The organism is Methylobacterium sp. C25 (genome assembly GCF_021352225.1).
Taxonomy (GTDB): Bacteria; Pseudomonadota; Alphaproteobacteria; order Rhizobiales; family Beijerinckiaceae; genus Methylobacterium.
On the sequence record NZ_JAAUVI010000004.1, the window covers coordinates 341,398 to 397,814 of the forward strand.

52 protein-coding genes (1 of these 52 running past the window's edge) are annotated in these 56,417 nt (G+C 64.5%); 17 read left to right on the forward strand and 35 right to left on the reverse strand.

Annotated features, from left to right (window positions below; all coding sequences use genetic code 11):
• Positions 1 to 255: 255 nt before the first annotated feature.
• The 7 genes from HCU64_RS14170 to HCU64_RS14200 form a co-directional block, all read right to left on the reverse strand.
• Positions 256 to 552 (reverse strand): hypothetical protein, encoded by a 297-nt coding sequence (locus tag HCU64_RS14170; RefSeq protein ID WP_233384632.1) that lies wholly within the window; start codon positions 550 to 552, stop codon positions 256 to 258.
• A 148-nt stretch (positions 553 to 700) separates the two neighbouring features.
• Positions 701 to 4,573, reverse strand: a complete 3,873-nt coding sequence (locus HCU64_RS14175) for a hypothetical protein (protein ID WP_233384633.1) — start codon at positions 4,571 to 4,573, stop codon at positions 701 to 703.
• A gap of 140 nt (positions 4,574 to 4,713) precedes the next feature.
• Complete coding sequence (locus tag HCU64_RS14180; RefSeq protein ID WP_233384634.1) at positions 4,714 to 4,932, reverse strand: hypothetical protein; 219 nt, start codon at positions 4,930 to 4,932, stop codon at positions 4,714 to 4,716.
• Positions 4,932 to 7,628: a hypothetical protein gene (locus tag HCU64_RS14185; protein WP_233384635.1), complete on the reverse strand. Its 2,697-nt coding sequence runs from the start codon at positions 7,626 to 7,628 to the stop codon at positions 4,932 to 4,934. Before HCU64_RS14185 ends, HCU64_RS14180 begins: the two co-directional genes overlap by 1 nt.
• 173 nt (positions 7,629 to 7,801) lie before the next feature.
• Complete coding sequence (locus tag HCU64_RS14190; RefSeq protein WP_233384636.1) at positions 7,802 to 8,332, reverse strand: hypothetical protein; 531 nt, start codon at positions 8,330 to 8,332, stop codon at positions 7,802 to 7,804.
• A gap of 525 nt (positions 8,333 to 8,857) precedes the next feature.
• Positions 8,858 to 10,240, reverse strand: a complete 1,383-nt coding sequence (locus HCU64_RS14195; protein ID WP_233384637.1) for a hypothetical protein — start codon at positions 10,238 to 10,240, stop codon at positions 8,858 to 8,860.
• A gap of 1,369 nt (positions 10,241 to 11,609) precedes the next feature.
• Complete coding sequence (locus HCU64_RS14200; protein ID WP_233384639.1) at positions 11,610 to 12,368, reverse strand: hypothetical protein; 759 nt, start codon at positions 12,366 to 12,368, stop codon at positions 11,610 to 11,612.
• 908 nt (positions 12,369 to 13,276) lie between these two features.
• Between HCU64_RS14200 and HCU64_RS25270 the strand changes: the two genes are divergently transcribed.
• Positions 13,277 to 13,402 (forward strand): hypothetical protein, encoded by a 126-nt coding sequence (locus HCU64_RS25270; RefSeq protein WP_267922339.1) that lies wholly within the window; start codon positions 13,277 to 13,279, stop codon positions 13,400 to 13,402.
• A gap of 275 nt (positions 13,403 to 13,677) precedes the next feature.
• On the opposite strand, the gene HCU64_RS14205 is transcribed toward HCU64_RS25270, so the two are convergent.
• Positions 13,678 to 14,232 (reverse strand): recombinase family protein, encoded by a 555-nt coding sequence (locus HCU64_RS14205; RefSeq protein ID WP_233384641.1) that lies wholly within the window; start codon positions 14,230 to 14,232, stop codon positions 13,678 to 13,680.
• A gap of 688 nt (positions 14,233 to 14,920) precedes the next feature.
• On the opposite strand from HCU64_RS14205, the gene HCU64_RS14210 reads away from it, so the two are divergent.
• The 3 genes from HCU64_RS14210 (at position 14,921) to HCU64_RS14220 (ending at position 16,342) form a co-directional block, all read left to right on the forward strand.
• Positions 14,921 to 15,097 (forward strand): hypothetical protein, encoded by a 177-nt coding sequence (locus HCU64_RS14210; RefSeq protein WP_233384643.1) that lies wholly within the window; start codon positions 14,921 to 14,923, stop codon positions 15,095 to 15,097.
• 118 nt (positions 15,098 to 15,215) lie between these two features.
• Positions 15,216 to 15,494 (forward strand): hypothetical protein, encoded by a 279-nt coding sequence (locus HCU64_RS14215; RefSeq protein ID WP_233384645.1) that lies wholly within the window; start codon positions 15,216 to 15,218, stop codon positions 15,492 to 15,494.
• 68 nt (positions 15,495 to 15,562) lie between these two features.
• Complete coding sequence (locus HCU64_RS14220) at positions 15,563 to 16,342, forward strand: Abi-alpha family protein (protein WP_233384646.1); 780 nt, start codon at positions 15,563 to 15,565, stop codon at positions 16,340 to 16,342.
• A 23-nt stretch (positions 16,343 to 16,365) separates the two neighbouring features.
• On the opposite strand, the gene HCU64_RS14225 is transcribed toward HCU64_RS14220, so the two are convergent.
• The 5 genes from HCU64_RS14225 to HCU64_RS14245 form a co-directional block, all read right to left on the reverse strand.
• Complete coding sequence (locus HCU64_RS14225; protein ID WP_233384647.1) at positions 16,366 to 17,196, reverse strand: hypothetical protein; 831 nt, start codon at positions 17,194 to 17,196, stop codon at positions 16,366 to 16,368.
• Entirely contained in the window at positions 17,193 to 18,869 is a 1,677-nt protein-coding gene (locus HCU64_RS14230; RefSeq protein ID WP_325169975.1) for a DUF6538 domain-containing protein, read from the reverse strand. The genes HCU64_RS14225 and HCU64_RS14230 overlap by 4 nt, the downstream gene beginning before the upstream one ends.
• 1,176 nt (positions 18,870 to 20,045) lie before the next feature.
• Entirely contained in the window at positions 20,046 to 21,737 is a 1,692-nt protein-coding gene (locus tag HCU64_RS14235) for an efflux RND transporter periplasmic adaptor subunit (RefSeq protein WP_233384649.1), read from the reverse strand.
• A gap of 520 nt (positions 21,738 to 22,257) precedes the next feature.
• Complete coding sequence (locus HCU64_RS14240; RefSeq protein ID WP_233384650.1) at positions 22,258 to 23,253, reverse strand: replication initiator protein A; 996 nt, start codon at positions 23,251 to 23,253, stop codon at positions 22,258 to 22,260.
• Positions 23,254 to 23,292: 39 nt separating this feature from the next.
• A complete protein-coding gene (locus HCU64_RS14245) occupies positions 23,293 to 23,994 on the reverse strand; it encodes a DUF3102 domain-containing protein (RefSeq protein ID WP_233384651.1) in 702 nt (233 codons plus the stop codon).
• 170 nt (positions 23,995 to 24,164) lie between these two features.
• Between HCU64_RS14245 and HCU64_RS14250 the strand changes: the two genes are divergently transcribed.
• The 3 genes from HCU64_RS14250 (at position 24,165) to HCU64_RS14260 (ending at position 27,175) form a co-directional block, all read left to right on the forward strand.
• A complete protein-coding gene (locus tag HCU64_RS14250; protein ID WP_233384652.1) occupies positions 24,165 to 24,821 on the forward strand; it encodes a hypothetical protein in 657 nt (218 codons plus the stop codon).
• Positions 24,822 to 25,392: 571 nt separating this feature from the next.
• Positions 25,393 to 25,695, forward strand: a complete 303-nt coding sequence (locus HCU64_RS14255; RefSeq protein WP_233384653.1) for a hypothetical protein — start codon at positions 25,393 to 25,395, stop codon at positions 25,693 to 25,695.
• A 598-nt stretch (positions 25,696 to 26,293) separates the two neighbouring features.
• Positions 26,294 to 27,175 (forward strand): ADP-ribosylglycohydrolase family protein, encoded by an 882-nt coding sequence (locus HCU64_RS14260; protein WP_325169977.1) that lies wholly within the window; start codon positions 26,294 to 26,296, stop codon positions 27,173 to 27,175.
• Between the two features lie 626 nt (positions 27,176 to 27,801).
• Here HCU64_RS14260 and qatD read toward each other — a convergent pair.
• From qatD to HCU64_RS14285, 5 genes are all read right to left on the reverse strand, one after another.
• Positions 27,802 to 28,581 carry a Qat anti-phage system TatD family nuclease QatD gene (gene qatD, locus HCU64_RS14265; RefSeq protein ID WP_233384654.1) on the reverse strand — a complete coding sequence of 260 codons (780 nt, stop codon included), beginning with the start codon at positions 28,579 to 28,581 and terminating at the stop codon, positions 27,802 to 27,804.
• A complete protein-coding gene (qatC, locus tag HCU64_RS14270; RefSeq protein ID WP_233384656.1) occupies positions 28,578 to 29,885 on the reverse strand; it encodes a Qat anti-phage system QueC-like protein QatC in 1,308 nt (435 codons plus the stop codon). Before qatC ends, qatD begins: the two co-directional genes overlap by 4 nt.
• Positions 29,882 to 30,559 carry a hypothetical protein gene (locus HCU64_RS14275; RefSeq protein ID WP_233384657.1) on the reverse strand — a complete coding sequence of 226 codons (678 nt, stop codon included), beginning with the start codon at positions 30,557 to 30,559 and terminating at the stop codon, positions 29,882 to 29,884. The genes qatC and HCU64_RS14275 overlap by 4 nt, the downstream gene beginning before the upstream one ends.
• Before the next feature lie 88 nt (positions 30,560 to 30,647).
• Entirely contained in the window at positions 30,648 to 32,423 is a 1,776-nt protein-coding gene (locus HCU64_RS14280) for a KAP family P-loop NTPase fold protein (protein ID WP_233384659.1), read from the reverse strand.
• A 61-nt stretch (positions 32,424 to 32,484) separates the two neighbouring features.
• Positions 32,485 to 32,781, reverse strand: coding sequence for a hypothetical protein (locus HCU64_RS14285; RefSeq protein WP_442785962.1), 297 nt, complete (start codon positions 32,779 to 32,781; stop codon positions 32,485 to 32,487).
• Between the two features lie 106 nt (positions 32,782 to 32,887).
• Here HCU64_RS14285 and HCU64_RS14290 point away from each other — a divergent pair, with 106 nt between their 5' ends.
• The 5 genes from HCU64_RS14290 (at position 32,888) to HCU64_RS14310 (ending at position 37,269) form a co-directional block, all read left to right on the forward strand.
• Positions 32,888 to 33,472: a hypothetical protein gene (locus HCU64_RS14290; protein ID WP_233384660.1), complete on the forward strand. Its 585-nt coding sequence runs from the start codon at positions 32,888 to 32,890 to the stop codon at positions 33,470 to 33,472.
• Positions 33,469 to 33,903 (forward strand): hypothetical protein, encoded by a 435-nt coding sequence (locus HCU64_RS14295; protein WP_233384661.1) that lies wholly within the window; start codon positions 33,469 to 33,471, stop codon positions 33,901 to 33,903. Before HCU64_RS14290 ends, HCU64_RS14295 begins: the two co-directional genes overlap by 4 nt.
• Positions 33,903 to 34,667 carry an ImmA/IrrE family metallo-endopeptidase gene (locus HCU64_RS14300; protein ID WP_233384662.1) on the forward strand — a complete coding sequence of 255 codons (765 nt, stop codon included), beginning with the start codon at positions 33,903 to 33,905 and terminating at the stop codon, positions 34,665 to 34,667. Before HCU64_RS14295 ends, HCU64_RS14300 begins: the two co-directional genes overlap by 1 nt.
• Positions 34,668 to 35,569: 902 nt before the next feature.
• Entirely contained in the window at positions 35,570 to 36,883 is a 1,314-nt protein-coding gene (locus HCU64_RS14305) for a PGN_0703 family putative restriction endonuclease (RefSeq protein ID WP_233384663.1), read from the forward strand.
• Complete coding sequence (locus tag HCU64_RS14310; protein WP_233384664.1) at positions 36,883 to 37,269, forward strand: DUF2958 domain-containing protein; 387 nt, start codon at positions 36,883 to 36,885, stop codon at positions 37,267 to 37,269. The genes HCU64_RS14305 and HCU64_RS14310 overlap by 1 nt, the downstream gene beginning before the upstream one ends.
• Positions 37,270 to 37,601: 332 nt before the next feature.
• Here the strand turns inward: HCU64_RS14310 and HCU64_RS14315 are convergent, their stop codons facing one another.
• From HCU64_RS14315 to HCU64_RS14365, 11 genes are all read right to left on the reverse strand, one after another.
• Positions 37,602 to 38,336, reverse strand: coding sequence for a DUF4396 domain-containing protein (locus HCU64_RS14315; RefSeq protein WP_233384665.1), 735 nt, complete (start codon positions 38,334 to 38,336; stop codon positions 37,602 to 37,604).
• 14 nt (positions 38,337 to 38,350) lie between these two features.
• On the reverse strand, positions 38,351 to 39,118 hold the full coding sequence (locus tag HCU64_RS14320) for a glutaredoxin (RefSeq protein WP_233384667.1): 768 nt from the start codon (positions 39,116 to 39,118) through the stop codon (positions 38,351 to 38,353).
• A 198-nt stretch (positions 39,119 to 39,316) separates the two neighbouring features.
• Positions 39,317 to 40,093, reverse strand: a complete 777-nt coding sequence (locus HCU64_RS14325) for a COG4705 family protein (protein WP_233384668.1) — start codon at positions 40,091 to 40,093, stop codon at positions 39,317 to 39,319.
• Between the two features lie 31 nt (positions 40,094 to 40,124).
• Positions 40,125 to 40,898 carry a COG4705 family protein gene (locus HCU64_RS14330; RefSeq protein ID WP_233384669.1) on the reverse strand — a complete coding sequence of 258 codons (774 nt, stop codon included), beginning with the start codon at positions 40,896 to 40,898 and terminating at the stop codon, positions 40,125 to 40,127.
• Between the two features lie 64 nt (positions 40,899 to 40,962).
• Complete coding sequence (locus HCU64_RS14335) at positions 40,963 to 41,277, reverse strand: PepSY domain-containing protein (protein ID WP_233384670.1); 315 nt, start codon at positions 41,275 to 41,277, stop codon at positions 40,963 to 40,965.
• Between the two features lie 143 nt (positions 41,278 to 41,420).
• On the reverse strand, positions 41,421 to 42,719 hold the full coding sequence (locus HCU64_RS14340) for an ATP-binding protein (RefSeq protein ID WP_233384671.1): 1,299 nt from the start codon (positions 42,717 to 42,719) through the stop codon (positions 41,421 to 41,423).
• Positions 42,716 to 43,375: a response regulator transcription factor gene (locus HCU64_RS14345; protein WP_233384672.1), complete on the reverse strand. Its 660-nt coding sequence runs from the start codon at positions 43,373 to 43,375 to the stop codon at positions 42,716 to 42,718. The genes HCU64_RS14340 and HCU64_RS14345 overlap by 4 nt, the downstream gene beginning before the upstream one ends.
• Before the next feature lie 67 nt (positions 43,376 to 43,442).
• A complete protein-coding gene (locus tag HCU64_RS14350) occupies positions 43,443 to 44,858 on the reverse strand; it encodes a multicopper oxidase family protein (protein WP_233384673.1) in 1,416 nt (471 codons plus the stop codon).
• Positions 44,859 to 44,895: 37 nt separating this feature from the next.
• The gene (locus tag HCU64_RS14355; RefSeq protein ID WP_233384674.1) at positions 44,896 to 46,395 is read right to left on the reverse strand and encodes a TolC family protein; all 1,500 of its coding nucleotides are present in this window, start codon (positions 46,393 to 46,395) and stop codon (positions 44,896 to 44,898) included.
• Positions 46,395 to 46,697, reverse strand: a complete 303-nt coding sequence (locus HCU64_RS14360) for a hypothetical protein (RefSeq protein WP_233384675.1) — start codon at positions 46,695 to 46,697, stop codon at positions 46,395 to 46,397. Before HCU64_RS14360 ends, HCU64_RS14355 begins: the two co-directional genes overlap by 1 nt.
• A gap of 199 nt (positions 46,698 to 46,896) precedes the next feature.
• Positions 46,897 to 47,316 carry a hypothetical protein gene (locus HCU64_RS14365; protein ID WP_233384677.1) on the reverse strand — a complete coding sequence of 140 codons (420 nt, stop codon included), beginning with the start codon at positions 47,314 to 47,316 and terminating at the stop codon, positions 46,897 to 46,899.
• Positions 47,317 to 47,744: 428 nt separating this feature from the next.
• Here HCU64_RS14365 and HCU64_RS14370 point away from each other — a divergent pair, with 428 nt between their 5' ends.
• Positions 47,745 to 48,449 (forward strand): VIT1/CCC1 transporter family protein, encoded by a 705-nt coding sequence (locus HCU64_RS14370; RefSeq protein WP_233384678.1) that lies wholly within the window; start codon positions 47,745 to 47,747, stop codon positions 48,447 to 48,449.
• Positions 48,450 to 48,646: 197 nt separating this feature from the next.
• Here HCU64_RS14370 and HCU64_RS14375 read toward each other — a convergent pair whose 3' ends face one another.
• Positions 48,647 to 49,138 (reverse strand): hypothetical protein, encoded by a 492-nt coding sequence (locus HCU64_RS14375; protein ID WP_233384679.1) that lies wholly within the window; start codon positions 49,136 to 49,138, stop codon positions 48,647 to 48,649.
• An 88-nt stretch (positions 49,139 to 49,226) separates the two neighbouring features.
• The gene (locus HCU64_RS14380; protein ID WP_233384680.1) at positions 49,227 to 50,042 is read right to left on the reverse strand and encodes a YfdX family protein; all 816 of its coding nucleotides are present in this window, start codon (positions 50,040 to 50,042) and stop codon (positions 49,227 to 49,229) included.
• Positions 50,043 to 50,420: 378 nt separating this feature from the next.
• Here HCU64_RS14380 and HCU64_RS14385 point away from each other — a divergent pair, with 378 nt between their 5' ends.
• From HCU64_RS14385 to HCU64_RS14400, 4 genes are read left to right on the forward strand one after another with little or no spacing between them, the layout of a single operon-like run.
• Positions 50,421 to 50,903 (forward strand): DoxX family protein, encoded by a 483-nt coding sequence (locus HCU64_RS14385; RefSeq protein ID WP_233384681.1) that lies wholly within the window; start codon positions 50,421 to 50,423, stop codon positions 50,901 to 50,903.
• On the forward strand, positions 50,900 to 51,367 hold the full coding sequence (locus HCU64_RS14390; RefSeq protein WP_233384682.1) for a cupin domain-containing protein: 468 nt from the start codon (positions 50,900 to 50,902) through the stop codon (positions 51,365 to 51,367). Before HCU64_RS14385 ends, HCU64_RS14390 begins: the two co-directional genes overlap by 4 nt.
• Positions 51,368 to 51,371: 4 nt before the next feature.
• Positions 51,372 to 52,274, forward strand: coding sequence for an SMP-30/gluconolactonase/LRE family protein (locus tag HCU64_RS14395; protein WP_233384683.1), 903 nt, complete (start codon positions 51,372 to 51,374; stop codon positions 52,272 to 52,274).
• Between the two features lie 10 nt (positions 52,275 to 52,284).
• Entirely contained in the window at positions 52,285 to 53,052 is a 768-nt protein-coding gene (locus HCU64_RS14400) for a VOC family protein (RefSeq protein WP_233384684.1), read from the forward strand.
• Positions 53,053 to 53,059: 7 nt separating this feature from the next.
• Here HCU64_RS14400 and HCU64_RS14405 read toward each other — a convergent pair whose 3' ends face one another.
• The 4 genes in view from HCU64_RS14405 to HCU64_RS14420 are tightly spaced (each overlapping or abutting the next) and all read right to left on the reverse strand, a layout consistent with a single transcriptional unit that may run on beyond the window.
• Positions 53,060 to 53,515, reverse strand: coding sequence for a cytochrome o ubiquinol oxidase subunit IV (locus HCU64_RS14405; RefSeq protein ID WP_233384685.1), 456 nt, complete (start codon positions 53,513 to 53,515; stop codon positions 53,060 to 53,062).
• Complete coding sequence (locus HCU64_RS14410; protein WP_233384686.1) at positions 53,512 to 54,138, reverse strand: cytochrome c oxidase subunit 3; 627 nt, start codon at positions 54,136 to 54,138, stop codon at positions 53,512 to 53,514. Before HCU64_RS14410 ends, HCU64_RS14405 begins: the two co-directional genes overlap by 4 nt.
• Entirely contained in the window at positions 54,135 to 56,237 is a 2,103-nt protein-coding gene (locus HCU64_RS14415) for a cbb3-type cytochrome c oxidase subunit I (RefSeq protein ID WP_233384687.1), read from the reverse strand. The genes HCU64_RS14410 and HCU64_RS14415 overlap by 4 nt, the downstream gene beginning before the upstream one ends.
• Positions 56,234 to 56,417, reverse strand: the final stretch of a protein-coding gene (locus HCU64_RS14420) for a COX aromatic rich motif-containing protein (protein WP_233384688.1). Its footprint extends 746 nt past the window's final position; the window shows 184 of its 930 coding nt (coding positions 747-930); the start codon falls outside the window, past its right edge; the stop codon is at positions 56,234 to 56,236. The genes HCU64_RS14415 and HCU64_RS14420 overlap by 4 nt, the downstream gene beginning before the upstream one ends.

The following is a 56,417-nucleotide window of genomic DNA, read 5'->3' on the forward strand; positions in this document are numbered from 1 at the left end:
AGTCGCCGCTCTAAGACCACTGGGGTACGAACGGGCGGAAGCTCGCCGGTAGAGGCTATAGGTGCCCAAACACATCAGCAGGGCCGCTTAGCGCAATCGATCTAGCAACCGGGCCACTGAATTTTCGGTGTTGCACGCAGAGACGGGGGCCAGCCGACGTACTTTACTGTATGGCGAGGTGGGATGTTTCGCGGTGCAGGTTTCACAGAGGCGGAAACTACTGCGCCCCGCCTCTGTGATCACCGTGATATGTGATTACCGGGCTAAGTCCAACCCGTATGCCTTGCTTAGCTGCTCGATGGTTGCTGGTCCCACCTGCTTGTCCGACTTCAAGCCATCCTTCGCGGCCAGCGCTGGCCGGGCCTTCACCGCCTGCTGGTAGACCGCCTGCCGCACGTTCGGGTCCGCCATCCGGTACCTCCCCGCCGCCTCCCGGTACTTCGCCACGGTACCCGTGAGCATCGCCGCCTTGGTCCCCTTGGTCTTGGCGTCACCATCCGGGGCCTTCCGGTACGCGGCGGTTGCCATGATCCGTCCTAGGGTCTCCTTCATGCTTGGTCCCCGTACTGGGTGCCCGGCGAGAACGGTGCACCTCCTGAACGCCGACCGCCTTTGATCCCGTTCGAAGTGTAGCCGCGTGACTTGTAAGCTCCGGGGAGCGAGAGCCTCTAAGACCCCCGCTCCCGCGTTGTCCGCCCGACTACTCCGGCAGCAGGCCGCCCAGGTCCACACCGACAGCCTTGCCCATCTGCACCAGACTTGCTGCCCCTGCCTGCTGGTCGGTCTTCGGGGCCGACTTCACGGCGTAGGCGGCACGCGCCTTGAGACTCTGCTTCACGACAGCCTGACGCACATTCTCGTCCCGCATCAGCAGGCGTGAGGCGACCTCTCGGTACTTGGCGACGGTACCCGTAAACATCGCCTGCTTCGTGCCCTTCTGGTGGTTACCCGGGTCGCCGTCCGGTGCGTGCTGGTACGCCTTAGTGGCCATGATGCGCCCAACCATCTCCTTGAGGCTGGGCCCTCGGGGCGGGTGGCCGGCGAGTTCCTGCAAAGCGTCGTAGGCGTTCCGGCCGTCCTTCATGGTCACGTTCCGCAGATCTACATCGCGGTACCTCGGGCTCGGCGGACCAAAGGGCCCGACACCCTCCTCCTCGACCATCCGGCGGACCTCGGCGTCCACGGCGGTCTTCTCGCCATCGACCCAGAGGCCCTTGTGGACCGTGAGGGGGTCTCCGAAGACATCCCGCTTCGGCGGCAGCTTCTCCGCCAGACCGGGCACGGTGGCCGCGATCTTGTCCACGATCGTCCGGGCTTCCCTGAGGTACGGGTCCGGGCTGTAGAAGCGCAGAGCCGAGGCGCCGGGGACGAAGTTGGCCGCCATCGAGCCGATGACCTTCGAGGCGTTCTTGTCCGGGTCCATGATCGCGTCGAGCGTGTCGTGGAGGGAGGTCAGGTACGACTTCTGGCCCATCTGCTTGGCGAGGGCGATGACGAGGCCGGAGGCTGCCTGGACGGCCCGCTCCCCTTGCCCATCCCCGTCCTGGTCCCGGCTTAGGATGTCCACGATGTCCGCCACGATGCCGAAGGGCATGGCGATGGGATCGTAGCGGCCGAAGTTCACGTAGGTCTTCGAGCCGTCCGCATTGGCCGTGACGAAGGAGTAGGGCTGCCATCCGGTGGCCTTCAGCTCGGCATTGAGCCTCGCGTCCGTAGGGCCGCCTCCAGTGATGTAGCCCTGCATGGCCAGGAAGGAGGCCGAGCCGAGGAACAGCGAGCCCATTGCCATCTGGCCCATGGCCTGCGCCTGCTTCTCCGGGCCCATCTGCCCCCGGATCATCTGACGGTACTCGCCTTGGAGCATGTTGAGCCCCGGGGTGAGCTTCACGCCCATCCGAATGACGTTTGTCGGTGTCCGCACGAACGGCAGCACGAAGCGGAGCACTTGCTGACTGGCTACGGTGTTCTGCACCGTCTTGCCCCACGTCCCCTCCAGGAGGTCCTGCTGGAAGGTGGCGATGTTGGCTTCGTCCAGCGCCTTCATGTCCACTGCACGGCCGGCATCGTCGTAGGCCGCGAGAAGCTTGGACCGGACGTGAGCAGTGAGAGCTTCGCCATCCAAGCCCGCCCCGATGCCGTCCGAGAGTGCCGCCGCCTGGACCTTCGAGCGGTAGACCACCTGCTTCACCAGCTCGTCCACGGCACCGAGCGCCCGCGTGGGGAGCCCTGCGCCCTTCATGAACCCGGTGTAGGCGTTGGCGACGACGTTTGGGACCGAGTCCCAGGGCTTGAAGCCTTCTGCCACCCAGTTCGTCCCGCGGCCCGCATCGGCAATGCCCGCCGGGTTCACCTCGACGGAGTGCGGGCTGAGCACCGAGTCGCCAGTCTTCCAGGTGCGCACGGCGTCTCGGAAGCTGTCCATGAGGGACGCCCCCATGTAGCCGTACTGGCTCCAGTTCTCCTGAACACCCCTGAGGTCTCCCTGGGCCCCGTAGCCGATCATCCGCTCCAGGGGCCGCCCCATCAGCATGTAGCTGTTGGTCGAAAGGTTCACGAAATGCGTGCGCAGCCCCCAGAGGAGGTTGTTCACGTAGAGGTAGCTGGCGTCGTCCTTGATGCGGGCCCAGAGCCCCGGCTTGACCAGCCTGTTGGCCACCTGGAAGTCGTGCCCCACGGCATCGAGCAGGTTGAAGAACTTCGCATCATCGAGACCCCGCATCGCAGCGATGTCGTCGGGCTGGAGCTGGAAGTCCGCCCTGTTGCGCCGGAGAGCCCGGCCGGCAGAGGCTCGCATGGACTGAGCTTGCCCGAAGGCCGTCGAGGCGACTTCGAGTTGTTGCTGGAGCGCCTCTCGGGCTGCGCCTAGATCCCCGCCGAACTCCTCCAGCATCCCCAAGCCGATGCGGGACCGGAGGTTGAGGGCGTCCTGCATCACCCGCTGGCCGACCAGAAAGCCGGCCTCCATGTTGACGCTCATGGTGCGGGCCTGCGAGCCGGCCTGCTGGAGTAGACCTAGAAGGGCCTCGGGGTCTTCGTTCCAGAGGGCCACCCGTTGCCCGACCATGCGCTCCACCTGGGCATCGTGAAGCACGCCCTCCGCGTCTCCGCCCTTGATGGCGGCCAGGGGAGCCGACAGCTCATCGGCCACCCGGCGGATCATGAAGTCCAACGGCTGAGGGCCATCGCCCGGCCGCCAGAACTTCTGCCACGGGATGCTGCCCCCGTCGCCGAACCGATAGCCTCGCTCCAGGGCGCCTTCCCAGCCGCCGGGCCCAAGGATCGCCTGCGTGTCGGCCTGCCCGTGCTCGATGAGGCGGGTGAGCTGATCAGTGGTGATGTCGAGCGGGATTGCGCGAGGTGATGCCCGCTGAGCTGCCGTGTCGGCTGGGCCGGAGATCGATTGCCCAGGTGTATCGAGGGCTCTTGGCTGAGCGCCACTAACTCCTTGATTTTGAAGGTCATTGATTTTTGAAGGGCCCTCGGCGCCGGCTGATCCCTCGGTGGGATCAGCATTGACGGGACGCTGGGTCGGAAGGGCCGGCTCGGCTTGGGCGACGGCTTCTGGGTGGCTTTCCCGAAGCCGCTCTACCTCGTCCAGGTCACCCTTCGAGTACGCCAGCTTGGCGTCCTTATGGGCCACCGCATGAGCCAACTCCGACTGGGTCGCCTCGATCGCCGCCCGGTCCCCACTTCGGAGGGCCCTGAAGCCCGCCACGGACGCTGTGAAGACCCCCGCCAGGGCGATGTCCACCCCGATGGACTCCAGGGCATTCTTCATGCGGCCGATGGTTTCGCTGTCGCCGGGATGGTTGGCGAGATAGGCGTTCACCGGGTTCTGGAGCGCGGGGAACTGCTGGACGAGATCCGACAGCCTGGGGCCATTCGGGTCGATCGCCACGGCGCCCACGGTGGCCGCCTTTGCGGACGACAGCGCCCAAGCGCCTTTCTTGGTGGCCTCCAGCGCCTCGATCCCGGCGCCGATCCCGCGGACGCCCTTGAGCAGTCCCACCACCTTGCCGGCGCCGAGCATCCCCGTGGCGAACTGCGAGAGGCCCGACACGAAGCTGTTGCCGATCGACGCCTCGCCCAGCGACTTGTCGAGCCGCTCGATGTCACGCCGAGTCTGGGACTTCCCGGCATCCTTGTCGCCCGTCACCAGGGAGGTGATGCCAGGGTCCGGCTTGCCGAAGATGAAGTCCTTCGTCTCGAAGATCGACTTGGCGGCACCCGTGAGGATCGCCCCGCCGACCCGTCCGGCAGCATCGTAGTGGGAGGCGTCCCGCCAGTCCGTGGAGGAGCCGTCGCCCGGTGCCGTGGGGCCAGCCTGAGGTGCCGGAGCTTCGGGGGCCGGGACCGCTGGAGCGGCTGCTGGCTGAGCTTGAGGCGTCTCGACGGTGGGTGCCGGCAGGTTGGCTTGCTGCTGTGCGGGCTGGGCAGCCGTTCCCGATGGCGCTGCGTCGAGCGCCTCAAGATCCTGAGGCGTAAACTCGTGACCGGCCTTGGGCACAGGAGGCTGGCCTCCGGCCGCGGCCGAGGGCGCAGCGTCCAGCGCTAGTAACTCTTCTGGTGTCATGTCTGGGTTGGGTCCGTTGCTCGCAGCGGGGCAGGCGCGGCCGAGAAGCGGCTGCGGCGTGGTGCTGCGTGAGGTGATTGGGAGGGTGGGACGACGGCGAGTGCTGCCGCCCCAAAGTCGTCAGGCGCGGGTCGCGGCCATCACTCGGGCCTGGGCCGGCGGAGTGACCGACGCTCTCGCCATTCCTGGAGATTGACGACGTTGAGGGAGCCAAGAATGCGGCTCACAGCCCGCTCGATGGCCTCGCTCATCAGGCAGGCGGCTCGCCGCTCGGTCTCTGCCCTGGTTGCTTCGGCCTCGAACATCTTCACGATTTCGCCGGCCACGTCCCGATCTTCCGGGTGCATGTCGGCGCCCATCAGACCCGTGTCTCCGGGTTGCCGTCTGGTCTGAGCCGGCGAGGGATCAGCCGCCCGAGGGCGCCGAGCACCGAAGCCGGGGTGACGAGGCTCTTGTTCAGCCCATCGCCGGCATAGGCGGAGACCCCCGCGGGCCGCCCGTTCTGCGCCGTGATGTTCGGCAGCGAGGCCCACTCCAAGGCGAGGTTATTGGCGAACTTCGCTCCCGAGATCTCCCCGCGGACGAACTTCGAGTAGCCCCGCCGTTCCAGCAGCGCGATGGCAAGGCGATCCTGCAACTCTGGTGAGAAGCGGGTTTCCATGCTGAGGCCCATCTGGCCGACCAGCCCCGAGTCGCCAGCCTTCCGCGGGTCACCGAAGAGGGTGGACTTCATGAACTGGTAGCGGCCGGTGGCGCTCGACTCTGTCCCGCGGTTCCCCATCCAGGACTTGAGCTGGCTGAGGGAGAACTTCGAGAGGTCGAGGGGAGAGCCGGCGTGCCCATAATAGGCGTTGTAGTTGCCGTTGCTCTCGGGCCCCGAGATGAAGTCGAGGATGCGAGCGGCCTTAGGATCATCACGAAGGGCAGCCGTCGAGTAGTTGCCGATCGGCCGGGCAGAACCTTGAAGAGCCCTCTCGAAGGCCTCGCCCATGAGGCGGACCCGCTCGGCGGAAGCCGGCGCGTCGATGGCCCCTTGGAACGCCTTGCCGAGATCTTCGACGTCTCCGCTGGAAGCAAGGGCCGCCTCCACAGGTGTGCCGTCGGGAGCCCGCATGCTCTGCCGCCCCGGTTTCGGCGTTGGAGCTTGGATTACACCACGCTCGATGCCGCGCTGGTAAAGCTCCTGGACCTTCAAACTAAGAGGCTTTTTCTCCTCAGCGGCCAGCCGCTCCATGATGGACTTCGTCTCTGCCGGCAGGCTCCCATACCAAGTCGCGGCGTCGGCTGGGGGTGGCGCTGAGGTGGGCTGGCGTGAAGGCGCCGCTGTCGGGATATCGAGCCGTTTCGGCGCGTCTTCGCCCGCTCCAGGCAGACCGCTGGGCACCTGCGCATCTCGGCCTCCGAAGGGGTTAGGCCTCGTGATGGTGTTCTTCTTGGGCTCGGCTCCGGGCTGGGCCTCAGGCTGCGTCTCGGCCTCGGGTGCCCCAGTGGCCCCGTAGGTGTTCGGGTTGCCGAAGCTCCGCCGATCGTAGGTTCCCGGCCCGACTGCTGGCGGGACGATGCGCTTCAGGATGCCGGCCCCAATGTCACCGATCGCCTTCTCCTGCTCGATGGCATTCGCATCGGGATGAGTCTGACGCCACGCGAGGATCTGGAGTTTGAAGTCCTGCTGGGCCTGCAGACCTTCTGCCGAGAGGCCGCCGGGATCGAACGTGTTTGTTAGGTCATGCGCCGAAAGCGTACGTTGCCGAATGGTGTCGAGGATGTTCTTCGCCGAGCCGCCTTTCAGGACGCCTTCGAGCGCTGGACCGTCCTTGGCCACGCTCTCGGCGAGCTTCCAGGTCGTCGTCAGGTCCCCCGCGTTCTTGAAGACCCCCCGCTCCATGGCCCGCTGGACCACTTGCAAGCCACCCCCGTTGAGCACGTCCCGGGTGACCCCGAGCAGCTCCTCCGGGTCCGAAGTGGCCGTGCCCTTGGCGATCTTGTCGCGCCACGTGATGGCGTTCACCCGGAAGTCGGCATCCACCTTCTCGCCCCGCGCCAGGAGATCCTCCGGGACAGGCTCGTTGGGGTGCGCCGTGATCCACCCGATGGTGTCTCGGGTGACCGCATCCTTGGTGGCCGCCTTCTCCTCGCGGCGCTTCTTCTCGTCCTCAGCGATCGACTGCCGGCCCATGGTGAGGAGCGCGTCGATGGTCTTCTGCTTCGAGTCCCGGCCGTAGGGCGTGTTGGCCCACGAGTAGTCCTTGCCGGGGACCTTGCGCTCCAGGAAGTCGAGGATCTTGGGGTCTCGGAGGCTCACAGCGCTGGCCGTGACCGCGTCTACGAGTTTCTTATCCGCCTCGGTTTCGTTGATCCCGTGGCTTAGTCCCTCGGCTCGGATCGCCTCCAAGGTATCGAAGGTGGTCTGGTAGTCGGTCCCCTTTTTCGAGGCGAGGCCTACCGTGTTCGCGTCGTTGAGGGCTTGGTCCTGTCGAGCGGCGAGCGTTGCGGCTGCCCCATCCATGGTCGCCTTCGAGGCGTCCCCGATGTGCTTCGAAAGGTAGTTGCTGGTCATCTGCCGGACACGGGGCAGCAGACCGGCGAGGATGTCCGGGTCCTGGGTCCCGATGTTGTCCTTCAGGAACGAGCCCACGAAGGCGTCGTAGGCTTTGGGGTCCGTCGAGGTCTTGCCGTCCCAGGCATCGTAGGCCGCCGAGAACTTCTGCTCCAGGTCCGCCCCGGCTACGTCGCCCTGGGCCTTCTTGTAGGCCTGCATGAAGGTCCTGGAGTACTGCGCCGGGATAGCGCCTGAGGCGACTCCCTCGGCGAAGCCTTGACCCATGTTCTGGTGGAAGGCCGCCTCGCCCCGGAGCTTGTCGTCCTGCTCGTCCTTCTGCTTCCGCTCCTCCAGCATCGTCCCCAGGCTGCCGCCGAGCCCCGAGAGGGAGCGGGCGAGATCCTGGAGGCTGGTGTCGCGGGATGGCTCCTGGGGCCGGACGAAGGTGTCTACGGGAGATGCGACGGGCTGGAGGGCCACGTCGAGATCTACGGGTCTGGTTGGTGTGCGTGCCATCGTCTCTCAGATTGAAGAGCCGGCCCGGCACGCGAGGCAGACAGCCTCAAGCGCACCGAGCGGCGGGTTACGGGAGGGGTTGGGAGCCTGCGGTGTTCCGCGAGGCGTCATGACGGGAGCGCCGTGTCAGGCCCAGCGCTGCCCAGGGCGGGGAGGGTTAGACCACCCTGCTTTCAGTCGTCCTTGGCTGGCGGAAAGCCGCCGAACTGATTGTGAAACTGTGCGCGATCGGCTGCGGCTACCTCGCGGCGGTCGCTGGCGGTTAGACCACGGTCCTGCGCCTTGGCTGCGGCCTTGGCCTTATCGCGTAGGGCCTTTGCGACTCCGTCGATGGGGCGATGCTCGATGGTGAGCCAAATGCGCTTCTCATCGCGGAGCCTGAAGATGGCTTGGGCTGCCTCAGCGTCCCTCGTCGGCTCGCCCCGCGAGTTGGTCCATTTGGCGGTATAGCCATTGGCCAGCGCCTCGCTCGGCACGTAGATCGTCAATGCGGTGCCCGGCTCGACATCCTCCAGGACGCCAACAACAGCCTTGATCCCGCCCAGCCACTCATCCCGATTGGGCTCGCGGCTCGCCTTCACTTGCTCGACGGCTTTGGTCTGCCAGCCATCGTATGTGATCGCCCACGCCGACGCGCAGTATCCTTTGGACCCAACCCTCGCCGGCACGAGGGACGCTACGGCCCATGCCTCGGCTGTCTTCATGGAGGAGCCCTGCCCGGTCGTCTTCAGGCTCGGCTTCTCGGCGGTCGTCGCTGACACCTCAGCCTCCTCAACGGGGCCTTGGGCATCGAGCGTATCGTTGCTCACGTGATGCGTACCTCATGGGTTTGAGCGTAGTGACGATCACACGGCGGCCACCGGATGTGCTGCCATGTCGTCGGGCTCCAAGTAGGTGGAAGTGTTCTCTCGTCCCGGAGATGCCGAAAGATCGGCTCACGGCTCGACAGGACGGTGTACTGAAAGCCGACAGTGGTGAGTGATGTAGACCACCCTCCTCTCGGCTTGCATGAAGTCCAACCTCAACGGTCTGACTGGCTGCACATGTCAAAGAGCCGACCATGTGCTGATGAGGAGTGGTTAGATCCTCGATCGGTCTGATGGCCGACCGCTTAGAGAATGCTCGATGTTGGTTCCGTCAAGTGGTCGGTGGCGGGAGTGATGGTGGCGGGGGTCTCGCATATTCGCCCAAGGGGAGGGCCAGGGGGCATATAGCGGAGGATTAAGCCTTCAAATGAGTCTAAGCAATTGATTTGCTTGAGGTAATTCGACTTCAGTCTGTGCGCGGAGATCTGGCCAGTGCTGGTCTGCTGCGGCTGAAATGGACAAAGTGACGCGCCCCGCCTCGGATCGTGCGCACCAGATCGCGTCGTGGACGGGCAGCGCGACCACGCCCTGTCGGATGAGGAGCCGGATGGCGTCGATGACGATGGTGCTCTCGATCATCGCCAGCCGCGTGCCCACTCCAGTCCAGAACTTGTCGGCGATCGGAGCGTGAAATCGCTCTACCTCGTCCACGACATCTCTGAGCTTAGTACCCGCCGGGAATTCGGACTGCAGTCCGTCTGGCCATTGTAGAGAGCGCTTGTTCGCAGACAGCATGGCGTTGACCAGCTTCTTGAAACCGGAGCGGCAGGAGCCATCCCCCCGCACGTCGTAAAGGTCGCCGTCCGGCACGGGCAAAAGGGCTAAGTCGTAAGCCGCCCGCGGATTGAACTGGCGCATATCCACCGCGGCGACCTCTTCACCTTCGGGGTGCGCCGCTGAGGCGATCCGTAGGCGACGGTAGCGCTCAGCCTTGGGCATGTTGATCCAGAAGCCATCAAAGAGGCGACCGCCGCCACGCCCCCACCTTTCGCCGGGCCGGTCACGATGGGCACCGTTGAAGACCCGCCGCAGCGCTCGACGGGTTGGGTTCACCGGCTCGACGCCAGCTAGCCGCTCGACCTCGCGGCCATCCGGCAGCAGCCAGAAGGGGGCGTCAGCAAGCCAGTTGTTGATTTCCTGGACTTCCTTGCGCCACGTGTCGGGCCAGCGGGAGTCGTCATAGCTGATGGCCTCGGCTGTATCGTCGTCCGGGCCCTTCATCGCCTTGAGCACGATGACCTCGGCAGCGGGGATGCTCTTGAAGTCGGCCCAGCTCACGGCTTGCATGGCCACGTATGAACTGAGGGCTAGTCCGGGGCGGATGGTCGAGGGTTGTTTGCCCATGGCCTCGAAACTGAAGCCACGCCGAAGCTCCTCGATCAGGCCAAGCGGCGGGTCCGCCATCAGGTCCAGCGCGTCGAGGAAATGCTGGCCGTAGACGGGCTCGGCGTATCGCGTACCGGACCACATCACGCCGTTGCTTCGGGGGACGGCAAGCGGACGGTCAAAGGGGTCTAGCGCGAGCCCCGCGAGATTGCAGACGAGCGCCTCGATGGCTGCATGAAAGTTGGCTTGGCGTTGAGGCGATCGGGCACGCTCACGGGGAGTGACGGCGGCCTCATGCTCCTCCACGCCGGTGATGACGGAGGCTACTGCGGCCCGCATCTCAGGTGATGCTGCGCGACGCTGCGGGTCGAACCTAACGGCGGCTGCGAGTTGCTGGCCCTGGATGGCAGCGCGTTTCACTTCGAGCCTCCCCCAACGGGCCGAACCGACTAGACGACGACTGATGGTATCGCACACGAATGGGATTGTAGTCTCTATCGGTCCTATGATTGCGGGCGACTCCTCATATACGCAGGGTATTCCCCGCGATCAGATCGGCGGCGTATGCGCTCTTCATAGACCCGATGTAATCAGCCCAGCGGCGTCGGCTCTCTCATATACGCGCTGTATTAGCTTGAGGGGGCTCGCTCCATATACGCTATCTATTTCGAAGATGGCGCAGCCTCCTCATATACCATGGCTAATTCGGCACGCGGCCCGCTTCACCCCGGCGACGCGCGTACTTTGCGCGGAAGCCTTCGTTCGCACTCTGATGTTCGGCTGGGACGCGCCGCCTCGTTCCCTTAGCGACTTGAGGCGTCAGCATAACGCTCCGGTCCTCCAGGAACGCCATAACGGCTGCCAGCGTGAAGCGGGGCCTTGGGCAAGTCTTGCCAGTGCCGGGAGCCACGTATGCGATGCAGCCATCCGCGATATGTCTCCGCAAGGACCCGCGATCGATGGGCAGCAGACGGCAAAGCTCAGGAGCGCCCACCGTCACCTTATCGGCGAAGGCCTTGGCAAGGGCCTGGGGAACTTCACACATTAGACGAGGCCGTGGCGAGTGATGGCGGGGCTGCGGCGGCTGGCTGCCTGTCTTTCGGCGGCAAGGCGTCTACGCTCGGCGGCTTGGGTCCGTTTCCAGTCTTCAAAGCCCTCTTCCCCCACCGCAGGCGGCCATGTCGCGGCTGAATGGCGTGCTTTCGGGGTGACGGCATCGGCGGGCAATCGGTGGGGCGGGGGCGCGGCGGGCCATGGGGCGACCAGGACGGGGTCCGCGGGTTTCCTGCCACTGGGCAGCCTCAGCTTAGGCTCGCTGCCCGCTTGCTCCCGGGCCAGCCGTGCTAGAAGCCCGTCGGGAGCAAGCCCGCTTCCGTCGCGCTTTCGCCTACACGGCGCCTCCATCCGCCTCGGCTGATTGTTGCTCCCCTGTTCTAGCAGCGCCAGCATAGCGGCTGCCTCAATGCTAGAGGCCTGACTGCCAGTGCGGTCAGTTCTTCGGCATGTAGAACGGCTTTCAGTTTTGCTACGATCTGCAAGGAATTGCACAACCTGCGCCAGGGTGAAGCGCTTAGGAGACGACGCCCCGAAGCCGATCTGAAGGTAACCGATCGTTCCCCAAGCGCAGTGACGTTTTAGGGTCTTTGCGTCCATGGGCATCAGGCGGCACAGATCGGGACCACTGATGGTCAGCCTGTCTGCGAAGGCGTCCTGGAGCGCCTGGGGGATCTGAGGGCTTGCGAACATTGCGCGGGCTCCACGCTGGCGACTCGTGCCTACAGCCTAGCGCTCAGACCGGGCGGCCCGGCACCCGCCCCGACGAGCTTTCCCCGAGCAACATGCGGAGGTCCGCGAGTCGGGCCGCCAGGGCGCCTTCGAAGCCTGCCGCCCCGTCCAGCTCCCGCGCGGCCAAAGCCGGCAGGTAGACCTCTAGGTGCTCCCGCAATGCCGCCGCCCCGGCTCTGCTCCCGCACGATGTCTCTTTGATCTCGTAGGCGGTGGACCGCGCTTCGCCCTCTGCCTCCCACCTGGCGTCGCCCCGCTCAGCCGCGGCCGCCAGCAATGCGCTCCAGGCCGACCGGTTGGCCTCGATCGCGGCGAGCATCGGGCCCTCGGCGGTCTCCGGGCCGGCCCCGAGAAGCATGCGGAGGTCGGCGAGCCGCGCACTGTTGGCCTCCACGGAGTCCGGCCCGTCGCCTCCAGGGTGCTGGGTGTCGGCCGCGAGGTACCACTCCAGATGCTCGACCAGCGCGGCGGCGCCTTCGCGGCTTCCGCACGGGGTCTTCAGGACGATCCATGCGGCTTGGCTCTCGGCATCGCGGGCGCCCCAGTCTTGCTGCTTCCACTCGGTTTCGCCGGCTGCATCGAAGGCCGCCGAGCTGGCGCAGAGAGCCTCCCAGCACAGGTGATGGGCGCGGATGGCGAGGTAGATGGGGCTGGGCAGAGACAGTCCTCCGGCCCATGCAGGCCCTTGCTCCGGTGAGATGAGCCACGGCGCGAAGGCATCCAGGCGTGCGGCATCATTCGGTGCAGCGGCGAGCGCGGGCATCGGGGTGGCTCCAGGCTTGTCAGGGATCGGCGAGAAGGGCTGTGTGTCGGTTACGGCTCATTAATAGGTTGATGAATAAACGGTACCGCTAACCCTGTAAAGGGTACCGCTTAATCCTTGCAAACAGTCGGGCTGTTGGGGGGTAGAAATGGGCAGACCACCACTGGGCGTGAAAGCCACGCACATTCGCCTCGATGGCGGAGTCGCCGAGCGGATCGACGCGCTGCTAGGGCCGCGACAATCCCGAGCCGATTTTATCCGCAAGGCCGTCCGTGAGGCGGTGGAGCGAGAAGAGGTTGAACGGGCGAAGGTTGGGACAGGGCGACCTTTAGGCTAGGGGCAAGGGCTAACCTCTTGAAACATAAGGTCGCTCAGATCTGAGCCGCCGTGGCTGATGAGGTGTTGCCCCTTGTCGAGCTGCAGCGCCGCGAGGCCCGGCAACCTTCCAACCCAAAGCAGCCATAAGCCCATCCAGAGGTGCGGAAACTTGTGCCCCTGCTGCCAGTTGAGTCGTGGCGGACCCCGCTAGCTGCATTGGCCGAGCGGTTCGCCTTCCAGGGATGGCCTCCATGCCAAAGATCAGCATACGCGAGGATAGGCTGGGGACCCGAGCGGTCTACAGCGGCTCGACAATCCTCATGGGCGGCCTCGCAGAAGACGACGCTCAGAACTTCGCAGCGTTCGTTCGGGCGGCCGATCGCTTCCAAGGTGGTCGATCCGGCCAAGCTGGAGCCAGAGGACGGCGGGGATTATCGAAGCCTGCAGTCGGGTAGCGCATCGCAGTGCCAGACCCTGCAAGCGTCCTGATCGTCATCGGCACGCCATCCGGTCTCCGCCACCTTGCTAGCTCATCCGAGCGGAAGGCCGCATGGCCTGCGGAGACCGTCCTGAGGAGCTTAGGAAGGGACGTGCGGTCATCCAGCCTTTGGGTCCAGTGTGCCGACCCCGAGGCAGCCAAGCGGCTCACGAGCTACCTGCGGAGCGTGAAGGCGGAGGTGCTGGCCGAGGCTGAGCTGGGCGTAGGTCTGGGCTAGGCTACCGGCGCTAATGCCCGTTAAGCTCGGGTTGCCCCAACTACAGCGGGCAATGGTGGCAGGGCATGACAGTAAGCAGCAATACGCACCCCTACTCCCTAGAAATCATCCCTCCGAAGGCAGAAGGCGGCTCCTACCAGTGGGCCATCCGTAAGCACGGCAAGATGGCAGAGCGCTCAGACCGCTATTACCCCTCGGAGGCGAAGGCCCGAGAGAACGGACTGGCCATCATCGAGAAGCTGTTAGTGGGCCGCGAGTAGCGGCCACTAAAGGCTTCACGGCATCTTCGGGTTCAGAGCCCGATGCACGCTGCCTTTGCCGATCCCAAGCTTGGTGGCGATTGCAGCCATGCTGAGCCCTTCGGCTGCCAGCGCCTTCACCTCCTCCGCCTTGGCCCGTGCGGTCGGCTTACGGCCCTTGTACGCGCCTTCCGCCTTGGCCTTGGCGATGCCCTCCCGCTGCCGCTCCAGCATCATCTCCCGTTCGAACTGGGCGACCCCGCCGAGCACATTGAGCATCAGGCGGCCGGTGGGCGTGGCGGTATCAACGCCGAGGTTGAGGATGCGGAGGGAGACCCCCTTCGCCTCCAGGGCCTCAATGATCCTGCCCAGGTGGGTAACCGAGCGGGCCAACCTGTCGAGCTTCGTCACCGCAAGAGCGTCACCCGAGCGGGCGAACTCCAGGGCGGCTTCAAGCTGCGGACGCGAGGCCACCGATGAGACCTGCTCCTTGTAGACCTTCTCGCATCCCAGGGCGGTGAGGTCGCGGAGTTGGGCATCGAGCCCGGCCTCCTGCTCCAGGGTGGACGTGCGGGCGTAACCAATCAGCATGGCGGTGGTCTCCGAGCCAAGCGTTCCAATGGACTCTTAGACAATGATGGCGATGCCGTTCCAGAAATCAAGAGGTTTCTTTTGGAACCGCAAAGGCCGCCAGTTGGAACGTTCCGCAAGGGCAAGCCCTATTGGACCGCTGAGCGCCTGCTCGGGTCGGGACGCTCAGTCGGCCAGACTGTCAAACCGCACGCCTTTCGAAGGCGAGCATCAGCACGGGTGAGGCGCCGGGCCGAGCCAGCAGCGTCGCCAACTGCTAGAGCCCGATCGGAGGCGGCCACGTCCTGTCGGGCGAGCAGATAGAGGAGTTGGGCACGAAGGCTTCGAAGGAGCGCTAGCATATTGGGATCTCCCCGCCGCCCCGGTGCCATGCAAGATCCAGACTGTTCGTCTGGGCTCCAGGTCTGCGCCGCATCGTGGCAAGGAGCTGCGGCGCCGTGGCCCAACACCGCCCCAGGCGCCTCGCATTTTGGCCGGAGGGCCACCCGGCGCCCCTATACGGGGGAAACTCTGCTCCGCTCCGCGTAGCCTCATGTGTCGCGTGAGTGACCCCTTAGTTTAGTCGGGCCACGCCAAGCCACCTGCCGGCGCCATCATGCCTTCGAACTCTCGGACCTGAAGGACCATTCCGCGCCTCACGAGGTTGCCCTGTTGTCTGCCACTCCGGCGGCAACACAGGAGACCCACGATGAGCAATGGCATTCCGCTACTGATACTGGCGCTAGGCACCTTAGGGGCTGGGCTCTTTATCGCCGGCAAGGCACGCAAGGACGTGGCGGACCTGAAGGGCGACCCGGCGCGATCCAACCTTGTGAAGGATCACGGTGGCGAGCCGCGCCAAAATATGCCCGCGACGGAGCATTGAGCGGCACTAGGCGTTCGGTCCAGAAATTACCAAGCGTACAAAACCACTAAATGAGGGGAGGCGGTTAGCGTCTTGGCTTTAAGCCCGGCCCTCAGGTTCAGGTACGGGGTCTATCGCGATGGCGCTCACCGGACGCTTCTGGTTCCGCAAGACGTGGACCGGCAAGGTCGTGCTGATGGTCGAGGAAAAGCGGCCACGGTGGTTCGGCGGCAAGGCTGCCTTCAGGCTGCGATGGCGGGATGCGAGCCTGATGGACTTCGCCGAGTCTGCCTTGAAGCCGTTGCTGGCCCTGGAGCACTTGCACCGAGCGGCAGCACTTGAAGCGACCTTCGCGGCATCCCGGGCGCCCTCCGCGCCGAAGTTCGATGGCAGACCTCCAGCGGTCGCGGCAGCCTGAGGCCCTATCGTTGGCTGGCGTGAGTGACCCCTTGGTTTAGTCGAAGTCAGCGGCTTACTATCACGATCATGGGTACCGAATTTGAAGCAGGCGCAGAGGCGACTAAAGAGGTTGCCCGCACGGCCGGCAAAGCAATCGACGCATCGAGTGGTCTAGGCCGCTTTCTCGCACGCATCTTTGGACCGGCGTTAGAGGAGTATGGCGGTCAGATGCACGACACCGCACGCTTCAGGCGAGCGGCCAATCTTATGAAGCTTCAACAGCGGTGGGAGCAACTTTGGATCGACAATGGAGCGTCGAACGGAGTCAGGCCGCTGCCATTCAAATTCGCTCAGGCGCTGCTTGATGCTGCCTCGGTGGAAGAAGAAGAAGAACTCCAAGACCTTTTTGCAAAGCTGCTTTTCAATGCAACTGATACCACCTCGCAAGCTGAGACCCGGCAAGCATTCGTCAGCATGCTGCACGAGATGAATGGTTTTGACGTGAAGGTGCTCTTCGCGTTGGCCAAGGCTCCCGACGCTAAGCCACGCCTTAGCCCGAAGCGCACCGTTTACACGGCGAAACTCCCTGACGCTTACATTGAAAACTCCGAAGACCCCGACAACCGGTTACAAGAGCCGCCCGGCCCTGTCCTGGTGTCGCTTAACAACTTAGCTCGCCTTGGGTGCGTGGTTCCCGCTGGCGTTTGGGACGGAGCGATAAGCTTCGGGCTGGTCACCTTCACTCCGCTCGGGCAGGCGCTGGTGGCTGCATGCTCCATAGATGCAGATCGATGTAGCTCCCAAGAGAAAAGAAATAAGGCCGATAACGAGGAAGGCCCGATCGATCTAGTTATCTATCCTGACTGACCGCGAGCACGAGCAGCCTGGGCTCACGGTAGAGGAATGCCAATCAAAGCCATCGCGCTCTTGAGGGCGCCGTAGGCATCTCCCAAAGCACCGACTGTCTGAATAGTCGCGGCGATACCTTTAAGGCTGCTCGCAAGCCTCTTTTTGTTGGGCTGCGGGCGGCTCAGCTCGGCTTCAGCATCCTCGACAAGCTCCAGTGTATCGGTCCGGTCCTGCTGCGGTAGCGCGACGCTCGTTTGTAGAGCAACTTTGACCTCCGCTAACGCTTCGGCCAAACGCGGTCTTGTCGCATTATCTAATTGAATATTCGCCGACGAATTTATGAGACCGGCAACTATCGTATTGTTGTTGCCACTGAAGGTGACGGTGGTGGTCTGGTTGCCGACCGGTTCGGCTTTAGGTTGCCGCATCTGTTGTCTCCACTCGCGCAGCCGGAGTGCCAAGCGATGCTTTGTATTTGTGCTTTGAACCCGCAAATCATGCCAAACGGTATCAGGTAACGAGCCTAGCGACATAGAGGGGCCGCTTGCACGTATAGCGCGCTCGCGGGCCTCGGCCGCGACGCTAAGTTTTTCTAGAAGCATGCGCTCGGCTTCCGCTGCCTCTCCAGCAACAGGGTCGAAGCTCGCCCAAGTCTCTAATAGGGCGCGGTAAACCAACTCAGACCGAATGCGCAGGTCTTCAAGTGCATGCCGCTTCAAGTCGGCAATCGTGTTACCTGAGGCTAGCCGCCCGGCCGCAGCCGCCTTGCGCAAGATCAGATTTGCTTCTTGAGCGACTTCTATGTCGCGGTCCGCGGACGCTGCATCGAGGCGTTCGTGTAGGTGCGCGAGAGCACTGATATCGTCACTCAAGAGCATCCTCCCTGATCGGCTGCAATCTTCGGCAGCCTCGACACTGCCTCCACCATCGCCTTGATGCTCACCTCGCCGTAGCCCTCGCCGGCTGTCCTTGGCGCGTGCCCCTGGATCGCATCGAGCACCCGCTCATTGATCCCGGCATCCAGACCCACAGTCTTGAAGCGGTGCCGCCAGCCATGGTTCGGGGCGACGTTAGGGTCCGTCACGACAGCCCGTGCGAACTCGGCGAGGCGGTTCTTGATGCCCTGCAACGGGCCGAGCACGTCGCCATCCTTAGCCGGCCTCAGGAAGAGGTGGCCGGAGGGCGCCTGCAGGACGAACTCTGCGAAGCCCAGCTCGATGAGGTGCGGGTGCAAGACCACCTCTCGGGCCTCGTTGCTCTTCACGGTGCCGGCTTCTGGCGTGATGTTGATGAGCCAGTGTTCCCCTTCCCTGCGGAGGTCCTGCTTGCGGAGCTGCGCCAGTTCACCGACTCGGGCGCCCGTGTAGCACTGGAGCCATGGGACCCAACGCTTGGCCGCGGTCGTCTGCGGGCGCTCGGTGCCCCCTTGGTGGCCTGAGGCAGCCTCAAGGATCGCCCTCGCCTCTTCGTCGGTGAAACCTTTCGAGCGCAGCTTCCTCGTCTTCCCGAGCTTGAGGGTCACCTCCTTGGCAGGGTTGCTCGTCATCCTCTGGTTCGCCACTGCCCACGCGAAGACCGTCCGTAGCCCCGCGATGTCGTTCTCCTTGACCGTCTTGGCGGTTATCGGTTTGCCCGAACGGGGGTTGATGCTGGCGAGGCGGTGGTCCTTGAAGCCGATCACGTTAGCCGCCGTCACGCGGGCCGCGTCGTCGTGCTTCAGGAAGGCCACGAAGTTGGCCATCGTGTTCCGGTAGCTCTCGTGGGTGCTGGGCTTGAGGCCGGCGGCCTTCCGCTCTGCCCACCAGGAGACCACCAAGCCGGTTAGGGAGGTCTTGGAGGCGGGTTGGGTACTAGGCGTTGCGCTCGGCGCCTCGAAGGCCGGAAAGCGCGTGGCCTTCAAATCGGGGCTGTAGTCGCCCTCCGCGTTCCGCTTACGGACTTCGAAGGCATCCCTAAGGGCCAGCACGAAGGCATCCAGGAGGATTGACCGCGAGTCGGCGTCCACCTCGGCGATGCCCTTGGCTAGCAGCAGGCGGTCTACGAGTGGGCCTACGAGGCGCTCTAGGCGGCTGCTGTCGGTGCTCTCGATGGCGGTCTCCAGGTGCCCGAGGGCGGCCTCAAAGCCGGCTCGCTCCTCATCGGGAGTGCTCCTGTCGGGCACCCAGCCGTCACCCGTGTGGACGATGGCGACGGTTCGATCCCCTCCCCCGTCTGCCCACGCTCGATAGAGGTCTCCGGCCAAGGCAGTGGCTTGCCGATGACTGAGCGTGGCGGGAGAGGAGTTGCGCAGTGCGGTCCAGAAGCGCTCTACGGTAGCGGCCACTTGCCCCTGTCGCGCCTTGGCTTCGCTCGGGTCTCGGGTCTTCAGCGAGAGCCTGAGGCTCGCCATGCTCGGCGTGATGGTGATGTGCGCAGTCTCGGAGCCCAAAGGTACCGATAAGGTCCGGCCGACAGCCCTCGCCCGCACGTCAGAGGGGATGCGTTGGACGAACTGCGGGAGAGACGAGTCTGAGCGCTTCACCGAGCGAACGAGCCGAAAGAGCATCTGTAGCACGCCGTTGTAACACGGTCGGCCAAACGCAACACGCTCTAGGGACTTAAGTTTCTGTGCTGTCGAAGCAAATCAGAAAAGTGGTGCCCAGGGACGGATTGCACCCAAGCAATAAAATACTGAACAGAATCAATCAGATAAAGGCACGCTCTAGGGTCGCTGTGTAGCACCACGGTGCTGCAACTTTCAACCTCTATGATGGCGCCATAACGCCATCAGATCTGCCGCATAAGCGGATCACTTTTCCGTTCTAGCAAGCAAAGGGTGCCGCCAAGTCGATTCACATGCCAAGCCTCCTACTGGCTCCGGCCCTCCACCGTTAGTCAGGCAGGCGGGATGGGGACTGCCTGATCAGTCGCCGAAGGGCATCGGTACTCAAGAGCAACTGTTCTAATCGGTCTGCTCAGTAGGGGGGAACGGTGAGCATCTAATTCCCCTGGACGACGCGTGCTCCGAGCGTCCGAGAGTGGGGTCCGTCTGCGTTGGTCGTCGGGAAGGCGGGAAGCAGTTAGTAAACGGCCGACAGCCCAACCCCGGCCTCCCTGTCAAGGTTTCACCTCCGACCCCGCTCCGACACCCTTGCTGGTTGTGCGAACAACAGCTTCTGCCGGTTGCCGGCGAAGCTGTGCCCTCGCGGGCACAACAGCACCTCGGGCCTCCTCCAGGACCAGCGATGGCCAAACGCTATGGGGTCTGTTCGATTCAGTTGGCAGGGCCGCCCTGACCCTATTGCTTGTCCGCAAGACCGTGCTCAATCCCTGAGAGCTTGCCACGCCGAGTGGCCGCCGGTGCTTCATTCCGGCGCTCTCTGGAGATCTTTAGTCATGTCTTGCTGCATCCCAGACGAAATCTCGCCGAACCGAACACCAGCGCAACTGCCAACACTTTCAACGCAGCCTCAGCGCACTCAACCGGGACAGCACGTTTTGCCCCTACGCTGCCTCGACGCCGCGATGCAGGGATTTTTCTGCGATCAGATCAACCGGGGTGACGTCCCGTACTGGCTCGCGGATAATAATATCTGCATAGGTTATGAGTCCCTTATTCCCTTCACTGCTGCCGGCAGCGACGTGCTGGATTGGGATCAAGATATCATCACACTATGAACGGTCTGCGCGCCCGGGTTGCGGATCGGTCTGGCTGGTGCGCATCCAGCTTCAGGGGGGGCGCTCAAGCCTTCCGATCCTTGCGGTTGAGGTTCGCTCGGTAGCGAAGCCGGTCGGAAGCGCCCGCTGCCAACCTCTCCCACTCCTCGAATAAGCGGATGGCGATGTCTACCAAAGTCAGGCCGTAGACAATCGCTTCGCTTGCTCGCAGTTGGACAGCGGGCTCGATCTCGGCGAACTCCAGACCCTCCACGCCGACCTGCACTCGCACGAACGCTAATTCGCGTTCATTCGTATGCACGGCGATCACGCGATCGGGCCCATCACTGGTTTGATCCGACACCCGCGCTAGGCAGCTACGATGCACCGCTAGCACCTCTCGAGCGCCATCCGGATCAGAAAGGACAGCATCATGCACATTTCGCCGTTCCTGAACGTGCAGCGCGCCGGCTGGCAGCGCCAGACCGAATTGGACGTAATTAGCGTCTGCACCATTTCGTGTTTCGAAGATCGGACCGCGGGCTTCGAACCGCTGGCCCATCGCCGGTCGAAAGGCGAGTTCCAGCCAACCGCCCGAGAGCGCCTCGAAGGCAACAGTCGGCAATTGGCAAGCAGCATATAGCACCGCGCCGGTTTCAACCGACGTCCTTGCTTCCGCCGGGACGCCCGGCATAACGCATCCGCTCAGGGCCTCTGCGGCGATCGCGGCGAGTTTTGGGTCCAAGCCCAGTCGGTTGGGATCACGGCTAAGTGCAACTTCCAGAACATGCTGCGGTGTCACCTCCCGCGTCTGCCGTTTCGTGGTGCGGATTTGAGCCTTCTTCCACTCTGCTTCGTTAAGCTGGCGCCGCGGTATGCCTGTCTCGCCCAGGCGGCTCCTTTCCAGGGGCTTCATCTTCGCCAGGGGCGGTGCCGTCCGGCGCTCTAACTCCCGCTGCACCTTCTGCAGGGCCTGTTCGCGTTTGTAATCAGGGTTTTCTGCAATGCCGCGTCCTCTGCCCCGCTGCCGCAGGGCCTCTAGATCTTCTGCCGTTAGGCCAAAGCGGTTGTATCTTGTCTCCTCCGTGCTCGGCATCACCCGTGCGACAGGAGGCGGATAGTCCCACGCGAGCCGTGGGGCCGAAATCTCGATCCGGCAGCGCTCATCATCCGGGAAACAAGCGCGGCTCACCAGCCTCAATGTCACCCAGAGATGTTCGCCATCGCCGACCTCGTCCCTACGCACGACGAGTGCCTTGATCGGCTCGCCACCCCAGCGCGTAGGCGTGACCCGTGCAGTCATGCGATACTCAAGCGCACCGGCGACATCACGCGGCAGCCTGATCCTGAAGGCAAGTTCTTCCCATCGGGCAAAGCTGTAGAGCCGGTCACCCGGCTCAAAAAGTGTGCCGTCTGACAGAACGTGGTCGACAGCGATATCGAAGGGTATCTTAAGCTGTACGAACCGCGAGGGTGTCCCCTTGCGCTCAAGATACTCGATCTGCCTGTCGGTCATCTGAATGGCGCGCAGTGAAGCCTTAGCCGCCTCACGAGCATCGCCCAACCGGGCCTGGATCTGGTTTAGGTAAGCCGCCTGTCTGGCTGCGATCTCCTCACCGACCACAGTCATGATTGTGCTGAAGGCTGGTAAGCGCGAACGTAAAGCCGGATGGGCGTGATCCTGCGCGTGCTTCACGCACCCGCGGCATCCGGCTTTGATCGGCAGGAACGCGTCAGGATCAGGCTGCAGGTAGGCATAAACGGTGATTAGGCTCAAACCCACCCTCCCTCTCCGCCGTCTTTATTACGCACGATCAAAGAAAATTCGCCTCGGGCCTTGAACGCCGCCGCAGGAAGAACCAAAACATTCTTGCTCGGCCGATGCATCGACCGGGCTTGCCCGTCGTGGTTGGCTCAATACAACAGCGCGGCGGGGACACAGGCTACTGTTGGGGCGCGATCACTACGCCAGGGGCACCGCAAACAGCTCGAAGCCCTTGATCGCCGGCGGCCTGCACGTCCGTCGTTAAGTCGCGAGCATCCTTTCCGCAGGCAGGGCGGGCAAGGCCAAGCGAGGGGGCTCTCATTTGAGAGCTAGACTTCGTAAGGAATGCGGCCGCCCGGGCCTTGTGCCGGGGGCGGCCCCGCTGTGCCTGCACGAGGGGGATCCGGAAAGGACTTGCCCCTCCCGCTAGTCTCCCCCAACCCCCCGAACCGACAACAATCATTCCCGGGATCGAGAGTTAATGAATTAGGCCGGGTCTTCCGATATTTTTCCTCGAGTGACGCATCTGGGCTCATCCCCATTCCCCGAGTGCCGGGTCATCGCTCGCTGTCCGCCGCTTCTTCTCGAACGCGCCCCGCCGCGGCCCCATTGCTACGATCGGCTCCTGCTTTTCTCGATCCAACCAGTACACTCCGTAGTCCGGCAATGCGTTCGTCTGTACGATCTTTCGCAGCTCGTGCTTGAAGCGCGGCAGCGGGCTACCCTTCCCAGATTTCTCCCACAACGTGGAAACGCTCATCTGAAAGTGCGGCTGTGGCCCCACATGTTTGCGCACCACACGATAGAGCCAGCGTTCGTAGTTGCCCGGGATGTGGAGATAGGCCTCGCTAAGTCGCAGTACGTCCCGCTTGGCCAATGCCGTCCGCAACCAGTGGCTCAGTTTCACCCTAAGGTGTCCGCGGCTGGCGCCGAATGTCACCTCGTCAATCAGCGCGAAAGTCTGCTCTCCGCCTGGGTAACCGTTGGGTTGGATGTTCGTCGTATAGCGCGTGCCCTGCAGTCGCTCGAGGCTCGCCCGCAGCAGCATGTACTCGCGCCCGCTGCCCGTGAGGCCACGAGCCTGCATCAGCTTCCGCGGCTTCAAATGGACCACCTCCGGCACCGTGCGGTTCGGGGGCTGTTCGTGAATGAGTTGGCTGACAATTAGGATCAGCAGCTCCGCGTCGCGGATGCTCGCCACACCCCGTTCATGTGCCGGCGCCGCATGCAGCCGCCAACGGCCGCAAGGACTGGCATAGTCGATCGGCGACTGTCGTATCCGGCTCGACAAACTAAAGAACGGTCGCTCCATCAGTGCACGTACGTCGTAGAGCGGCCAGGGCGCCCGGTGCGGCGGGGCGATAACGGGCGCGGTAGGGACGGGTTCGGCGGGGCACTCCCGGTCGAGCAGCGCCCGATCGGCATCCGAAATGAGCGGTCGCGCCGCGTCCTCTGGGTCGTCGTCGATGCCGAAGATATCGCGGTCCAGTTCGTACGAACTCGAGATGTCAAACGTTCCGTCGTCCATATTGTAGCTCCTGAATCTGCTCGCGGGGATGGACCGGGCTTAGCGCGTCGCCGCTTCATCGAAGTCGATCGCGGAGATCGGCTCGCCTGGATCTGGGGTCTCCATCGCCCGCAGTGCCTCGATGAGTGCCTTCGGATCGACATCCTCGATCAGCCGGGCCAGCGTCCGACGCTCGTTGCCGAGATGCGTCAGGATGAAGCTCGCAGCTCTCTGCGCCAGGGCCGCCTTGCGCTGAGCCGACAGAAACGGGAGGGGTCGGGACAAGTCGCGTACGGCGCGCATCTCGGCTCGCTGGGCTCGCTCGGCCTTTCGCACCTGCGCCACCTCGGCCTGGATCTCGCACGCGTCCGGCGGTGCGCCCGCCTCGACCCGGGCCAGCACAGCCGTGCGGACCGCGGCGGGCGTCGACTCGGCCGACAGGGCGTAGACTGCCCCAGGGGCGAGATCCGACACCGTGTCGGGTTCGTCGCCGAACACCCGGGCGGCCTGCATGTAGCGTTGCGCTGTCCGCTCGCTCCAGCCGAACTCCTCCCGCAGCCAGCGTCCGAACTGGCCGTGCCGCAAGTGAGTCTTCGCCGCCTTCAGATCCCGGCCGATCGCCAGGACGCGCCGCGTCTCGCCCCGGTAAGCCGTGCGGATGCGCTCGGCGCACCCGTTCAAGAGCGCCAGCGCCTCGGCCGGCAGGCCGTACGTCGCCCCGACGCCTTCCGCGGGGCCCCGCCCGTCATCTCGACTGTCCATCACCTTCGTCCCATCTCCGTGTCGTGCCTCTTGCGGGGAGCGGATCCGGTATGGTTCCGATCGTGCTCGCGAGGCGATGACCCAGGACTAGCCGGTCGAGGGGGGGCGCTGCGGAATCGTCGGAATTGTCCGGGCTGGATAGGCGGTGGACCGTGGACGGAGGGAGCGGCTTGGGACAGGCGTTCGTCGGATTCTACTGGTCGCTCCCGGTGCCGCGCCGGCCGGTGAGGACATGGCCTCGCGATGTCGAGGCCGCCGCCAGGCTCAGCCGCACGATCCGCTACCAACTAACGCTAGTGCGCCGCTACGTGACTGAGCAGAGGGGCCGGCTTCTCGACGAGGCAGCCTTCCTTGAGCTGGCGGTCGATCGCGGCACGGACGCCGTGGCCGAAGCGCTGGCCCGACCCCTCGCGCTGTGCGCGGCCGAGGCAGCGACGCTTGTGTACGTCGACTTCTCCCTCGTACACCATTGGCGCCCGCACGGCGTCATGCAGGAGATCCTCGACGACGCGGTCGAGAACCGCGGTATCCGCGTCCAGGATCTGCGCCCCGATCCAACGCCGATCGAAGGGATGGGTAGCGACTTCGATCCCGTGAAGCACTTCCGGCGCTGGCAGCGGCGGCAATCCTCGGAGGCTCGGGCGACGCGGGCGCGGGCCAAGGAGGAAGTTACCGATGTCGTATCGCGGTTGCCCGAGGGGGCCGGACGCTGGAGCGCTGCGGCGGACGAGCTGAACAAGCGTGGTGTTGCGACGATGACGGGACGCCGATGGACGGCTGAGGGTGTACGCAAGACCAGCGCGCGTCTGACCCGCGAGGACACCTGAGCGCCACTCGCGCATGGTTGTTGGCGGGGTTGGCCCGACGACCATCCCCATCGCAGCTATGGCTGAGAATTGGTCAGCGTTCAGCCATCTCTGTACCGGACTGGTCCCGACGACCCCGCAAATTCAAATCTCTCGAATTGGAGGGCGACGTGTTGATGACGTAGGGCGATGAGCAGATAGGCGATACCCTGTTACGTGCCGCCATAAGACTACGCCCGACCACGGACATCTCGGAGCGCAAACGGCTACGATCGATCCACGCGCGACAACCCCCCAACATCTTCCGCCACGAGGACCATCCTCGAGTGACCGACGCCGTGCGCTACCTCGCGCGCTAAAGCTCGACAATCTTCGATGGTCCGGGGCCGCCCACATCGAGGTCGACCCTAAAACTTCAATCCCACCATCGTTCGAATCACCCGCGACGGCGGAGAGTCTCTCACCAAGCGCAGGCGTCCAGCCCTCGCCAAGGTCCTTAGGCAGCTCGTGCCTGGTTCGCCCGAGGGCAGCGAACGCGATCGGCAGCACAAGTGCCGGACCGCACGGGACATGGGGCAGCCAATCGAATGAAATGGCCTCGCCGACACACCTCGTCTACTCGGCCAGTACGGCGGCGCTCACTCCGCTGCTGCATCAGCCGGCGTTCGTCCGTATTTGCGTGTGTGCGGAGTCATCTCCGCTGCTCGGCGCAGTAAAGGTCTACAAGGTTGGCGGGGTCACCGACTACATGGCAACGGCTTCTGGCGCCAAACTGGGCTCGAATTTTGATGCCAACATGCTCGCTGCGCGTGCCAATCTTGAGAACTGGCGTTCGTGCGCTGCGCAGCTCTTCACATCGCGTGGTCGGCACGTCTGGAACTACAGCATTGTTTAGACGTCCGACACCAAGGACGAGATTTTTTTGCAGGCTAAATTTGGTGAATAAGCCATTTCAACCACCATAGCTGAAACCGGGCCATCTGCTGACCCGCGGTCATAACACGCGGTCACCAACCAGAACGTCGAACGCTGTGCCCAACGCGCATAGATCGAAGCCGAAGCGCTGTTAGCGAGCTGGCTTCGAAGCGATATTCGCGAATAACCCTTGTGAGACGATACGGCTGGGACTGGGGTGATGCCGGAGCCACTGCTCTGGCACCGGACAGCCATCCCGCTGTCCGGTTCCCTGCGAGGATAGGCTTCCGATCAGCGCTCCCGCGGACGGGCTGCGCTTCTGTCCCGCGCCGCTACCGACCTCCTCCCGCTGCACCCTACGGCCTGATGCTGGACAGGCCAATGCGCTGTACGCTCCCCGTCCCACTTTGCGCATCAGATCAATAACTTACCCAGCTACCGCTCCATTTCTCTATCCATTCGCTCCGGTTGCTGCGCGATAATCATAGAGCAACTTCTTAGCCCTAGACGCGAAACTCTCGCTGCATTCGAACTGAAGGACGCAGCCACTGGCCCCATCCGCCATTACTTCCCCCGCCATCCGCGATCGCGCTCAAGGCGCCCTACTTGGCCTGGCCGTCGGCGACGCCCTCGGCACGACGATCGAATTTACCCGCCGTGACGCTCAGCATCTTCATACTGAAATGCTCGGCGGCGGCCCCTTCGATCTCCGACCGGGTCAATGGACCGATGATACAGCGATGGCACTTGCGCTCGCCGATAGCCTCATCAGTTGTCAGGCTTTCAACCCGCACGACATCGCCACCCGCTTCGTTTCGTGGTGGCAAGACGGTGTCTACAGTTGCACTCACGATTGCCGCGACATCGGTCTGACTACCCGGGAAGCGCTCGCTAGCTTCATCCGTACCGGAAATCCCTACGCCGGCTCTTCTGACCCAACCACCGGCGGCAACGGCAGCCTGATGCGCCTCGCACCGGCAGCTTTGTTTGCGCTTCATGACGACGAAGCTGCCGATCAGCTCGCCCGTAACCAAAGCCGTATTACGCACGCCGCGCCGCAGGCCGTCGAAGCCTGCGCTCTGTTGGTCCAGCTCCTGCGCGAAGCCATCTTCGGCCAGCCCGATGTTCTTCGCCCCCGCCTGTGGTCCGGCGATCTCGCCATCGCGACTATCGTGTCCGGCAGTTGGCGTAAAAAATCCCGTGATCAAATTCGATCATCAGGCTTCGTCGTCCACACGCTCGAAGCCGCCATCTGGGCCGTTGGCAATACCTCGACCTTCGAGGATGCTCTCATCTTGGCAGTGAACCTCGGCGAAGACGCGGATACAGTTGGCGCAGTGACCGGCCAGCTCGCTGGTGCCATCTACGGCGCTGCGGCCATTCCTAGTCGCTGGCTTCATACGCTCTCCTGGCGGAGCAAGCTTTTTAAGGTCGCAGATCAGCTTCTCATTAGTTGCTAACACGGCAGCAGTTGACCCATAGCTGACCCCGCGCGTCGCCACTCCAAAAGTTTGCTCCAATAGTTGAAGCAGACGTTTCGTCGGTGGCCATAATGTCATGAGTTGGCGCCCCTTCAGCGGCATCGAGCAGCCTGGCGAGCGTCTGAACACGAGCTGGATCGTTTTGCCCGGGGAAGAGTTCCTTCCGGCTTCGGCGGAAGGACACCGTCGAGGACCGCTCGCGACGCGACGAGCGCCGCTTCAAATTTGACAGGCTCACCGTCGAAGCCCTGCTTTCCCTTATCCTGCATCTCCTTGAGCCGAACCTTACCGGATTCGCACAGTTTTGTCCCAGGAAGATCAGGAGCTGCATTGATTCAACAGCAGGCTGGCACGACTTCTCGCCTTTCTAATCCTGGTGTAGTCGTCCGATGTAGCTGAAAGACCCGTGCTGAAGCTCTTGCCTCATTCGCCGCATGGTGACACGCATGGCCTTTGCGCCTGTCCAAGCTCGCATCTCGTCGGACATCCGGAAGAATTCGACACGATCCTCCATACGCATGCCCAGTGACGTTCGGGCCATCATGCAGGGTGGGGCTCGAAGAAGTGCCACTTACTGGGAAAGCGATGCGTTCCCGTATCAATCGCTAGGCCACGGCTGCTCCAGCCCTTGGAACAACCTGTCGAGAGGTATCGAGGGCATACGCAGTCAAACGCCGCAAGTTCGTAGCCAGCTGATTTCTCACCTCGCTCGCTGAAACATTCCAGACGGAAGATAGGGCATCCGCCATGCCGGAGACATCCGATGGCTTCACCGCCCGGTTGCCCTCCTGTGCGAACGGCCCGTCGGTCTCCGTGAGGACCCGATCCCTGGGCAGGCTGGCAAGCAACGCGCGTCCCCTATCGGAACGTGACATCGGCAGCCCGACCGAAAACCAACAACCCTGATCGATAGCCCTACGCAATTGGGCCTGGCTGCCGGAGAACCAGTGTAGGATGGGCGTCCCGGCATCCGGCTCCGCACGAAGGCATTCGAGGACCTCGTCGGAAGCGCGACGGCTATGGATGGACAAGACACGACCGCCCTGCCTAGATGAAAGCTTCAAGACGGTCTTGAAGACCTTCCTTTGGATCTGAGCATGCGGCTTGAGGTCGGGAGACCCGTCTAGTCCAACCTCACCAACATATCGCGTCTGCGGAAGGAGCGCCTCGAACAAGGGAAGCTCGGCATGCCGCTCATGCGCAAGCTCCGGGTGCAAGCCTAGAGCGGTCCGAATTCGCGTGCAGTCCTTGGCCATTTCAGACGTTCGACGCCAGGCCTTCGGTGTGGTCGTCACCGACAGCACGTAGATGCGGGCCTCGTCGGCCTGTCTCACTACCATCTCGGGATCCGGGTAGAGGTCGAGATGGCAGTGGAAGTCGATCACGGCAGGCCGCTGGCTCTTAGGAATCCTCGCAGTTCATCGATACCATGGCGGAAGACGTCGACATAGGCCGCGCGCTCCTGCGGGTCTGGCGGAAGTGGACCGGCCTGAAGAACCCAAGCCTCCATGTCGGCCCCGTTTGACCGCGCGACTGCGCGCATGACCGATACGAGATCGTCGCGGTGCCTCATGTCCGCCAAGACCTCGCGGAGCTCTTCCGAACGATACGGCGTTGCGTCCTCGAGGCCGGCCGCGAAGAATGAAGCCCGCCTGATCAGGCAGGGGACGCAACGGCCGCACTGGACACCGTCGCGCTTCCATTTTCCGCAAGATACTGTCTGCGCGGCCAACTCGGAGAAGGTCTCGTCGGCCGCATACCGCCGCACCATGGTGCCCTTTGTTTGGTGACGCAGCGGATTGACGAGCCGCGCAGGTAGCCCGACCGCCTGCACAATGGCCTGGATCTCGGACAGGAAATGCGGATGGGTCGTCCGAGTGCTGTGCGATCCGAAACGCCGAGGCGTCAGAGGCGGGTTCAATGCGATATGGCCGTTCTCCGGAATGTAGAGATCGATCACGTCGCCTCCCCGCCATTGCGAGATGGCGGTCGCGGCCGCCACGCCGTAGGCCATGAAGTTGAAACTGCGCGTCCGCATGCTGACGTCGCTCGCGCCGCTCCAGGTCGGATGAGCGTTGGCAGTGAACCGCTCGCAGGCCGCGGGCAACCTTCGCATCAGCCGGTTCTGGTACTGGCTGTCCTTCGGGTATGAGTGGCTAACGAGCAGGGGACGATGACCCTGCCCAATCAGGTCCAGGGCGCCGACGTAGCTGTCGAGTCCCCCTGAGAACAGGCAGGCGCAATCGGCCCGCGAGAGGTCGATGCGGCGACGCCGGCGCGCAATAACGTTATGACCGAGCGGCCTGGGACCGTCCGGACCGAGAACGACGGTCCACCTGTCGCCGCTGAGGAAGTTCAGCGCCGCCTCCAGCCGGTGCACGACGGGTGCCCATGGGGTCGGATCGATGAGCGGCACCTGCAGTTCGAGATTGCGGCACCATCGGTCGTGCGTACTACCGCGGGGCACAAAGGTGTCCGCGGCTGTCACCGCCAGCGCCAACGTTAGAAAGTCGAACGCGTCGGTTCGCAGGCCAAAGCCGAACCGACTGGTCGCGTCCAGCAGCTGATAGCCGATCCGCGCGACGCCTTCCGGCATCCGGCCGGCGGCATAGATGACGACGTGAACCTCTCTGTCATCCCTCAGGTCGGGAACATCCTCGACATCGGTGTGAAAGACGACCCTCGTCATTCGTATGCCTCCCACTCGCGCCAGACCTCGTTCATTGCCTCACGCTGGAGACGCTCGACCTGGGTTCGGCTGAGGTTCCCGACGCCCCCCGCTAGTGCGGGGCCGAGATGCCGGTCCATGGCGACTTTGACCAGGTCGAAAAGCTCGTTCTCAGCCTGGATCGTCCGGTCGCCCGAAGGCGCCTTGTTCCAGGCCGATCCGGCGTCCTCCGTGACCTGCCTGAAAAGGACGCGGGCCAGGAAGTCCAAGAGGACGGCGATGACTTGATCCGCCGACATGGCGGTGGGGTCGAAGATCTCGACGTCCGGAAGGACTTCCGCGATGGCCTCGTGGATGGCGACGCGGATGCGTTCGGCATCCTCGTTCTCGGGCGTAAGGGCCCGCGCAATCTCCTGAGCCGCGTACCCGACCGTCCGCCCCACCAACCCTGACAGATCGATACCCGCGAACGCCGCACCGTCGCCGCCGGCCCGCATGTTGCCGAGCAACCCGAACAAGCTGCCGCCTGCCGCGTAGGCCGGACCGAAACGTCTCGGACCAATCGTCGAGCCGCCTGTTGAAGTCCGGGCATAGTGGCCGAGCGCCGATCTCACGCTCCCCCGGCCGCCACCTTCGCAGAAGCGCCCGAACTCGGTCCGGAACGTGCGGAAGCGATTGCCTACGGGCGCTGGCACGGGCACCGTCGGATCGGTGTCCGCGTGCGGAGGGACGAGCGAGGCGCGGGGCGAGGTCCCGCGCGCGGATGACGAGGTTCCCATCAGATTAAGCCCCAGCCCATGTCTTTCCGTTGAGCATCGTCGACATCCAGGGTGGGCGCCGCGGCAGGTCGAGCGTGCGGATGAACCGGGATAGGGTCGCGGCCGCGCCCGACGAGGCATCCGCCAGGTAGATTGCGCCGCGGAAATCGTCCCGGGAGCGCATCCAATCCGCGTTGCGCCTCATGTCGCGCACGAGCGCATCCATCATCGCGACATGCTCGCTCGGATCGACGCCTTCGAGGGCGGTGCGCGCGGCCGGCGAGTTGAGCGTTCGGATCGCACGCAGCACCTCCACCGCCTGGAGCGCCGCCGGCGAAAGCAGTGTCGCCACCGTGCGAACGGGCACCGTCTCGCGCGCGAGGTAAACCGCAGGCCGTAGGTCATAGCCGCCGAGCTTTGGCTCCAGTCCGACCCAGTCCCTGACAAAGGTCAGATGTGGTTTCATAGCCTGCGGGAGGGCCTGCTCGAAGTCGGCGTCGTTCCCGTCCATCGCCTCGATGGTCGCCAGCAGCTCGGGCTTCCCGCTCCCGGCGTTGATGGCGTCGTGCAAGGCGTCGACCGCGTTCGACGACGTGCATCTCTCGAAGAGGGCGAGCTTCGCGATAACGGCCTCATCGATGGGCATCTCGCGCTTGCGCGCGATCGACGCCCTCATCCGTACCACATTCAAGAGGCGCTTTATGATCCTCGGGTTGCCCTTGACGGTCGTCGAATAGGCCAGGAGCGGCGCCATGCGATCGGCGAGGTCGAGGGTTCTACGCAACGGGTCCGGATCGCTCGGTTCGAGCACGCCGAGGACTTGGTCGACGCTGAAGTCCGCGTCAGGCTTCCAGACTTGCCGAAGTTGGTCGACGAGGTAGCGCCGCAGGGCCTCAAGTTTCTCGCCGTCGACCCCTGCCGCCTCCGCGAAGAGGAGCAGCATGTAAGCCCTGACCTCCTGAACACCGAGACGCGGCACCCTCACGGGCACCTGGATCAGCTTGTCGAGGTAGTCCTGGACGAGGCGCTCGGACGGGTTCTTGAAATACGAGGAGACAGCGTGTCGGACCATGTCCTCGTCGGCAGCGACCACGAACGCGGTGCGGGGCAGGAAAAGGAAGAGCCGGATGGCCTCCAGCGTGTGGATCGCGTTCGGCGGCGTGCAACGGTCCAGGTTGTCGATGACGACGACCAGCGTCTTCTCGATGCCGTGGAGGAGCTCGCCGAATTCCTTCCTGAAGGCGGTGATCTCCTCGGGCGGGCTGTGCTTCTCCGCCTCCCGGAGGAGCCCCTTGCCCTTTTCCTTCACCTCGCCGGCGGCCTTGCCCATGGCCTCGTAGTCCGCGCCGTCGGCGTTGCCGGTCAGGAGGTCGCCAAGCCCTTCCATCCCCTTCTTCAGGAGGCCGAACGTAGGCACGCCGGCCATGGCAGCCCCACCTTCCGCCAGCAGGCCGAGGGCACGCAGCTTGTTGACGCGGCCCAGGAATGACTTCGCCTTGGCCTTCAACCCCTCGGGCGCCTCGTCGTGGAGTGCCTTTGCGATCACAGACATCAGCGCGCCGCGCGCGTCGTCGAAGTCCTGGTAGAGCCAAGCATCAAAATCGATGAACAGGTACTCGTCCGGGGAGCCGTGAAGCGCACGTTTCACAAGACGCAGCACCGTCGACTTGCCGGTCCCCCAAGTGCCGAAGATGCCGAGCGAGAGCGGAAGGAGCCGTTTGCTTCCCACCATCTCAGCGACCAGTTCGGCCACCTCGGAGTAGTTAAGGTAGTCGATGTCAGTGTCGGTATCGGCCCACATAGGGTTCTCCGGGGACGAGGGTCAGCATCGGTCGCGCACCCTGGCGCGACCGATGGAGGGCTCAGCCGCGTTTCTTGAGAAGCTGGCTCAAGGAGCCGGCACCCTCGCGCTCCAGCAGCGACTTCAGGTGCATGTCCGAGCGGTGGCCGGCGGCGAAGTCCTCGCCGTACTGCTCCCGCAGCGTCCCTACGCGCGTCGTCCCGTTCTTGTGCCGGATCTGTCCGTTCTGGTCGCGATGGCGACCGTCGAGCCCAGGCTGCTTCATCGTTTCCACCTCAAGTCTGTCTCGGTCGCCTATTTGGCAGCCGGTGTTGTCGATCCCGCCCATCCAGGTTGCATCCTTGGTCCAGGCTGGCATCCTGACTTCCTGGGCCGGTGACGCCCGCGGATTCGGACAGCGTCGTCGAAAAAAGTTCCGAGACCGGCGATCTGCCCGGCATTGGAGTATGGGAATGGCTGGGGGGATGGAGCCGGAAGACCGGTTCCTCGACGACGCCGAGGTTCGCGCTGCCATTGGGGCGCTGACCGACGCGGACTTGCTGAGGCTTCGCAAGGTCGACGCGCGCTATCGAGGCGGCACCGACTATGAGCCAGGGGCGCTACTGAAGAGTGCGCTTTGCCAAGCGTTCCTGCGCGAGCGGAAGTGCCGGCGCGATGACACCTTCGTCAGGTTCATCGCAGGCGCAATCCGTAGCACAGCAAGCCATCGGCGCGAGGAACTCGCCCGGCAAGTGCCGTTCGACGCTCCCTTCCGCGTCGAGGCGGGAGGGCGGGTCGACAGCCGCTCGCTGGCCGAACGATTGCTTGCTTCGACCGACGACCCTGAAACGCTCCTTATGGAGCGGGAGGAACCCAATGCGGTGGATGCGATGATGGCGCTCTTCGCAAAGGATGATGAGGCCCAGTTGGTCATCCTCGCCCTGTCCGACGGGTTGAGGGGGGGCGACCTCTATGCTGCCGTCGAGTTGCCCTCGAACCGGGTGCACTACGTGATCCGCCGCATCCGCAAGGCGGTCGAGAAACGCTGGCCGGAGGGGTGGAGGCCATGAGCGCCGATAAGCCAAAACCTCATCCTTTAGCTCTCATCGACGACGCATTCCTCGACAACATCCTCGAAACCTCGGAGCAGGACCTAAGAGCCGAGCTCTCCGAGGAGGGCCTTTCCCCCGACGAGATATTGGGCGGGCTAAGATCCATGATTTCGTTGGCGGAAAAGGAATGCGTACAGGCGCGCCTCGCAAAGGCGAAGGCCGACCTTGCTAGCTTCCGTGAAGCTGATCGCCCAGCTCTGCCGGTCGAGGATCTTCAAAAAAGGCGCGAGCGTCTCGCTGCCATGCGCATGAGAGCGCCCGCCGCGACAGGCATGATGATGGCCGCCCGGAAGGGCGAAGGGCTTTCCGACCGTGACAATGAAGGGCTTTTAGACGACCTGGCCGACCTCGACCGCCTCGGTGCCGAGAAGGACGGGAGTGACAGCTGATGGCAACCGTCAGTCCCGCCGAGCGGCTACTGCTGCAACTCGGCATCAAGGAGCCCGGTGACATCGACCTCGAAGCCATCGCCTATTCACAAGGCGCCTTCGTGAAGTTTCGGCCAATGGACAGGTGCGAGGCCACCATCGTCGGCAACGCACGGCACGCGATCATCGCGGTCAACAGCCTGAGCATTCCGCAGCGTCAACGGTTTTCGATAGGCCACGAGATCGGGCACTGGCTCCTGCACCGACACCGATTGCTGTTCTGCACCTCGAAGGACATCGGCGGGTTCTCGCGCGATGCTCTCAACCCGGAGCGGCAAGCCGACGACTTCGCCTCCGACCTGCTGCTGCCGTCCTTCATGTTCGAACCGTCGATCATGAGAATTCGGGTACTCTCTTTGCAGGCGCTCGACGACCTGACAGGCGCATTCAACACGAGCAGGACCGCGACGCTGCTGAAAGCGGTCAAGTGCAACCGCTTCCCCATCGTCATGTTTCGCGACGGGCTGGACCGCCGACGATGGTCGTGGCCGTCCAACGTCGTCTCGCCTCGGTGGCGGGCCCGTGATGACCTCGATCCAGAAAGCTTTGCCTACGAACTGCTTCATGGCGGTGGAACAGGCAGTACGCCCGTCAGAAAGGTCGGTGCCGATGCGTGGTTCGAGTTTCGAGGGTGCCAGCACGAAGAGGTCCGGGAGCAATCCTTCGTATCAGTGCCGGGCGAGGTCATCACCATCGTGACCGTGCCGGAAAGCGGCACCGATTGAGCGTATGCCCTCTGAAGGCAAGCAATGTCTGTGTTTTCCGAAAACGCCGGCCATAGTTGAGTTTTTTCAAGCTGACTAATCGGTAAACATGTCTTGGGCATAAGCCCTTTAATGTCTCACGAAGACATGATGTGTTGAGCTCCGTCGTGCCGACCGCCGACCGGCTCAACCCAGTCGAACATGCTCTGTGCCGACGCAGGCGCTGTGACAAGCTGTTCAAGCTAAGCGGCGCAAACTGTTCGCAAGACAGCCTTAAAACGGGAACGACGCCGTGGCGGACCTCCTGGGCGAAGAGGGTAGGAAGTAGAGCGTATAGACATCTTCCGAGCGATGCGTTCCCTCCGCGTTAACGTCCGCAGCTGCTCAACTAGCAGACTTTTGGAATGCCCAACCCGAAGTCTGCTAGTGGCGCGACCAAGACGCCTAAGCTGATCTGCTGCAAGGTCGGCTTCGAAGAACTCGCAAGAGGTGTTGGGCGACCGATAACCCCCTAAACCCGAACTCTTGGTTTGGGGCCAGAACTCACCTCGATTCTTGGCGCGATGGTCCTGCTTCTTCCTAAACCTTTCGTGCAAAACGCTGGGGGAGGAGGCGCAAATTGGCCTGCGCACTCGCTGGTCAACGACCTACATAAAATTACCCCCCTCCCCCCGGATGGAAGCGGTGATCCGGCGGGGAGTGCGGGCGGTGGCCCTGCCCCTGTAGCCGCTCGACCTACAGGGATACACCCCTCACCCTCCGCCATGCATCAGTGAGTGAAGCTCTTGAGCTAGCTCTCTCGGCCGGCCCGCATTCGTGACCCGCCGCCCCAAGAACGGCCGCCTACCTACCTCGCCGGCGCAATTTCTGCCCCGTCTCGCTGAACCTGTAGCTCTCCTCCAGAGCAGTCTGAGGTCAGCTTCATGGACAAACAGCCCTCACCTAACGACAATCCGGCCGCATCACGCGTCGCTCAGCCTCTCGCACGCGCACCCCTCGTTCCCGAACCACTCTTGCGTCGCCATTCCTGCTGGATCTTCGGCGACACCCGCTTCCGCGCCGCCGCCCGCTTCCGCCAGTCGCTCTGGCGTGAAGAGCAAGGTCTGCCCGCTGGCCTTCATCAACCTGACAGTAATAAAGGTCTTTCGTCCATCACGCTGGGTTCCAAGCTGCAGACAGCTGACGGTGATCGCGGCGTTAATTTCATCAGTCAAGCCGTTCATGCCTCCGTTCGTCACAGCCTAATCATGCGGGAGGAAGGCGCGTGCGTGAATTACGAGCGCCTTCATCGAAATCTGCTTTCATCGGAGCCGCTCAACTACAACTTATTTGTGCCGCTCCTCTTCAACCTCGATCTGGCCACCGCCGTCTTTCGCCAGATTTTGCCGGACTTCGTCCATCAGGTCACCGATATCCGGTTCGAGACGTCGCCAGGCCGTCACGAAGTACGTTATCTCCGTGATGGCACCGCCTTCGATACTGCTGTCTCCGTCGTCACGCCCGATGGCGAGTCAGCAACCGTGTTCATCGAGGTGAAATACAGCGAGGGCTGCTCCGGTCCTGCTGCCACTCGCCGCCCCCGCTACGACGAAGTCAGCCGCGAGGTTGCGCTTCATCACAACTCCGATGCACTTGCGCTGCGCAGCGTTCAGTTCGAACAATTCTGGCGCCTCCACCTACTTGCGCAGCTCGCTGTTCGGACCGGGGTCACACCCCGCGCCCACCTGCTGGTTCTATCGCCTCGGCTAAATCGCCGCGTCGCCATCGCGACGGCCCTCTACGCTGCCGAACTCGTAGATCCGGTCGGTTCATCACCCGAGACCGTAGGATTCACTTCGCTTTCGCTCGAGAGCTTCGTTGACGCGCTGGCGCAGGCGGGCGGTGGCGCGGAAGCCAGCTACCTTCGTCACCGATACCTCGATCTCCAGCCTGTCCTCGACCTTGTCCTGGAAGAGGCTGGTTTAACCGAGCGCGGTCCCTCCCCTGCTGAATCCAGGCAAATTGGAGCACCGACTTTATCGGCTCTGGCTGAGGGCAGCACCCGAACCTCGAACTCTTCAGTCGAGCCCAGGCGACCAAAGCTAGGATCGACGCTGCTGTCGGCAGCACAAAGTTCGACCGCCACAGCCAACGCAGACGGACCGAAGCGACCGCGCAAGGCCGGGGTTAGTATCCGGACTCGAACTCAGAAATCAGCCTCACCCTCTCCTGCTCTCGGTGTGCAGGAGGTGCGCTGATGGCGAAGCTATTCACCGCCGCTCAATTCCGACGGCTTCTCGCCAACGGCTGCCGTGCAGCCGCGGGCGAGAACCCCGACCCCCTCCCCGTTGTGAAACTTTTCACTCCGGACGGCGACGCAACTTGGCTCCTGACCGAGATCGACCCCGACGATCACACCCTCGCCTTCGGTCTCTGTGACCTCGGGCTAGGGTGCCCCGAACTCGGTACTGTCGATCTTGAAGAGATCACCGCTCTCCGCGGCCGTCTCGGCCTGCCGGTCGAGCGCGACCGCCATTTCGGCGCCGATCGACCGCTCTCAGTCTATGCTGCAAAAGCGCATGCAGCGGGAAGGCTCTCAACTGCGTCGTCTAAGCGTCGATCTGAAACCGGCGAGACAGCCTGACCCGCGGGGCCTCCGAACACGCGGCTCAAAAACGACGTGTACGCGCCACCCGGCCACAGGATGAAAAACTCTTTTATCTCCATCACTTGCAGGCATGCTAGGGCTGGAGGCTCCGTTTCTTCGGCTCAGCGCTCCGTTTTCTCTGGCGTTAGGGAGCCTTCTTCGTCCCGTGGGGCCGCTAAGTCTGACTTTGGCCGAAAGCGGAACGGCGGCTTTTCGGCTTGAGACCGTGGGTAACGGACGTTCGCTTGGTCCCGCGCAACTAACAAATCGTGCCTTTGTCTGCCCGCCTGGCTTTTTGAAGTCAGTCGCCGGCATCACTGTAACGCAGGCTACATCCGTTCCTTGATGCCGACGCGGATCAGCCACCAGTTCACGGGGTAGCTCGTCACGAATCCGCAGACCATCGCGATCTGCATCGCGAACCAGAACTCGACCGAGTCAACCGGCGCCTGCTGCCCGAGGAGGCGGGGAAACAGCACGAACTGCGCCAGCGCCATGAAGCCGTACATGCCGATCTGCCAGGCAGTGAGCGAGAGCGTGTCGGCCTTCACGGCCGCGATCAGGCCCTGTCCGAACGACAGCCCCCGCATCGGCACGATGGCGAAGTACTGGAACACGATGCCGAGCGCGTAGGCGAACAGGAAGTCGAGGACCCAGACGGCAAACATCTTGTCGGCGAACACGCCGCCCCAGCCGAACCACACGGCAACCCCCGGCAAGAAGAAAGCCAACCACTCGGCGGCGATGTCGCCGAGCATGCAGCCGCTGCCGCAATGAAGCGCGCCCGTCCCGACCATGACCGGGTAGGGCGTGGTGCTCCCGTGCGGGGAGCCCCGCGCTTTCGACGCCCCGTGATCGTGTGTTTCGCTGGCCGGTGCCCGACCGTAGCGGTAGTAGGCCCAGACCACGGCGATCGTGCCGAACAGGGCGCAGACCGGCCACACGACGTTCATGACGGCCATATGCTGCGGGCGTGCTCGGACGTCAAAGACCAGCAGCAGCGCGCAGGCGGCGCCGAGCAGGAGCGCGAAGATCGCGAGCGCGTGGAGCCAGATCGGAGCCATGCCGAAGTCTCCTCTCAGTGCCCCATCGAGCCGGTCGCGACCGCGGCGAGCATCCACAGCGCCATGCCGACCATCATCAGGTTCTCGGTCAGCGAGACGAATCCGAGCGGGACCTTGCTCGCCCCACCGACGCAGGCGCATTTGATCTCGCGCTTGTCGATGTAGACCGCCTTGAACACCGACACCGCGCCGACCGTGCCGATGAACAGGGCCACCGGGATCGACAGCCACTTGAGCGCCCCCGCGATCATCAGCACCCCGGCAAGCGCTTCGAGATAGGGGTACGAGTAGGCGTAGCGCACCCAGCGCTTGGCCATCAGATCGTAGCCCAGGAACATCGAGGAGAAGCTCTCGACGTCCTGAAGCTTTAGCAGGGCGAGTGCGCACATGCTGAAGGCGATGAACCACTCGGCCGTGCGTACGGTCAGGATGGTCCCGAAGGCGCCGAAGCTAGCAGCGAGCGCCATCAGGGCGGTCATCGAGAAGAGGGCGATGACGGGGGTGTAGCTCGTCGCCTCCGCGTCGTTCACGGCCTTGCCGAAACGGCGGCGCAAATCGTCGTAACCGCCAACGCGCTCACCGTCGATAAAGGTCTGGGGTGTGCTCTTGACCTTGTGCTCGGCTTTGAAGCGGTCGGTCTGCTCGCGCGTCGTCAGCCAGTGGTCGTCGACGGCGAAGCCCTCGCGTTCGAGCAGGTCCTTCGCCTTGAGCCCATAAGGGCAGACGTGCTCGTCCATCACCATCCGGTAGAGGGTTGCCGTGCGGTCGGCGGCGGATGTCATGGATGGCTCCTGTTCACTCAGCGAGACGGACCGCGCACCTCGCGGACGGCTTTGGGGGCCGGCGGGTGGCGCATCCTCGTCTGGCAGACTCTGCAGGCATCTAACGTCGCGGATGCCGCCCCAGACAGATGGGGCTTCCCATCATGGGAAGGTCAAGAGGCGCGGTCGCCGTCGTCGGCCGAGAGCCGGCACTGCCGATCAGGAAGTCGCTGCCTCTTGCCCTGGATGACGCCCGGGCCGCTGCGGCAGCAGGACCACCAGGGCGACGATCACGGCCGCGAGCACCGTGGAGGCGAGCGGGCGGCTCAGGTTCAGCCCGCCGCTGGCGACAGGCTTGTCGAGAAAATCGCCGACCGTGGCGCCGAGGGGCCGGGTCAGGATGAAGGCCGCCCAGAACAGCGCCACGCGCGACACCGAGGTCCGATAATAGAGGGCGATGACGAGCGCGAGCGCACCCGCGAAGACGAGAGCGCCGCCCTCGTAGCCGAGGCTTCCGGAATCGGCGAGCCAGTCGCCGAGCGCGGTGCCGAGCGTCTGCGAGAAAGTGATCGCCCCCCAGTAGAACGCCTCGATCCGAGGGGTCGAGACCGTGTCGACCGAGACCGTGCCCTCGCTCGCGTACCAGAGCCCGAGCACGACAGCGAGGCAAGCGAGGAGCAGAGCCGTTCCGCCGGTATATCCGATGCCGAGCGAGCGGTCGGCGAAGTCGGCCATCGTGGTTCCGAACGTGGTCGAGGCGATGATCGTCGCCCAGTACAGAACCGAATAGAACCGCTTCGACAGGATCTGAGCGATGACGAGTCCGATCAGCAACACGGCGAACAAGGCCGTGCCGGCAAGATAGCCCCATTCGAGGGTCATGGTGACGGTGTCGCCGCCTGTCTCGCCAAGCGTGGTGGCCAGGATCTTGATGACCCAGAACCCGAGCGTGACGGCGGGCACCTTGCTCAAGGCGCGTTTCTGATCGTCGGTCATCGGGCCCACCCTTTTGGTTCGAGGAGACGGCTCACGCGGCATCGGCCGTCTCCGGATGGCGACCGGCGCGCTGCGGAATCAGCAGGACGGCCGCGACCATGACGAGTGCCAGCACCGCCGAGATCGTGACGTCGTTGATGCCCAGGCCGCCAGAAGCGGCCGGCTTGTCGAGCGAGTTCGCGAGAGTGGCGCCGAGCGGCCGCGTCAGGACGAAGGCCGTCCAGAACAGCAGGGGCCGGGAAACGCGCGTCCGGAGGTGCAGGACGGTGACGACGACGAGCGCAACGAATATGAGAAGCGCGCTCCCGTTGTAGCCGAGCCCGGTACTGTCGGCCATCCAATCGCCGAGCGCCGTACCGAGCGTCTGGGAGAACATGATGGTCGCCCAGTAGAACCCCTCGGCCTTGGGCGCGCGTACCGTCTCCACGGCGACAGTCCCGAGCGTGCGATGCCAGAGAACGAGGGTGGCGACGACGAGCGAGAACAGGACGAGCGAGCCACCGGCGTAGCCGATGCCCAGCGATCGGTCGCAGAAATCGGCCAAGGTCGTCCCGGCAAGCGTGGTCGCAGTGATGACCGCCCAGTAGAGGGTTGGATGGAACCGGTCCGACCGGATCTGGGCGACCAGGAGCGCGGCGAGGGCCGCGGCGAAGATCGCGGTGCCGGCGAGATAGCCGAGCCCGAGGGTCAGCGTCACAGCGTTGCCGCCGACCTCGCCGAGTGTCGTCGCAAAGATCTTGATCACCCAGAAGCCGAGGGTGATCGCCGGAACCTTGCTGAGGGCCGATTTCTCTTCGCGGGTCATCCGAAGTCCTCGCCTTTTTTGGGATCACGCCGACGTCGCGGTCGCCGTGTCGGCTGATGAGCGATCAGTCCGAGTTCGGGCCCTCGGCCTTGTTCTCGAGTACCGCGCCGGTCGCGGCGTCGACGCCGACTTCCTGCGTCACCGAGCCGTTCCGGATGTCGAAGGAATAGCGAAGCCCGCTTCCGCCGGGCTCGCGTTCGAGCTCCTGGTCGGTGACCTTTCCAGGATGCGCCTTCAGCGCGATGGCGCGCGCCTCGCTCGGACTGACCTTCGCCTCGCCTGCCAATTCCTGACCGGTGAATGCCCAGGCCGTCTGGGTGAATGCGAGGATCAGGGCCCCCGCCGCGAGAGCGGCGCGCCGTCGATACTGGGTGCTCATGGAGGTCACTCCTGCGTGCCACTGCCGTGCAGTGGCGGTTGCCGCGGCAGGCCGCGTTTCCGCGACCGCCGTCGACGAGGAGCCGTAGTCCCTCAGAATGAGCGCAGAATGAGCGGCCGCGACGCGCTTGGAAGGGAACCGGATCAGGCAGGCAGGACGATACGGGCGCGAACCCCGGAGTCTCCGTCTTGCCGGTTCTCGACGGTCAGCTCAAGCTCGTTTCTCTCCGCGATGCGGCGTGCGATGGCGAGGCCGAGACCGGAGCCGTCCCCACTCTCGGGCGCCGCCCGAAAGAACCGGTCGAAGATTTGAGTCTCGGTACCCACGGGGATCCCGCGTCCCGTATCGACGACGTCGATGACGGCCACGCCGTCCGCGCGATGCAGGACGACGTCGACCTGCCCGCCGGCAGGCGTATAGCGGATCGCATTGTCGATCAGGATGGCGACGAGGACCCTGATCTCCTCCGCGACGCCCTGCACCGAGGCCGGCGCGTCCGCCTTAAAACCGAGATCGACGCCCCAGCTCTCGGCCAGAACGACATGCTCTCCGACGCAGTCGAGAAGCAGCGGCTCGATCTCGACCGGACCGAAAACCGGTGCGGGCACTTCGAGGCGGGCGAGGCGCAGCAGTTGATCGACCAGACTGCTCGCGCGCTTCACGCCGGCCGCGAGAGCGCAGCGGTGCGCAGGCAGATCCGCCTCGATGCCGTCCGCGAGGTTGTCGACCTGGACCTGCATGGCAGCAAGCGGGGTTCGAAGCGCGTGCGCCGCATCGGCGACGAAGCGCTGCTGGGCCTCGATCATGGCGCGCAGCCGGACGATCAGCCCGTTCATACCCGCGACGAGCGGCGCGATCTCCACCGGGATCCCGTCGATCGGCAGCGGGGCTGCGGCCGTCGCGCTTCGCTCCGACAGGTCCCGCGCGAGCCCGTCGAGGCGGGCGAGGATGCGGTTCATGGCCAAGCCGAGTACGAGCCACGCAAACGGGATGACGAGCAGGACAGGCGTTGCCGCCCCGATCGCCGCACTTCTCGCGATTTCGCGCCGAACCCGGTCGCGCTGCGCGACCTGGATGGTCCAGACGTCGTTATCCGTCGTGTAGGTCCGCCACGCCTCGCCGGAGATGACCGCGTCGGCATAACCCGTTGCGGTCGGACGCGTCGGGGACGTGCCGGGGAGATCGCTTCGGACGAGGACACCGCGCTTCCACGTCGTGACGGCGATCTGGTCCTCGGGATCCTGGTCGGCGGCCGGGGGAGCGTCCGCATCGGCGAGCCCGCGGCCGGCGTTGAGTGCGACCTGGCGGAGTTGCCCGTCAAGGAAGTCGGCGGCCTCGCTTCGCGCAAGGGTGTAGGCGGCGAGCATCGCGATCAGCCCGACGAGCCCAAGCAAGGCCGTCATCCAGGCGAGCGCCGTCCGCCTGAGAGAAACGGCCTTCACGGCTTCGGCACCATCCAGCCGGCGCCACGCACGTTGCGGATGACGTCTTTGCCGATTTTGCGCCGAATGGCGTAGATCAGGGCGTCGACGGCGTTGCTCTCGATTTCCTCGCCCCAGCCGTAGATGCGCTCCTCGATCTGGGCCCGTGACAGGATGCGGCCGGGCCGCTCCATCAGACTGTGCATGAGGGCGTATTCCCGCGCCGGCAGCACCGTCGCGACCTGCTCGTGCGAGAGCGTGTGCGTCTCCGTGTCCAGTTCGGTCGGGCCTGCGATGAGACGGGAGGTCGCGCGTCCGGCCCGACGCCGGAGCACCGCGCGCATCCGTGCGAGAAGCTCCCGCGTCTCGAAGGGTTTGACGAGATAGTCGTCGGCTCCGAGATCGAGCCCGCTCACGCGGCTGTCCACGCCATCCCGGGCCGTGATGACGAGGATCGGCGTGTCGACGCCTCGGGTCCTGGCGATCCGCAACAGTTCGAGTCCGTCGGCCCCCGGCAGGCTGAGATCGAGGAGTACCAGAGCATGCTCTCGCTCGCACAAGGCAGCCTCGGCCTCCGCGCCGTCGCGAACCCAATCGACCGAGGCGCCGTCCGCAACGAGGGCGCGGGCGAGGCCCTCGCCGATCATCCTGTCGTCCTCGATCAGAAGGACACGCATGGGTTCCGCTGTCCCGGATCGCGCCGCCCTCATCAGGCGGCAATCGCCATGAATCGCTTCATCAACCTCAATGGTTCTCGTGGCCGTGCACGCTCGAAGCGACGTGGCGCTTGCGAGGGTCGACCACGCGCAGGTCGGTCTCTCGGGCGCGTTTGCCGGTGTTCGGCGCGCGAGCCGGCTCGGGCATCGGATCGCCGGTCCATTCGTAGGTCTGCGTACCTTCGGGATGCTTGTACCAGCCCGGGTCGCGGTAATCGCCTGCCGCGAGGTCCGGGCGGACCTTCAGGACAGTAAACATGCCGCCCATCTCGACCGAGCCGAACGGTCCGTCGCCCGTCATCATCGGCAGCGTGTTTTCGGGCAGCGGCATCTTCATCTCTGACATCATGCCCATGCCGTTCGAGCCCATCGGCATGTAGCCGGGCGCGACTTTCCGGATCTGCGGCGCCGTCCGCTTGAGGTTGACGCCCAGATAGGTGCGCACCGAATGGCCCATGGCGTTCATGGTGTGGTGCGACTTGTGGCAATGCACCGCCCAGTCGCCCGGATTGTCGGCGGTGAACTCGATGGCGCGCATCTGCCCGACGGCGACGTCGACCGAGACCTCCGGCCATTGCGCGGCCACGTCGATCCAGCCGCCGTCGGTGCCGGTGACCTTGAAGTCGCCGCCATGCACGTGGATTGGGTGGTTGGTCATGGTCAGGTTGCCGAAGCGCATCCGGACTTTGTCGCCCTGGCGGACGACGATCGGGTCGATGCCCGGCCAGACGCGGCTGTTGAAGCACCACATGTTCATGTCGAGCATCGTGTTGACCTTGGGCACGTAGGCCCCGGCCTCGATGTCGTAGGCGTTCAACAGCCAGACGAAGTCGCGGTCGACCCGCCGCTCGGCCGGGTCGCGCGGATGGACGACGAAGAAGCCCATCATGCCCATCGCCATCTGGACCATCTCGTCCGAGTGCGGATGGTACATGAAGGTGCCCGACCGCTGCAGCACGAACTCGTAGACGAAGGTCTTGCCCGGCGGGATGCCGGGCTGCGTCAGGCCGACGACGCCGTCCATGCCGTTGGGCACGGCCTGGCCGTGCCAGTGCACGGTGGTGGCCTCGGGCAGGCGGTTGGTGACGAAGATGCGGACCTTGTCGCCCTCGACCGCCTCGATGGTCGGACCCGGCGATTGGCCGTTATAGCCCCACAGATGCGCGTTCATCCCCGGCGCCATCTCGCGCACGACGGGCTCGGCGACGAGGTGGAATTCCTTCCAATCCCCTTTCATGCGCCAGGGCAGCGTCCAGCCGTTGAGCGTGACCACCGGCTGGTAGTCTGGCCCGCTCGTTGGATGGAGCGGAGGCTGCGTGGTGGCTTTGGTCGCGGACGGCGCCTCCGGCAGGCCGGCGGCCTGTGTGCGCCCGCTGATCATCGAAGTCCCGGCGAGGACGAGACCCCCGGCTCCGAGGATGCCTCTGCGTGATAAGTGGCTCATGGGCTTGCTCCGAATGGTCTGAACGGATGCGCGCGGCTCAGCCGCCGGGCGTCGCGATCGCGAGGCTGGAGCCGGTATTGGCGCCGGGGGCTTCGCCGCCGAAGGACCCGCCGGAATAGCCTCCGCCGAGGGTTGCGGCCTGGAGGTCGGTCGCCGCGATCCAGAAATCGCGACGCGCCTCGATAGCCTGGATGCTGCTCAGGATGCGGGCGCGGGCATCGACGATCAGGGTCGTGACGTCGATGAGCATGCCGCTGTATTGCAGCAGGGCCTGGTCCTGGACCGTCTTGCGCAGCGGCAGGACGCTCGCCTGGTAATGCCGCGTGATGTCGTACTGGCCGCGATAGCGCTGCCACGCCTCCCGGACCTCGGAGCGGGCGTTGACGGCGCGTTCGGCGAGGCGGTTGGCCGAGGCGAGATAGGCCTCGCTCGCGCCCTGGATGGTCGACGTCCCGAAATCGTAGATGGGGATGGTGAGATCGCCGGTGAAGCCGTTCAGGCTCTTCTTGTCGATTGTCGGCGGTGCGTCCGCCGTCCCGGGCATCCTGGACCGGCTGAACCGGTTGGCGAAACCTACGTCAAAGACACTGACGAAGCTGCTCACCTGCGAGAGGCCGTACTGGCCGGCAAGCGAATGCAATTCGAAGCGCGCGGCCTGGACGTCGGTCCGCTTGCGCATCGCCTCGGTCTCGATCTCGCCGCCAGGAACGAGCCGGGCGGGGAGCGCTGGCAGGCCGTTCGGCAGCCGAAAATCCGTCTCGCGCCCCCATAGGCCAAGCAGGCGCGTCAGGCGTTCGCGCTCGGCTCGCTGCTGCACTCGGGCCTTGCCGAGCTGGGCGCCGAGTTCGCTGTAGAAGGCTTGCTCGCGCGCCTGTTCGAGCTTGTTGAGCGCACCCGTCTCGCCGAGCTGCTTGGCCAGCATCGCGGAGGATTCCGCACCGGCGAGCGCCTGTTCGAGGAAGGCCGTCGCCTGGTTCGCGGCCACGGTCCGATAGAACTGTCGCCGCGCCTCGCCGGCGAGACGCAGTACCTGCTCGGCCGCGTGATACTGGTCGGCCCTGAAGCGATCGCGGGCGATCTCTGCGCGCGCTGGCAAGGTCGCGAGGTCCAGGAGGCTGGCGGCCACCGAGCGCTCGATCTCGGTGTTGAAGCCGAGGCCCCATTGCGTGATGGACAAGCGAGGGGCCGGCGGCAGCGTCGCCTGGACGTACTGCGCCTCGGAGACGCCAAGGTCGTTGAAGGCGGCCTGCAGACCGCGGTTCTTGAGAAGCGCGACCTGGACGGCACTGTCGGGTGTCAGCGGCCTACGAAGCAGCATGTCCGTCTGCGCGCCAGCGGATAGCGCGCCTTCCACGTCGGCGACCTTGACGACGTGCTTCCTGAGGTCGAGCGCCGCGTATTCACGCGCCGGCCCGAGCCCAGCGTCGGGCGAGAAGCCCACGCAGCCGCCGAGGGTCAGGCCGATGCCTGCCAGGCTCGCCGCTGCCCTCAGCCGGCGTCCGGTGCCATGCAGCTGCCGATGATGGGGCGGTCTCATCAGCGGCCTCCCATGTCGTGCTTGCCGCCCATCCTGGGCATCCGGGAATGATCCATGCCGTCCATTCCCTCCATGCCGCCGGAGCCGCCCTTCGGCGTCACGCGCCTGTTCTGCTCGATCCAGTCCTTCGGCTCGGCGACGTCAAACCGTTTCACGCCCGCCGTCACGGGAGCATAGCGCGCCGGCCTGACGCGGACGTAGGGATCGTCGGGCCTGTCGAGCCAGACCGGCGAGGCGGACGGGACGCAGGCGGCAAGGGGCCACGCCGTCGCCAGGGCGACGGTTCTCGAAAACTTGGACATCGTGAGCATCCCGGAACGGGGGCGGACGGCCGCGGGCGGAGCTCGCGGGCTTCGGGATCGGCGACGCCTGCCGGCGCGGCGGGACGACGTGCGTCGGCCGGCTACGGTCGGTCTAGATCGTCGAGTTGTTGGAAAGGCGACGCGGCCTGGTCGTCGGCACGGGTCGGGAGCGGGCGCCGCTCAGCGGCGCCCGCCTGCCTCAGGCAACGGGCCTGGGCGGGCGCTCGATGCGCACGGGATGCATGTCGACGGCAACGTCTTCCCGATCCATCCGAACGGGATCGGACTGACGAAAGCTCAGGACCGCGCCCGACCAGGGCTGGGCTGGCATCGCGGCCTGGCAGGACAGCGGGCAACAGGTCGCGAGGCAGCCGGACCGCTTGTGCTCGTGATGCTTGTGTTGCTGGTGCGCGGACGGCCCCATGCCACCGTCGGTATCGGCTGCTTGGACTGCACCCGCGTGAGCGACCATCGCGGCGTGATCGTGATGAGTCATCGCGCGGGCCGATCCTGCCGCATGGTCGGCGGTAGCATGCTTGACCATCGTGCACGGCGCCCCCGGCGCGACGGCTACGGCGACCGCGAGGATGGCAAGCAGCAATGTGCGCACGAATGCCACGAGGAGGACGGCCCTATCCGTTAGCATCGCAACCTTCGCACGCTCCAAGTCGATCGACAACGTAAGAAAGACTTAAGGTGTCCTACGTGTTGGAATTGCGCCACAGGTTTCGGTCGATTCTATCGGGCGGAACGCACGCGGCACACGCCCGGCAACGGGCTCGGCCTCGGTCTGGTGACGGCTATCGCCAAGCTGCACGGTTAGTCGATCGCGGCTCTCGGCGCGCATGGCGGTAGCAGCCGCTTTGAACTGAGGCGTCCACCTGAGCATCACGGGCGGGCGGCGTTGCAGGGCGTTCGCGAGAGGACGATTCGGGCCGTTGCCGAAATCGCTTCGAAACGAGGCTAGACACTGGCACCCCCTGGGTCGATTCGGGCGCTGCAGCGCCTGCGTGCCCTGCCAGAGCGCTTGCCGCGAGGGGTTTCACGATGCGACCTGTCCACTCGGAACGTCATCTGATCAACCGGATCGGGTGGCTGCGAGCTGCGGTGCTCGGTGCCAACGACGGTCTGGTCTCGACGGCCAGTCTCATCGTGGGGGTCGCGGCCTCGGCAGCCGGGACGAGCGAGATTGTGGTCGCTGGAAGTGCGGGTCTCGTCGCAGGCGCCATGTCGATGGCTGCCGGCGAATACGTGTCGGTCAGCTCCCAATCCGACACCGAGCGAGCCGATCTCGCGAAGGAGAGGTGCGAACTCACCGAGGATCCGGATGCCGAGCGAGAGGAACTCGCACGGATCTACGTGGATCGTGGCCTCGATGCTTCGCTGGCGCGTCAAGTCGCCGAGGAACTGATGGCCAAGGATGCTCTTGGCGCGCATGCCCGTGACGAACTCGGCATGTCGGACGTCACGACCGCCCGCCCTGTACAGGCGGCGCTCACTTCGGCCGCGACCTTCTCGGCCGGAGCCGCACTCCCGCTCGCTGTCGCGGCACTCTCACCGATGCGCCTTACAAATTACACAGTGGCCACGGCCTCGCTAATATTTCTGGCGGCGCTCGGCGCGCTTGGCGCAAGAGCCGGCGGGGCTAGTGGCGTCGATTGCCGCCGCGCGACGATGCGTGTGACCTTCTGGGGTACTTTCGCAATGGCGGTCACCGCGCTTATTGGAAGCCTCATCGGAAAGGTTGTCTGACCGCCACTTGAGGAGGATCGCAAAGTCGGTTAAGTTAAATTTGGAAAAAATCGTTATTATATCTCATCTTGCCATGATAAATACAAATATTTGTATTATTTAGCGATCAGTTTTTCAAAAATCTAATATGACATGTGCTTCAAGGGGATAATCGCAAATCATAAATATAATAGGTTCAGCTAAATTTCAAAAATATATTATCTAAATACGATTGCCTTTTTCACAGCATCGAGAAGCCATTCATCGCGGGTCTGACCTGCTTTGGCCGCAGCAGCATCGACCTGCGCTGACAATGCGGTCTGCAGTGGCAGTGAGACGATGATCGCGTCCGACGTTTGCCCGGGATCGTAGACGTAACCCGTGATCTCGGAGGCGAATCGGCGCACGGCTTCCCGCTTCCTATCTAGTGACAGGCTGTCGTCGCCATCGACCAGAGGGCAATAGGCGGCTACTGCGTTATCGACAATCATCCCAGCCGAAACGCCGTCGGCTTTCAAGCGCTTAACGGCTTCGCGCAGACCGCCGTTGGCGCCCACCTGGGATCGTGGTGCGGTCACCGCCTTCGCCAGAGCATCGTTTCCGGCATTGTGTTCGGACGGCGGCTTGCCGCAATCGAGCCCGTCGGCTGCGGCCGGACCGATCGACAATGCGACGAGGAAGGCCGCCGCCAAGCATAGACGCTGCGTCATCGATAAGACCTTTCGTTGCGTTGAGGAGGCTGACCGGATGGACAGCCTCTCGAAGCGACGTACTCGTTCGGCAGGACGTCCGGCGTCCTCAATGCGTCGACGACTTGGCCGCTCCGCTCGATTCCGTCGTATCCGTGGCAGCACTATGCGGATCCGTCTTCGCGGGTTGCGCATTCGCGGCCTTCTGAGGGATCGCCGCCGCGTCGAAGACGTCCAACCGCAAACCATCTTCGGCCTGTTTCAGGATCGCGTTGGCCTCGTAGTATTTGCCCTGTTCGAGCAGCTTCGCGGTCTGATCGACGTCGGTCGTCGTGCTGTCCAGCGGGATGACCGCCATGGTGAAGTTCACGTCGACGCCGGCGAGCTTCAGTTTCTCGACCGCACCTTTCTGGTCGCCCTTCGCCAGTGTCTTGTTGGCATCGGAGACGGCGCTCGCCTTCTGCGGCGTTGCCACAAAGTCGTCGGCAAGCGTCAGTTGACCATCGACCGGCAGCCACGCGATCGGTTTGGTGGCTTCGGGCTTCGCCGCGCCGTTCGCTTGGTCCGACGACGCCTTGTCGCTCGTCGCATTACCGTTCGCCGCCGTCGCCGGTTTCTTGAGATCGGCTTCCGCCTTCGTGAACACGGTCTCGTCGGTCTTGGCCTTCCCGAGCGCGGCCTGAGCATTGCTGATCAGCGATTTCGCCTGATCGGGATTGGCATCGAAGATCGCGACGCGGGCCATGTGCATGTCGCGGAAGGCCTGCGCACCGTCGGCGGACAGCTTGCCGATGTCGCGATCGGCGGCCTTCTGCGCCGTGCTCGTCATGGGTGACGATCCGGCCGCCTGCTCGGCGGCGTAGGCGCCGCCGCCGATGACGGTCGACGCGACGAGGAGACTGGCAAGTAGACGACGCTGGGTCATGACATTCTCTCCTTCATGTCCCTTCCGGCTTCGGCGGTCGTGTCTGCGGGCCGTCTTGCGCTGCGGGACTGAGGGGGAACGTGATCTTTCGGGCGGCGTTGCATGAAGTCTTGGTAATGATCTGAACATCCACCAGAAAGCTGAACCGCTTTGTATAAAGTTTGGCACCTAGTGCGCCGTTGTTCTTCAAATATTGATTTTAGCTGTCGATCGACAGAACCAATGGTTGCTCTGATCGACCTGTCCACACACGCTTCCGGCATCAGGAGCGGCCCGGCACGGCTCGTACACATCCCGCCCGCAATAACCTTCCAAGCAAGCAACATCGCTCTCTCGGGAGCGTTGCTCTGGTATCGAGCGACGCGGGGAGTGGTTTGGATGGAGGGTGGTGTCGAGGTCCTCGTGACCTTTCTCGCCCGGCTCTCGCTGGTGCTGCTATTTCTGCCCTTCTCGGCACTCGACAAGGTCCTAAACTTCTCCGCAGCGACCGGACAGGCGGAGCGGATCGTCTCGTCCAAGACGCTCGCCCGCGCCCTGATCCTGGTCGGCCTCTTCGTCGAGATCGTCATGTCGGCCGGGGTCCTAGGAGGCATTGCCGACCGCTTCTGCGCCTTCGTGCTCGCCGGCTATTGCGGGGTGACTGCCCTGCTCTGGAAGCAGTTCTGGCGCGAACCGGATTTCCGGCTGGTGGGAAAGAGCCAGGGCCGCGAGGTGTTCTGGGACTTCCTCAAGAACTTCGCGGTCGCGGGCGGCTTCCTGATGATTGCCTTCGGCCCGAATGCCGGCGGCGTCGCGCGCTTCATCGAAGCGCCCTTCGCCTCGACCCACCCCTATTCCACCACGGAGCCGGGAACCCGATGAGCAAGGACGAAAAGGCCGCCGCCGGAGAGAAGCCGATCGTACCCTACTGGCATCTCTACACCGATGCCGACGGAATCAGCCGACAGAAATCATGCGCGTTGACTGAGTTCGACCTCAAGACGATGAAGCCGCCCGCCGCCCCACAATGGCAGGGCCTGAAACATCACGACGGCATGACCGTGATGGTCACGGTGCAGCCGGTCGGCTGGACGGGCGAGTGGCACGAGAACCCTGCCCCGCAATGGATCATCCCGCTTTCCGGCCGCTGGTTCGTCGAATCGATGGACGGCACGCGGGTCGAGATGGGGCCGGGCGAGATCAGCTTCGGCGAGGATCAGGATTGCGTGACGAAGGACGGTAGGACGGGTCACCTGTCCGGTACCGTCGGCAACGAGCCCGCCGTGCTGATGGTGGTGCAGCTCGACACGAAACGCGACGACAAGACGCCCTGCCGGTTCGCGTGATCCGATGGACGGCTTCGAGATCCACGACCGGCGTTTCGCCCATTACCTCCTGGCAAATGCCGGCCTGGAGGAACTGGCCGGCGGTTTCCGCTGGGTCGAAGGTCCGGTCTGGATGGGTGACTGGGATTGCCTGCTGTTCCAGGACCTTCCGCGCAACCGCACCATGCGCTGGTCGGAGCGCGACGGCGTCACGGTCTTTCGCGATCCCTCACAATACGGCAACGGCCAGACCCGCGACGGGCAGGGTCGGCTCCTCGCCTGCTCGCATCGCGACCGCTGCCTGATCCGCACCGAGCATGACGGCACGCGCACGACCCTGGTCGACACCCATGCCGGTCGGCGCCTCAACGCTCCGAACGACGTGGTCGTTCGCGCCGACGGGACGATCTGGTTCACCGATCCGCTCTACGGCATCTCGAACGACTACGAGGGCGGGATCCAGGCCTCCGAGCAGCCGCCGGCCCTGTACCGCTTCGATCCCGCGACGTCCGAGATCCGGGTCGCGGCGAGCGACTTCGACGGGCCGAACGGTCTGGCCTTCTCGCCGGACGGGCGGCGTCTCTACGTGTCGGAGACGGGCGACCAGTCCACGGAGGCGCCGCGCCAGTTCATCCGGGTGTTCGACGTCGATGCGAACGGAGCGTTGACCGGCGGCGAGCTCTTCCACACCATCGCGCCCGGCTATTGCGACGGCATGAAGGTCGACACGGACGGCAACGTCTGGTCGAGCGCGGCCGACGGTGTGCATTGCCTCTCGCCGCAGGGCGAATTGATGGGCAAGGTGCTGGTGCCGCACCGTGTCGCGAACGTCGCCTGGGGCGGCCTCTTTCGCAACCGCCTGTTCATTGCTGGTTCGCAGCACCTCTACGCGATCTTCCTAAACCGGCGCGGCGTGTCGTTCCCGTGAGACCTTGCCCATGAGCGCCAGCCTGCGCATCGAAGGCTTTCGCCTGTTGTGCAGGGACGTCCCGGCAACAGCGCGCTTCTACGAAGCGGCGCTCGGCGCGCGATCAGGTGCGGCCGCCGACGGCTCGCCTTCGATGGGGATCGGATCTGGCATGCTCGATCTGGCGCGGGCCGCGACAGGCTCCGCGCCGGCCCGCTCGAATTCCACGGCCTTCCAGCATCTCGCGCTCGTCGTGTCCGACATGGCGGCCGCAATGTCCCGGCTCGCGTCGGTGACCGGCTGGAGCTCGATCTCGCGGACTGGTCCCGAGCGGCTGCCCGAGGAATCGGGCGGCGTCACGGCCTTCAAGTTCCGCGATCCCGAGGGCCACCCGCTCGAGTTCCTGGCCTTCCTGCCGCACGCCTGCCCGGAAAGATGGCGCGGCTGCGACGGCGTGATCCTCGGGATCGACCACTCGGCGATCACGGTCTGCGACGTGGCGCGCTCGATCGCGTTCTACGGTTCGCTCGGGCTGTCGGTCGCCTCCCGCCAGGTCAATCGCGGCGCCGCGCAGGAACGGATGGACGACGTCGACGGGGCGGTCGTGGACGTCGTCGCGCTGGCATTTCCCCATGCGAGCGGCCCACATCTCGAACTGCTGCACTACCGGGTGCCCGGAACCCATGCCGAGCCCGTCGCCGACGACGACGTCCTGGCGACGCGCATCCGTCTCGAGGGAGGCAATCCGCGAGATTTGCCGTCCGTCGATCCCGACGGACACCGCCTCTGCGCGGCATGACACGGCGTCACATCATGCGCATGCGCAGATTGAGCAGCACGACGAGGGTGCCGCCGACCATCAGCAGGACGATGAGCGTCGAGAACAGGATCAGCTGCAGGTCGTCGCGGGCCGACCGCTTGAGGTCGACGTGCAGGAAGCAGCGGAAATGCACGATCGCCTGGGCCAGGGCGAGGCCGAAGACCACGGCGAGCGCCTTCGTGCCGCCCGCCCAGCGCCAGCGGACGAGCGCGAAGGCCGCCCCGGTCAGCACCAGCGCCAGGAGATAGCCGAAGGCATAGGTCGCGAGATCGGCGCGGCGCGAATGCCCGTCGTCGGACGGGCGGGGCTCTGCCGGCTGCGAACGTCCATCGACCATCGGCCGCGATCCCTTCCCGACCATAAGGTTGAAGATTCCGAGCACGGCAGCGGCTCCGGCCGCCTTCGCCAGCACGGCCGCCCTGGTCTCGCCCTTCGCGGTCATCCGAGCGTTCCCTGCAGGTAGACGACGGAGAAGATCCCGATCCAGACGATGTCGAGGAAGTGCCAGAACAGGCCGAGCCGCAGCAGGTTGAGCTTGACCCTGGCATCCAGCCCGAAGGTCGCGATCTGCACGAGCATCACCACGATCCAGAGGCAGCCGGCCGTGACGTGGAGGCCGTGCGTCGGCACCAGCGCGAAGAAGGCCGAGAGGAAGCCGCTGCGGTCGGGCGTGGCGCCCTGCGCGGCCATCGTCGCGAAATCGTTCAGCTCGAAACCGAGGAAGGCGAGCCCGAGCGCCAGCGTGATGCAGAGCCAGACGACGAGGCCGGTGCAAGTCCGGTCGTACTTCATGGCGATGGAGGCGAGCCCGAAGGTCAGACTCGAGGTGAGCAGGAGCAGTGTCTCGACGAAGGCCGGCCCGAGCTTGAACAACGCCGCCGGACCAGGCGCGCCGGCGGTGCCAGCGAGCTGCGTGCCGTAGATCGCAAACAGCAGCGCGAACACCACCGCGTCGCTCATCAGGAAGATCCAGAATCCGTAGAGGCCGGACTCGGCCTCGCCCGGTTCGAGCGTGTCGGCACCCGTGAGGTTCAGGCCGACATGGCGCAGTTGAGGTCCGCTCATGCCGGCACTGGCGCCGGGAAGGGCTCGGCCAAGCCGACATTGTCCGAGTTCACCTCGAGCCGCCGGGGCACGGGGCGGGCCGCAGCCACCTGCGCGAGCCAGCGCCGTTCGGCCGCCTCGACCTCGGCCGCCGGGACGATGCGGTGCGTGTCGCGCACGAAGCTGCGGGCGATCACGGCGGTCCAGCCGGCGAGGAAGCCGAGGATCGCCATCCACCAGATGTGCCAGACGAGCCCGAAGGCGCAGACCGCGCCGGCAAAGCCGACGATCGGGCCGATCCAGCTGTTTTTCGGCACCGCGATGTCGTCGTAACGCTCGGCCGCGCGATAGGTTTTCTCCTCCGCCTTGCGCCAGTAGAACACGTCGCGCCGGTCGACATGGGGGATCGTCGCGAAATTGTATTCCGGCGGCGGAGCGGGGATCGACCATTCGAGGCTGCGCGCGTCCCACGGATCGCCGACCGGTACGCGGTTGTGTTCGCGCTGGCGGATGCTGACGACGAGCTGCCCGAACAGCGTGGCGAGCGCGGCGAGCAGCAGGAAGGCGCCGAGGACCGCGACGATCAGCCAGGGCCGGTAATCCGGCTCGAACAGGGCCTGAGAGCGCCGCGCCATGCCGCCGAGACCGAGCACGTAGAGCGGCATGAAGGCGAGGTAGAAGCCGGCCACCCAGCAAACGAAGGAGATCCTGCCCCAGCGTTCATTGAGGCGGAAGCCGAAGATTTTCGGAAACCAGTACATGTAGCCGGCGATCAGGCCGTAGAGCAGGCCGGGGATGATCACGTTGTGGAAGTGGGCGACGAGGAAGACGGTGTTGTGGACGACGTAGTCGATCGGCGGCACGGCGAGCATGATACCGGACAGGCCGCCGAGGACGAAGGTCACGAGGAAGGCGAGGGAGAACAGCATCGGCGTGGTGAAGCGCACCTCGCCGCGGAACATCGTCCAGATCCAGTCGTAGATCTTCACGCCTGTCGGCACCGCGATCGTCATCGTGGCGATGCCGAAGACGGCGTTGACGTCGGCGCTCTGGCCCATCGTGAAGAAGTGGTGCAGCCAGACCGTGAAGGAGAGCACGCCGATCGCCATGGTGGCGAGCACAAGCGAGATGTAGCCGTAGAGCTCCTTCGACGAGAACGCCGAGATCACCTCCGAATAGACGCCGAAAGCGGGCAGGATGAGGATGTAGACCTCCGGATGGCCGAACAGCCAGAAGAGGTTCACGTAGTTCATCATGTTGCCGCCGAGGTCGTTCGTGAAGAAGTGGAAATCGGCGTAGCGATCGAGAGCCAGCAGCGCGGTGGCCAGCGTCAGCGGCGGCATCGCGAAGATCATCAGCACCGAGGTACAGAGCGCCGTCCAGCAGAATAGCGGCATGCGCATCAGGTGCATCCCGGGGCAGCGCTTCTTGTAGATCGTCGTCGCGAAGTTGAGGCCCGAGAGGGTGGTGCCGAGCGAGGACAGGGTGACCGCCCAGATCCAGTAATCCGGGCCGACGCCGGGCTGGAATGCCTTTCCGGTATAGGGCGGGTAGCCCGACCATCCGCCGGTGGAGAAGTCGCCGACGGCGAGCGAGACCATGACGAGGCCGGCCCCGCCCGCGGTCAGCATTAGGCTGATCGAGTTGAGCAGCGGGAAGGCGACGTCGCGCGCCCCGATCTGGAGAGGCACGACATAGTTGATCAGTCCCGTCAGAAACGGCATCGCCATGAAGAAGATCATGATCGTGCCGTGCGTGCTGAACAGCTGCGCGAAGTGTTCGGGCGCGACGATGCCGGGCGCGTTGATGGCGAGCGACTGCTGCGTCCGCATCAGCACCGCCTCGATCAGCGCGCGGGTGAACATCACCGCGGCGAGCACGACGTACATGATGCCGATCTTCTTGTGATCGAGGCTGGTCAGCCAGTCGAGGAACAGCGGGCGCCACCAGCGCAGCCAGCTCAGCAGGGCGACCACGGCGATCCCGCCGACCACGACCATTGCGCCGGCGCCGGCGCCGATGAACTCGCTGAGCGTCGGGTGTTCCCAGGCCCGCACGAAGGGCAATGCCTTGGCTTCGAGCCGTCCGAACAGCGAGTACCAGAGATCGTCGCCGCTCATTGTCCGGCCTTCTTGTGAGCGGCGTGCGCGCCCGCATCGTCGAGCGCGAGGATCGCTTTGAACAGGTCCGGCGCGACCGAACCGAACTGGCTGGGCTGCGTCTGGACGGCGCGGGCGGAGAGTATCTTGTAGGCGGTCATGTCCAGGGTCTGGCCGTCGGCCTTCGCCTGCGCGAGCCAA

Bases quoted from the DNA above. Each gene is read 5' to 3' on its own strand.
- HCU64_RS14205 (WP_233384641.1), bottom strand. From the start codon at position 14,232: ATGCTGATTGGTTACGCCCGCACGTCCACCCTGGAGCAGGAGGCCGGG.
- HCU64_RS14320 (WP_233384667.1), bottom strand. From the start codon at position 39,118: ATGACATCCGCCGCCGACCGCACGGCAACCCTCTACCGGATGGTGATG.
- HCU64_RS14280 (WP_233384659.1), bottom strand. From the start codon at position 32,423: ATGTGGGCCGATACCGACACTGACATCGACTACCTTAACTACTCCGAG.
- HCU64_RS14240 (WP_233384650.1), bottom strand. From the start codon at position 23,253: ATGGACGACGGAACGTTTGACATCTCGAGTTCGTACGAACTGGACCGC.
- HCU64_RS14375 (WP_233384679.1), bottom strand. From the start codon at position 49,138: ATGACGCAGCGTCTATGCTTGGCGGCGGCCTTCCTCGTCGCATTGTCG.
- HCU64_RS14335 (WP_233384670.1), bottom strand. From the start codon at position 41,277: ATGAGCACCCAGTATCGACGGCGCGCCGCTCTCGCGGCGGGGGCCCTG.
- HCU64_RS14300 (WP_233384662.1), top strand. From the start codon at position 33,903: ATGGCAACCGTCAGTCCCGCCGAGCGGCTACTGCTGCAACTCGGCATC.
- HCU64_RS14220 (WP_233384646.1), top strand. From the start codon at position 15,563: ATGGGTACCGAATTTGAAGCAGGCGCAGAGGCGACTAAAGAGGTTGCC.
- HCU64_RS14355 (WP_233384674.1), bottom strand. From the start codon at position 46,395: ATGAGACCGCCCCATCATCGGCAGCTGCATGGCACCGGACGCCGGCTG.
- HCU64_RS14305 (WP_233384663.1), top strand. From the start codon at position 35,570: ATGGACAAACAGCCCTCACCTAACGACAATCCGGCCGCATCACGCGTC.
- HCU64_RS14175 (WP_233384633.1), bottom strand. From the start codon at position 4,573: ATGACACCAGAAGAGTTACTAGCGCTGGACGCTGCGCCCTCGGCCGCG.
- HCU64_RS14170 (WP_233384632.1), bottom strand. From the start codon at position 552: ATGAAGGAGACCCTAGGACGGATCATGGCAACCGCCGCGTACCGGAAG.
- HCU64_RS14390 (WP_233384682.1), top strand. From the start codon at position 50,900: ATGAGCAAGGACGAAAAGGCCGCCGCCGGAGAGAAGCCGATCGTACCC.
- HCU64_RS14180 (WP_233384634.1), bottom strand. From the start codon at position 4,932: ATGGGCGCCGACATGCACCCGGAAGATCGGGACGTGGCCGGCGAAATC.
- HCU64_RS14315 (WP_233384665.1), bottom strand. From the start codon at position 38,336: ATGGCTCCGATCTGGCTCCACGCGCTCGCGATCTTCGCGCTCCTGCTC.
- HCU64_RS14345 (WP_233384672.1), bottom strand. From the start codon at position 43,375: ATGCGTGTCCTTCTGATCGAGGACGACAGGATGATCGGCGAGGGCCTC.
- HCU64_RS14290 (WP_233384660.1), top strand. From the start codon at position 32,888: ATGGAGCCGGAAGACCGGTTCCTCGACGACGCCGAGGTTCGCGCTGCC.
- HCU64_RS14190 (WP_233384636.1), bottom strand. From the start codon at position 8,332: ATGAAGACAGCCGAGGCATGGGCCGTAGCGTCCCTCGTGCCGGCGAGG.
- HCU64_RS14380 (WP_233384680.1), bottom strand. From the start codon at position 50,042: ATGACCCAGCGTCGTCTACTTGCCAGTCTCCTCGTCGCGTCGACCGTC.
- HCU64_RS14410 (WP_233384686.1), bottom strand. From the start codon at position 54,138: ATGAGCGGACCTCAACTGCGCCATGTCGGCCTGAACCTCACGGGTGCC.
- HCU64_RS14210 (WP_233384643.1), top strand. From the start codon at position 14,921: ATGAGCAATGGCATTCCGCTACTGATACTGGCGCTAGGCACCTTAGGG.
- qatC (WP_233384656.1), bottom strand. From the start codon at position 29,885: ATGACGAGGGTCGTCTTTCACACCGATGTCGAGGATGTTCCCGACCTG.
- HCU64_RS14400 (WP_233384684.1), top strand. From the start codon at position 52,285: ATGAGCGCCAGCCTGCGCATCGAAGGCTTTCGCCTGTTGTGCAGGGAC.
- HCU64_RS14185 (WP_233384635.1), bottom strand. From the start codon at position 7,628: ATGGCACGCACACCAACCAGACCCGTAGATCTCGACGTGGCCCTCCAG.
- HCU64_RS14200 (WP_233384639.1), bottom strand. From the start codon at position 12,368: ATGCCCGCGCTCGCCGCTGCACCGAATGATGCCGCACGCCTGGATGCC.
- HCU64_RS14325 (WP_233384668.1), bottom strand. From the start codon at position 40,093: ATGACCGACGATCAGAAACGCGCCTTGAGCAAGGTGCCCGCCGTCACG.
- HCU64_RS14310 (WP_233384664.1), top strand. From the start codon at position 36,883: ATGGCGAAGCTATTCACCGCCGCTCAATTCCGACGGCTTCTCGCCAAC.
- HCU64_RS14255 (WP_233384653.1), top strand. From the start codon at position 25,393: ATGGCCTCGCCGACACACCTCGTCTACTCGGCCAGTACGGCGGCGCTC.
- HCU64_RS14350 (WP_233384673.1), bottom strand. From the start codon at position 44,858: ATGAGCCACTTATCACGCAGAGGCATCCTCGGAGCCGGGGGTCTCGTC.
- HCU64_RS14245 (WP_233384651.1), bottom strand. From the start codon at position 23,994: ATGGACAGTCGAGATGACGGGCGGGGCCCCGCGGAAGGCGTCGGGGCG.
- HCU64_RS14360 (WP_233384675.1), bottom strand. From the start codon at position 46,697: ATGTCCAAGTTTTCGAGAACCGTCGCCCTGGCGACGGCGTGGCCCCTT.
- HCU64_RS14215 (WP_233384645.1), top strand. From the start codon at position 15,216: ATGGCGCTCACCGGACGCTTCTGGTTCCGCAAGACGTGGACCGGCAAG.
- HCU64_RS14385 (WP_233384681.1), top strand. From the start codon at position 50,421: ATGGAGGGTGGTGTCGAGGTCCTCGTGACCTTTCTCGCCCGGCTCTCG.
- HCU64_RS14230 (WP_325169975.1), bottom strand. From the start codon at position 18,869: ATGCTCTTTCGGCTCGTTCGCTCGGTGAAGCGCTCAGACTCGTCTCTC.
- HCU64_RS14405 (WP_233384685.1), bottom strand. From the start codon at position 53,515: ATGACCGCGAAGGGCGAGACCAGGGCGGCCGTGCTGGCGAAGGCGGCC.
- HCU64_RS14285 (WP_442785962.1), bottom strand. From the start codon at position 32,781: ATGCCAGCCTGGACCAAGGATGCAACCTGGATGGGCGGGATCGACAAC.
- HCU64_RS14395 (WP_233384683.1), top strand. From the start codon at position 51,372: ATGGACGGCTTCGAGATCCACGACCGGCGTTTCGCCCATTACCTCCTG.
- HCU64_RS14330 (WP_233384669.1), bottom strand. From the start codon at position 40,898: ATGACCCGCGAAGAGAAATCGGCCCTCAGCAAGGTTCCGGCGATCACC.
- HCU64_RS14415 (WP_233384687.1), bottom strand. From the start codon at position 56,237: ATGAGCGGCGACGATCTCTGGTACTCGCTGTTCGGACGGCTCGAAGCC.
- HCU64_RS14295 (WP_233384661.1), top strand. From the start codon at position 33,469: ATGAGCGCCGATAAGCCAAAACCTCATCCTTTAGCTCTCATCGACGAC.
- HCU64_RS14370 (WP_233384678.1), top strand. From the start codon at position 47,745: ATGCGACCTGTCCACTCGGAACGTCATCTGATCAACCGGATCGGGTGG.